46 protein-coding genes and 6 pseudogenes (2 of these 52 running past the window's edge) are annotated in these 57,671 nt (G+C 60.0%); 24 read left to right on the forward strand and 28 right to left on the reverse strand.

What is annotated here, in order from left to right:
* The 5 genes from OKW29_RS01335 to OKW29_RS01355 form a co-directional block, all read left to right on the forward strand.
* A protein-coding gene (locus tag OKW29_RS01335) for a DNA-binding protein (protein WP_429289672.1) crosses the window boundary here: on the forward strand, window positions 1-773 show its 3' portion. Its footprint begins 262 nt before the window's first position; only the last 773 of its 1,035 coding nucleotides appear in the window; its start codon lies beyond the left edge, outside the window; it ends in the stop codon at window positions 771-773.
* 38 nt (window positions 774-811) lie between these two features.
* Window positions 812-1,165 carry a hypothetical protein gene (locus OKW29_RS01340; protein ID WP_429289673.1) on the forward strand — a complete coding sequence of 118 codons (354 nt, stop codon included), beginning with the start codon at window positions 812-814 and terminating at the stop codon, window positions 1,163-1,165.
* 74 nt (window positions 1,166-1,239) lie between these two features.
* On the forward strand, window positions 1,240-1,674 hold the full coding sequence (locus tag OKW29_RS01345; RefSeq protein ID WP_429289903.1) for an SET domain-containing protein: 435 nt from the start codon (window positions 1,240-1,242) through the stop codon (window positions 1,672-1,674).
* Between the two features lie 241 nt (window positions 1,675-1,915).
* Window positions 1,916-2,221 carry an HU family DNA-binding protein gene (locus OKW29_RS01350; RefSeq protein ID WP_429289674.1) on the forward strand — a complete coding sequence of 102 codons (306 nt, stop codon included), beginning with the start codon at window positions 1,916-1,918 and terminating at the stop codon, window positions 2,219-2,221.
* 49 nt (window positions 2,222-2,270) lie between these two features.
* Window positions 2,271-3,299, forward strand: a complete 1,029-nt coding sequence (locus OKW29_RS01355; protein ID WP_429289675.1) for a PDDEXK nuclease domain-containing protein — start codon at window positions 2,271-2,273, stop codon at window positions 3,297-3,299.
* A gap of 296 nt (window positions 3,300-3,595) precedes the next feature.
* Here the strand turns inward: OKW29_RS01355 and OKW29_RS01360 are convergent.
* Window positions 3,596-4,272: pseudogene (locus OKW29_RS01360) on the reverse strand (hypothetical protein).
* Between the two features lie 1,107 nt (window positions 4,273-5,379).
* Between OKW29_RS01360 and OKW29_RS01365 the strand changes: the two are divergent.
* From OKW29_RS01365 to OKW29_RS01380, 4 genes are all read left to right on the forward strand, one after another.
* Window positions 5,380-6,807 (forward strand): surface lipoprotein assembly modifier, encoded by a 1,428-nt coding sequence (locus tag OKW29_RS01365; RefSeq protein ID WP_429289676.1) that lies wholly within the window; start codon window positions 5,380-5,382, stop codon window positions 6,805-6,807.
* Window positions 6,808-6,931: 124 nt separating this feature from the next.
* Window positions 6,932-8,593, forward strand: coding sequence for a FecR domain-containing protein (locus OKW29_RS01370; RefSeq protein ID WP_429289677.1), 1,662 nt, complete (start codon window positions 6,932-6,934; stop codon window positions 8,591-8,593).
* A 37-nt stretch (window positions 8,594-8,630) separates the two neighbouring features.
* Complete coding sequence (locus OKW29_RS01375) at window positions 8,631-10,154, forward strand: hypothetical protein (RefSeq protein ID WP_429289678.1); 1,524 nt, start codon at window positions 8,631-8,633, stop codon at window positions 10,152-10,154.
* Window positions 10,155-10,246: 92 nt separating this feature from the next.
* Window positions 10,247-13,528 (forward strand): tetratricopeptide repeat protein, encoded by a 3,282-nt coding sequence (locus OKW29_RS01380; protein ID WP_429289679.1) that lies wholly within the window; start codon window positions 10,247-10,249, stop codon window positions 13,526-13,528.
* A 56-nt stretch (window positions 13,529-13,584) separates the two neighbouring features.
* On the opposite strand, the gene OKW29_RS01385 is transcribed toward OKW29_RS01380, so the two are convergent.
* Window positions 13,585-14,664 carry an alpha/beta hydrolase gene (locus OKW29_RS01385; RefSeq protein ID WP_429289680.1) on the reverse strand — a complete coding sequence of 360 codons (1,080 nt, stop codon included), beginning with the start codon at window positions 14,662-14,664 and terminating at the stop codon, window positions 13,585-13,587.
* A gap of 452 nt (window positions 14,665-15,116) precedes the next feature.
* Here OKW29_RS01385 and OKW29_RS01390 point away from each other — a divergent pair, with 452 nt between their 5' ends.
* Both OKW29_RS01390 and OKW29_RS01395 read left to right on the forward strand, forming a co-directional pair.
* Window positions 15,117-15,416, forward strand: a complete 300-nt coding sequence (locus tag OKW29_RS01390) for a hypothetical protein (RefSeq protein WP_429289681.1) — start codon at window positions 15,117-15,119, stop codon at window positions 15,414-15,416.
* A 427-nt stretch (window positions 15,417-15,843) separates the two neighbouring features.
* Window positions 15,844-16,296, forward strand: coding sequence for a NucA/NucB deoxyribonuclease domain-containing protein (locus OKW29_RS01395; RefSeq protein ID WP_429289682.1), 453 nt, complete (start codon window positions 15,844-15,846; stop codon window positions 16,294-16,296).
* A gap of 550 nt (window positions 16,297-16,846) precedes the next feature.
* Here OKW29_RS01395 and OKW29_RS01400 read toward each other — a convergent pair.
* A complete protein-coding gene (locus OKW29_RS01400) occupies window positions 16,847-17,002 on the reverse strand; it encodes a hypothetical protein (RefSeq protein ID WP_158608233.1) in 156 nt (51 codons plus the stop codon).
* A gap of 466 nt (window positions 17,003-17,468) precedes the next feature.
* On the opposite strand from OKW29_RS01400, the gene OKW29_RS01405 reads away from it, so the two are divergent.
* From OKW29_RS01405 to OKW29_RS01420, 4 genes are all read left to right on the forward strand, one after another.
* Window positions 17,469-17,897 carry an antitoxin Xre/MbcA/ParS toxin-binding domain-containing protein gene (locus OKW29_RS01405; RefSeq protein ID WP_046565320.1) on the forward strand — a complete coding sequence of 143 codons (429 nt, stop codon included), beginning with the start codon at window positions 17,469-17,471 and terminating at the stop codon, window positions 17,895-17,897.
* A complete protein-coding gene (locus OKW29_RS01410) occupies window positions 17,894-18,367 on the forward strand; it encodes an RES family NAD+ phosphorylase (RefSeq protein WP_429289683.1) in 474 nt (157 codons plus the stop codon). The genes OKW29_RS01405 and OKW29_RS01410 overlap by 4 nt, the downstream gene beginning before the upstream one ends.
* Before the next feature lie 324 nt (window positions 18,368-18,691).
* Window positions 18,692-19,099, forward strand: coding sequence for a DUF2384 domain-containing protein (locus OKW29_RS01415; protein WP_429289684.1), 408 nt, complete (start codon window positions 18,692-18,694; stop codon window positions 19,097-19,099).
* On the forward strand, window positions 19,096-19,503 hold the full coding sequence (locus tag OKW29_RS01420; protein WP_429289685.1) for an RES domain-containing protein: 408 nt from the start codon (window positions 19,096-19,098) through the stop codon (window positions 19,501-19,503). Before OKW29_RS01415 ends, OKW29_RS01420 begins: the two co-directional genes overlap by 4 nt.
* Here the strand turns inward: OKW29_RS01420 and OKW29_RS01425 are convergent.
* A pseudogene (locus tag OKW29_RS01425) lies at window positions 19,485-20,183 on the reverse strand (IS6 family transposase). The gene OKW29_RS01420 and the pseudogene OKW29_RS01425 overlap by 19 nt on opposite strands.
* A gap of 267 nt (window positions 20,184-20,450) precedes the next feature.
* Here OKW29_RS01425 and OKW29_RS01430 point away from each other — a divergent pair.
* Together OKW29_RS01430 and OKW29_RS01435 are read left to right on the forward strand one after the other, a co-directional pair.
* Window positions 20,451-21,662 carry a hypothetical protein gene (locus tag OKW29_RS01430; protein ID WP_429289686.1) on the forward strand — a complete coding sequence of 404 codons (1,212 nt, stop codon included), beginning with the start codon at window positions 20,451-20,453 and terminating at the stop codon, window positions 21,660-21,662.
* Between the two features lie 862 nt (window positions 21,663-22,524).
* Window positions 22,525-23,010, forward strand: coding sequence for a helix-turn-helix domain-containing protein (locus OKW29_RS01435; protein ID WP_429289687.1), 486 nt, complete (start codon window positions 22,525-22,527; stop codon window positions 23,008-23,010).
* A gap of 10 nt (window positions 23,011-23,020) precedes the next feature.
* Here OKW29_RS01435 and OKW29_RS01440 read toward each other — a convergent pair whose 3' ends face one another.
* The 12 genes and pseudogenes from OKW29_RS01440 to ltrA form a co-directional block, all read right to left on the reverse strand.
* The gene (locus OKW29_RS01440) at window positions 23,021-23,851 is read right to left on the reverse strand and encodes an amidohydrolase family protein (RefSeq protein ID WP_429289688.1); all 831 of its coding nucleotides are present in this window, start codon (window positions 23,849-23,851) and stop codon (window positions 23,021-23,023) included.
* Window positions 23,852-23,871: 20 nt separating this feature from the next.
* Window positions 23,872-25,293 (reverse strand): dipeptidase, encoded by a 1,422-nt coding sequence (locus tag OKW29_RS01445; RefSeq protein WP_429289689.1) that lies wholly within the window; start codon window positions 25,291-25,293, stop codon window positions 23,872-23,874.
* A 21-nt stretch (window positions 25,294-25,314) separates the two neighbouring features.
* Window positions 25,315-26,487: a hypothetical protein gene (locus OKW29_RS01450; RefSeq protein ID WP_429289690.1), complete on the reverse strand. Its 1,173-nt coding sequence runs from the start codon at window positions 26,485-26,487 to the stop codon at window positions 25,315-25,317.
* A gap of 41 nt (window positions 26,488-26,528) precedes the next feature.
* Window positions 26,529-28,394, reverse strand: a complete 1,866-nt coding sequence (locus OKW29_RS01455) for a hypothetical protein (RefSeq protein WP_429289691.1) — start codon at window positions 28,392-28,394, stop codon at window positions 26,529-26,531.
* A 67-nt stretch (window positions 28,395-28,461) separates the two neighbouring features.
* Window positions 28,462-28,998 (reverse strand): hypothetical protein, encoded by a 537-nt coding sequence (locus OKW29_RS01460; RefSeq protein WP_429289692.1) that lies wholly within the window; start codon window positions 28,996-28,998, stop codon window positions 28,462-28,464.
* A gap of 2 nt (window positions 28,999-29,000) precedes the next feature.
* Window positions 29,001-30,383, reverse strand: coding sequence for a hypothetical protein (locus tag OKW29_RS01465; RefSeq protein ID WP_429289693.1), 1,383 nt, complete (start codon window positions 30,381-30,383; stop codon window positions 29,001-29,003).
* Entirely contained in the window at window positions 30,356-31,288 is a 933-nt protein-coding gene (locus tag OKW29_RS01470; RefSeq protein WP_429289694.1) for a hypothetical protein, read from the reverse strand. The genes OKW29_RS01465 and OKW29_RS01470 overlap by 28 nt, the downstream gene beginning before the upstream one ends.
* 52 nt (window positions 31,289-31,340) lie before the next feature.
* On the reverse strand, window positions 31,341-32,351 hold the full coding sequence (locus OKW29_RS01475; RefSeq protein ID WP_429289695.1) for a hypothetical protein: 1,011 nt from the start codon (window positions 32,349-32,351) through the stop codon (window positions 31,341-31,343).
* A gap of 502 nt (window positions 32,352-32,853) precedes the next feature.
* Window positions 32,854-33,168 (reverse strand): annotated as a pseudogene (locus OKW29_RS01480) (transposase); the annotation flags it as partial.
* Window positions 33,169-33,389: 221 nt separating this feature from the next.
* Window positions 33,390-33,779: a hypothetical protein gene (locus OKW29_RS01485; RefSeq protein ID WP_429289696.1), complete on the reverse strand. Its 390-nt coding sequence runs from the start codon at window positions 33,777-33,779 to the stop codon at window positions 33,390-33,392.
* A 156-nt stretch (window positions 33,780-33,935) separates the two neighbouring features.
* Window positions 33,936-34,889, reverse strand: a complete 954-nt coding sequence (locus OKW29_RS01490; RefSeq protein ID WP_429289697.1) for an IS5 family transposase — start codon at window positions 34,887-34,889, stop codon at window positions 33,936-33,938.
* A 388-nt stretch (window positions 34,890-35,277) separates the two neighbouring features.
* A pseudogene (ltrA, locus tag OKW29_RS01495) lies at window positions 35,278-36,756 on the reverse strand (group II intron reverse transcriptase/maturase).
* A 963-nt stretch (window positions 36,757-37,719) separates the two neighbouring features.
* Between ltrA and OKW29_RS01500 the strand changes: the two are divergent.
* A complete protein-coding gene (locus tag OKW29_RS01500; protein WP_429289698.1) occupies window positions 37,720-39,519 on the forward strand; it encodes an adenylate/guanylate cyclase domain-containing protein in 1,800 nt (599 codons plus the stop codon).
* A gap of 425 nt (window positions 39,520-39,944) precedes the next feature.
* Complete coding sequence (locus OKW29_RS01505; protein ID WP_429289699.1) at window positions 39,945-41,183, forward strand: NAD(P)-binding domain-containing protein; 1,239 nt, start codon at window positions 39,945-39,947, stop codon at window positions 41,181-41,183.
* A gap of 136 nt (window positions 41,184-41,319) precedes the next feature.
* Here OKW29_RS01505 and OKW29_RS01510 read toward each other — a convergent pair whose 3' ends face one another.
* Both OKW29_RS01510 and OKW29_RS01515 read right to left on the reverse strand, forming a co-directional pair.
* Window positions 41,320-42,120 (reverse strand): ABC transporter ATP-binding protein, encoded by an 801-nt coding sequence (locus OKW29_RS01510; RefSeq protein WP_429289700.1) that lies wholly within the window; start codon window positions 42,118-42,120, stop codon window positions 41,320-41,322.
* Between the two features lie 71 nt (window positions 42,121-42,191).
* Window positions 42,192-42,452, reverse strand: a complete 261-nt coding sequence (locus OKW29_RS01515; RefSeq protein WP_429289701.1) for a hypothetical protein — start codon at window positions 42,450-42,452, stop codon at window positions 42,192-42,194.
* Window positions 42,453-42,472: 20 nt separating this feature from the next.
* On the opposite strand from OKW29_RS01515, the gene OKW29_RS01520 reads away from it, so the two are divergent.
* The 3 genes from OKW29_RS01520 to tnpC are packed head-to-tail and all read left to right on the forward strand — an operon-like array spanning window position 42,473 to window position 44,949.
* Window positions 42,473-43,006 carry a transposase gene (locus OKW29_RS01520; RefSeq protein ID WP_429289702.1) on the forward strand — a complete coding sequence of 178 codons (534 nt, stop codon included), beginning with the start codon at window positions 42,473-42,475 and terminating at the stop codon, window positions 43,004-43,006.
* Window positions 42,982-43,338, forward strand: a complete 357-nt coding sequence (gene tnpB / locus OKW29_RS01525) for an IS66 family insertion sequence element accessory protein TnpB (protein WP_167368694.1) — start codon at window positions 42,982-42,984, stop codon at window positions 43,336-43,338. Before OKW29_RS01520 ends, tnpB begins: the two co-directional genes overlap by 25 nt.
* A 30-nt stretch (window positions 43,339-43,368) precedes the next feature.
* Window positions 43,369-44,949: an IS66 family transposase gene (gene tnpC, locus OKW29_RS01530; protein ID WP_429289703.1), complete on the forward strand. Its 1,581-nt coding sequence runs from the start codon at window positions 43,369-43,371 to the stop codon at window positions 44,947-44,949.
* Window positions 44,950-44,970: 21 nt separating this feature from the next.
* On the opposite strand, the gene OKW29_RS01535 is transcribed toward tnpC, so the two are convergent.
* The 4 genes from OKW29_RS01535 to OKW29_RS01550 all read right to left on the reverse strand — a co-directional run bounded on the left by OKW29_RS01535 (window position 44,971) and on the right by OKW29_RS01550 (window position 48,702).
* Entirely contained in the window at window positions 44,971-45,576 is a 606-nt protein-coding gene (locus OKW29_RS01535) for an ABC transporter ATP-binding protein (protein WP_429289704.1), read from the reverse strand.
* Entirely contained in the window at window positions 45,573-46,424 is an 852-nt protein-coding gene (locus OKW29_RS01540) for a branched-chain amino acid ABC transporter permease (protein WP_429289705.1), read from the reverse strand. The genes OKW29_RS01535 and OKW29_RS01540 overlap by 4 nt, the downstream gene beginning before the upstream one ends.
* A gap of 89 nt (window positions 46,425-46,513) precedes the next feature.
* On the reverse strand, window positions 46,514-47,413 hold the full coding sequence (locus tag OKW29_RS01545) for a branched-chain amino acid ABC transporter permease (protein WP_429289706.1): 900 nt from the start codon (window positions 47,411-47,413) through the stop codon (window positions 46,514-46,516).
* A gap of 41 nt (window positions 47,414-47,454) precedes the next feature.
* Window positions 47,455-48,702: an amino acid ABC transporter substrate-binding protein gene (locus tag OKW29_RS01550; RefSeq protein ID WP_429289707.1), complete on the reverse strand. Its 1,248-nt coding sequence runs from the start codon at window positions 48,700-48,702 to the stop codon at window positions 47,455-47,457.
* A gap of 1,128 nt (window positions 48,703-49,830) precedes the next feature.
* On the opposite strand from OKW29_RS01550, the gene OKW29_RS01555 reads away from it, so the two are divergent.
* A complete protein-coding gene (locus OKW29_RS01555; protein WP_429289708.1) occupies window positions 49,831-51,456 on the forward strand; it encodes a carboxylesterase/lipase family protein in 1,626 nt (541 codons plus the stop codon).
* Window positions 51,457-51,521: 65 nt separating this feature from the next.
* Here OKW29_RS01555 and OKW29_RS01560 read toward each other — a convergent pair whose 3' ends face one another.
* The 5 genes and pseudogenes from OKW29_RS01560 to OKW29_RS01580 all read right to left on the reverse strand — a co-directional run bounded on the left by OKW29_RS01560 (window position 51,522) and on the right by OKW29_RS01580 (window position 56,034).
* A complete protein-coding gene (locus OKW29_RS01560) occupies window positions 51,522-51,764 on the reverse strand; it encodes a DUF6429 family protein (RefSeq protein WP_187620085.1) in 243 nt (80 codons plus the stop codon).
* Window positions 51,761-52,855, reverse strand: coding sequence for an IS630 family transposase (locus tag OKW29_RS01565; RefSeq protein WP_026226240.1), 1,095 nt, complete (start codon window positions 52,853-52,855; stop codon window positions 51,761-51,763). Before OKW29_RS01565 ends, OKW29_RS01560 begins: the two co-directional genes overlap by 4 nt.
* 359 nt (window positions 52,856-53,214) lie before the next feature.
* Window positions 53,215-54,858 (reverse strand): hypothetical protein, encoded by a 1,644-nt coding sequence (locus tag OKW29_RS01570; RefSeq protein ID WP_429289709.1) that lies wholly within the window; start codon window positions 54,856-54,858, stop codon window positions 53,215-53,217.
* 1 nt (window position 54,859) lies between these two features.
* Window positions 54,860-55,144 (reverse strand): hypothetical protein, encoded by a 285-nt coding sequence (locus OKW29_RS01575; RefSeq protein WP_429289710.1) that lies wholly within the window; start codon window positions 55,142-55,144, stop codon window positions 54,860-54,862.
* A gap of 188 nt (window positions 55,145-55,332) precedes the next feature.
* Window positions 55,333-56,034: pseudogene (locus OKW29_RS01580) on the reverse strand (IS6 family transposase).
* An 85-nt stretch (window positions 56,035-56,119) separates the two neighbouring features.
* Between OKW29_RS01580 and OKW29_RS01585 the strand changes: the two are divergent.
* Window positions 56,120-56,484: pseudogene (locus OKW29_RS01585) on the forward strand (DDE-type integrase/transposase/recombinase); the annotation flags it as partial.
* 90 nt (window positions 56,485-56,574) lie between these two features.
* Here the strand turns inward: OKW29_RS01585 and OKW29_RS01590 are convergent.
* Window positions 56,575-57,671 carry the final stretch of an efflux RND transporter permease subunit gene (locus OKW29_RS01590; RefSeq protein ID WP_429289711.1) on the reverse strand. 2,020 nt of this gene lie beyond the right edge of the window, so only the last 1,097 of its 3,117 coding nucleotides appear in the window; its start codon lies off the right edge, out of view; its stop codon occupies window positions 56,575-56,577.

Here is a 57,671-nt window from a genome sequence, read left to right on the forward strand (position 1 = left end):
ATCTCGGCGCGGCCGCCGGCGAACTGGTCGCCACCCTCTGGACGCGCGCGAGCGCGTCGGCTGCGGCCTCACTGGACGCGCTGCGTGACGAACTCGAGGCGCAGCGGGCCGAGGCGCAGCAGTCTGTCGTTGCCGCCCGCGATGAGCTGGGTCGCACCGAGAGCGCACTCGAGCAGCGCACCGCCGCGCTGCTGGCCGCGCAGGTCGAGGTACGGGAGCTGGAAAAGGCGCAGGCCGAAGGTCATGCACAGCGGCAGGCGCTGGAGGCGGAGCTCGGGCGACTCAGGGAAGCGTTGATCGGGCGCGATCGCGAACTCGCGGAAGTGAGGGAAGGGTTTTCGCGCGATCTGGAGAAGCAGCGGGAAGCGGCTGAACGCGCCGGGGAGCGGCTACGGGCCTCCGAAAAGCGCGCCCTGCTGGAGATTGATCGCGAACGAAGTATTGCAACGAAGCTGCAGAAGGAGCTGGAAGAAGCATCGCGTCGTGCGGACAGGAAGGACGACGACCAGCGCCGTGCATCTGAAGCCATGCGGGCGCAGCTGGGTGACGCGCGTCATCAGGCGGGCGTGCTGCAGGGGCGCCTGGAAGCCGTTCAGGCCGAGAATGCCCGGCTGCAGACGGAGGTGATGACGCTGCGGGAAGCGGAAACGCGTGCGCGGGAAGACAGGCAGTCCGCTGTCCCTGCTGCAGTCCGGAAGACATCACGTTCGACCCGTTCGTCCCGGGTCGTACCGACCGCCAGCCCAGCCAGGCGTCGCAAGAAAGCGGTATGAACGCAGAACGTGACCCATCGCTTACGGAAACCGGCTGCATGCCTGATATCTACCTGCTCACTGGACTGACGCTTCCCCAGGGCGTCGCGCATGAGTCGCTGCCCGTGACAGTGACGCGCTTCGTGTCGGATTGCTGGCCAGGCATGAGCCGCACGCAGATGATGGGCCGCGCGAAACGGCGGGGCCTGCGCCTGTCGTTCCGCGCGACGGCGCCGTGCCCATCTGGCGAAACCGGCGTGTTCGAGTTGCGCTTCAGCGATGGTGCAGGCGAATGCCTGATGCTGGCTCGGCTGCAGCGGGTTGGAAACAGGAGCAGTGGAAGTCGGCGTGCCCGCCGGACCGACGTATCCCGCCCCCCGGCGCGCGATGCCAGACAGACCAGTCTGTTCTGACACGACGTCCCCGGTTGCCGCGCAACGCGCCGCTCGCTATGCTCCAAACCTTTAACCAATCTGTGAGTCACGAAGTGCGGCGCGTTACAGTCAGGCAGTCATCAGTTCATGGGCGAGGCGTCTTCGCGCTACAGGCGATTCCCGTCGGCCAGCGGATCTTCGAATATCGCGGGGAGGTCACTTCGTGGCGGCGGGCCTCTGCCCGGCATCGGCGATCCGGCATGCCCGGCCACACGTTCATCTTCGGACTGGCTGACGGTCGCGTGATTGACGGCAGCGTCGGCGGCAACAGCGCCCGCTGGCTGAACCATTCCTGCCAGCCGAACTGCGAAGCGATCGAGGACGAGCGGGGGCGCGTTTTCATCGAGACAATCAGGAGTGTGAAACCGGGCGACGAGCTTTTTATCGCCTATGGACTCAAGATCGATGAGGCGAAGTCCCCAGAAATTGTCGCTGACTACGTGTGTCGCTGTGGGGCGAAGAAGTGCACGGGCTCGATGCTAGCCTGACTGGGATGACGACCATCGCCGGCCGTGGGAGAACACAGCGCGACCCGTGTGAAACGGGCAATCCTAGAAGCCTGACCGGGTCGTTGTTGTGAGGCTGAAAGCGCCTTTCCTGGCCGACGCAACGATTATCTCCGCGCTGCGGAGGGAATTTGACGTGCAGCCCGGAAAACCGCCCCCAGTTTGCCCTTCAGTCCCGGCTCCGGTAACGTATCTTTCTCTCACATTGGGCAACGCGATCGCAGTGCCCGTTTCAAAGGAAACGAAAACCATGAACAAGCAGGAACTCGTTGATACCGTCGCCGCCGCGACCGGAAACAGCAAGGTGGCCGTCGCAGGCACAGTCGATGCGCTCCTCGCGGCAGTGACGGGGGCGGTTGCCAAAGGCGAAGGCGTGCAACTGGTCGGGTTCGGTACCTTTGCGACAGGCGCGCGCGCCGCACGGATTGGTCGTAACCCCGCCACCGGCGCAGAGATGCAGATTCCTGCGGCAACGACCGTGAAGTTCACCGCAGGCAAGGCGTTCAAAAGCGCCGTGAACGCAGCGTGAGTGGCGTGACGATGCCTTCTCTCCCGCCAGTGGCCAGCGCGCGCCCCGCATGAGTGCGCTCACGCCCGCACCACTGCTGAACGAAGTCCGGCTCCTGATCGATTCGGCACGTGAGCGCACGGCCGCAGCAGTGAACGCCGAGCTCACCCTGCTGTACTGGCGGGTTGGGCGCTGTATCCATGCAGAGGTGCTAGGCGGCGTCCGTGCAGAATACGGGCAGCAGGTGATTGCGTCGCTTGCAAAGGCGCTCACCGCCGACTATGGCCGTGGCTGGAGTGAACAGCAACTGCGGCATTGTCTGCGCGCCGCGGAGATTTTTACGGACGAGACAATTCTCTCCGCAGCGCGGAGAGAATTGAGCTGGACGCATATCAAGGCGCTGATCTACATCGACGACCCATTGAAGCGTGAGTTCTACCTTGAGCTCTGCCGGCTTGAGCGCTGGTCGTCCCGGCAACTGCAGGAACGGATGAACTCGATGCTGTTCGAACGTAGCGCGATTTCACGCAAGCCGGCAGAGGCCATCCAGCATGACCTGGCGCAGTTGCGGCAGGAACAGCGGGTGCAGCCGGACGTTTTGCTGAAAGATCCCTATGTGCTCGATTTTCTCGGCCTGAACGATCACTACCTCGAGAAGGATCTCGAAGACGCCATCCTCCGGGAAATGGAGCAATTCCTGCTCGAGCTTGGCGCCGGCTTTACGTTTGTGGCTCGCCAGAAGCGGCTACAGATCGATAACGACGACTTCTACATCGACCTGCTGTTTTACAACCGCAAGCTGAAGCGGCTGGTGGCCGTCGAACTGAAACTCGGCGCTTTCAAGGCCGAACACAAAAGCCAGATGGAACTCTATCTTCGCTGGCTCGCAAAACATGAGCAGGAGCCGGACGAACTGCCGCCCCTCGGCATTATCCTCTGCGCCGGAAAGAAACAGGAGCAGATTGAACTGCTCGAACTGGACAGGAGTGGGATTCACGTCGCCGAATATCTGACCGTGCTGCCGTCGCGTGAGACGTTGCAGGCCAAACTTCACCAGTCAATTGAGACGGCGCGGCTGAGGCTGAAGAACAAGCCGTAGAAGTGATAGTGGGACACGCTGCGTTTCAGCACTGGTGGCGAAATGGGCGCTCCGTCAACCGCTGGCGTGGTGGCTGCTAGAACTTTTAGTTCGAAAACGCTCTTACTTTTCCTTCACCGGACGGTGGATGAAGTTTGCGCTGGTTCATGTAGAGGCGGACCTGTTGGTCGGTGATGCGGGTTCCAGACATGGGCTGACCGCCTCTTTTTAGATTCAGTCAGCCATCCTAGACCTCGCCGACCCGGCGCCGCCGGCAGCTCGTCGTCTGCGGCGGCTACGCCGCCTCCGACTCCTCACTACCGGCCAAGATGAATGTCGCTACACCGGACGCAATCATTGTCGCCCCCCACCGGCAACCGTTTGTTGGCGATGATATCGGTCCAGCCGTCGTTGACGCCCACGAATCCGCAGCTGGTCATCCCAAAGCCGCAGTCAGCTCCCAAAGCCAGCCAATAATTTGCGCGCGTGGCCACCAACCGATCTCCGTTTGGGGTGCTGACGCGGTACGCGGTGTTTTCGGCTCCGTATCCCGCCACATGAGGCGCCAGAAGCGCGTAGACGCGTAGCTTGTCCAGGAAAGCCTGGGTGCCTCGCAATGTCGTACGAACCAACAGGCAAGATGCACACGGTTCTGCGATCACGTCCTGCACGACCGTGTAGGGCTGTCCGATAGCCTGGGAAGTCAGCCGGAAGGACAGCGCTTGCGGCTCCGGAAATGTGCACTGGTACGTGAAGTCCTTCTGCATATCGTGAAAGAAGGTCGACCCGTCAGTGATGATCACCTGAAGTCACGTACTTGTGGAGTGTCGACGTCTGGAAAGTAGATTTCCGTAAGGATGCCGCGTGCGCTCGTGTACCACACCTGGCTTGACAACGAGTACGCGGTGCCGACGGCGTCCTTGTCCGCGCGGCTCCAATTGAGCGGATTTCCAGGCGCGCCGGGAGCCGGATTGGACTGAAGCAGGTTCGCCATGGCATTCACCCCATCATTTCCCTACCGTTATAGGGTGCGGAAATAGCGAATGCGAGCTTCTTTTACCGGGGCGGTGTATGCATTTCGTAATGCCGCATTGACGGGCCAGCAAGTTGCGTAGGCCAGCGCGCTTTGCCAGGAATTGCGCATGAAGCTGATCAGGCAGGGTAGTCGGCGACAGGTTAGTCGGACGATCAGATATGCCACGTTAGCAAACTGTTGAGCGTTGGTTAGACGTCAGGAGTCGAACCGTCGATGGTCAATAGTTCGATGTCTAGGGGTTCCCCCGAACCATTGGACGGCGACCGGATACGCGTCAAGACACCGTCTATATAGACACGCGCCAAAGTTCATGTCGCGTCGGCCAAGCCCTTGGTGAAACTGGCAGCTACGCCGTACAACTTATAAAAAAGCAATGGTCACGACGTAAAAAAATTAATCCTCGGAATCAGATAGTAATGCGCTCATCACACTTGACGTTCTCTAGTAGCGACGGCGGCGTCAACTGCGATAAGCAGCAGAGCGGTATTCACGATGGCGATGAATGCACGCTCGGTTGAGCGACAACGGATCCCTCAACCGCAAGCAACACTGCTGTACTGCACTATGACTCGCGGGATTCAAAAACTTGACCTTCGTTGCGCAGGAGCACAGGGGCCGCTTCCTACCGCATTTTCTGCCCGTTGTTCGTACGCTCGCCGTCGACCTCGACGCAGCTGTCTGACCCGGCTTTCCTGCTCTCGGCAATCGCCCAGACTCGCCAATTGGCCAGGATGCGCGGCATCGATTATCGCGTCAGCCGTATCGACGACCAGGTTGTACCGTTGTTTGATTAGACCCGTCTCACCAAACCTGTTTACACAGCCTGCGTATGGAGACACTGACGGCACCGGGGCTCTTTGCCATTCGTGTTCGGAGAAAGCAGAGCCGCCGGCTGTATGGGTATTGAAGCTCCGACCTGGACTTTGATATTTATGCCCAATAGATCGTCTTTGCGTTAGTCATTGAAGTTTGGTTCGTGCGTCGGTCTGGTTGCACATCATCGCGAGGGGAATCGTGAACAATAAGAATCGACGCACTTCTGAATCGCAGGTTAGAAGCAGGCCAATGAAGCACGAAGTTGGTGCGCAGCGCCGGAACCGGGCAGCATATTCCGCGACTCGGCTGATTAGACACCGGTTGCTGTTGGCTCTCGTCAGGGCCGCGCCGCTGGCAGTGGTTAGCGCAGTCGCAAGCGGCGCGGAGACGGATGTGGCTCCCGTTGAGCTTGCGCCCAATCAAGGTAATTTCTCGCCGCAATATCGTGCCGCCTTTGAAGCAATGATGGCCGATCCGACGAACGCTGAGCGCTCGTTCCGGTTTGCAAAAGCGGCAGCTTCCGAGGGCGATCTGCGCGGCGCTATCGCCGCGCTCGAACGGATATTGAAGATCAATCCCGGACTCTCCAACATCCGCCTTCAGTTGGGAGAGTTGTATTTGCGCGCAGGGGCGACGGATCTGGCGGCCATTTATTTGCGCCAGGCACTGCTGGCTCCGGATGTTCCCGGTCCATTACGTCAGCGCGCGCAGTCGCTGCTCGGGCAGGCCGAGCGCGCACAGCGCAAGCACTTTTTAACAGGATCGATCTACGTCGGCGGCCGCTATGACACCAACGCAAACGCCGGTCCATCGTCGCGCGATGTCAGAGTACTCGGCCAGCAAGGCCTGCTCAATGAGCAGGCCCTTGGGCATAGCGACTGGTCTGCGGAAGTAGGCGGTACGCTCAATTACACGTATGCGTTCGACAGCCAGGCGGGGAACGATCTCGAAGCCAACTTCACGACCTACAACCGCCGCTATAAAGACACGCATCTATTGAATCAGAACACCTTCGGCACGGATATCGGTCCTCGCTTTTACCTTGGCGGGGTACTGGACCCGAGTTGGTCGATCCGGCCGTTCGTTTCAGCGACTTATCTCCTATTGAACAGCCGAGACTATCTGGGTGGATACGGCGGCGGCGTGAATGTGCAAAAGATACTCGCGTCCGCGTCGTTCTTCGACCTGACGCTCGAAACCAGTGATCAGCATTTTTTCAACCAGAGCGCGTATCCGACGAACTCGAACCGCTCGGGCCTATACACCGAATTGCGCGCCAGCATCAGCTATCAGGTGCTGTCTGGGACGCGGATCTTCAGCGGACTGAGCATCGCGCAGCGCAATTCGGATGCCGGCTTTGAATCGTTCAAGGATATCGGGCTCGGCGTGGGTGTCACACAAGTGTACCCCGCGCCGTTTCATGTGACCGACTATTCGTGGAGTACGTCGCTCTATGCAGGCGCTTACAGAAGCATCTACAACGAGGCGGATCCGGCCGTTGATCCGAACGTCAAGCGGCAGGACAACCGGTTTGATATCGCTCTGTCGACCAACATCAGGCTCACCCAAACGCTGACGCTTACGGCGGTCGTGCAGTACACGAACAACAACTCGACGCTGCCGAATTTCAAGTATCACGACACCAGCGGAAGCCTTGGACTCGCATGGAGCTTCTAAGGTAGGCGCAGATGCCTTCCTCAGAGCTCTTTTATATGAAGCGTTGCACGTCCGCTCAACGGTCGGCGCGTGCGGCCTATGGTTTCATCCCTAGCCGTCGATTACCGTAAAGGAGCAAACGATCATGACCAGGTTGAGGACCAAAATGAATCCGCTGCCGGCATTGTTTGCGGGTTTGATCATGGCGTCGCCGCTGGCGTTGGGCAATGTCGGAAGCGTGACGCTGACGTTTTCGCCCGGGAAAGGGCTCAATCCGCAGGTACAGATCGAGCGCGGCGCTATCGTGGCGGGGCGACGGTTTGCGACCGGCGCATCCGAGATCCAGGAGGTGCTGTTCCCCGACGGAACATCGGTCACACTCGCGCCGAACAGCGATGTGACGATCGACGTGTTCGACTACCCGGAGGCGGGCGGCGGCCGATTGATTCTACGTTTGGGCGAGGGACTGCTGCGCATAGCGGGCGGAAGATTGAGCGAGACCACGCCGATCGTGATACGGACGGCGGCGGGCGAGGTCAGGCTAGACGCGGCGTCGGCGGCGGTCGAGGTAGATCGCGACGGGAAGACCCGCACAAGCTTGTTGGTGGGGCGCGAGGTCGAGATGGTTAGCGGCGGCCAGACGCAAAGCGCGCAGCGTCCCGGATTTGAACTGGTTTCGCTGAACCCGCAATCGGCTCCCGTTGGCCCGGCCCGGCAAGCAGAGGGCGTTGCGGCGACCGATGCGTTCCGCTTGGGTACGGCGCAGCTTGCAGGCCTGACGCAGGCGGGCGAAGACGAGCTTGGGCGTACTGGCTTGTCTGAGCTTGCTGCGGCAAGGGTGGCGACGCTAGCGCTGGCCACCGAAAATCAACCTGCGGGGGGGCTGACTACGACGGGCGTGGGTGGCGGTACGGGCGGGGGAGGTGGCACGGGCGGGGGAGGTGGCACGGGCGGCGGAAGCGGGACAAGCGGCCTGGGCGCGTTCGACGAGATTTCGAGTACAACGGGAGTTGCTGGAACGAGTGGGTTCGGCCCCGGCTCGGGCGTACCGGGTCCGAGCTGGGCTGAGGAACAGCCGACGGAGGACGCCGGCTCGCAGCGGTCGCTCTTGCAGACCAGAGGGAATGCTAGCGTGTCGAGCGCTAAGATATTCTCTGAACCGGTAAGAGGCTATTCGCCAACGACGAACCGCCGCTTTAACTCCCCTCTTGATGATCCCTACACGGGGATAATCGGATCTGCTACACCGTCGCCGCCATCGGCCGTCATAGCCACCCAGGGAGGCGATGCGAAATTGGAGTATGCTTTCTGGCAGACGGGGCAGGGCCAACTCGCCAACTCGACTAGTTTTCCAGAGATTGAGTTGTTGAGCATCAACGCTCGGCGTGCGAACTTAGTGAGCAATGTTAACCTGTTAGAGAGACCCGGAGCTAACTGGGACACCGGGGGGCCATTTGTTTTGGGTTCTCAAATCACGCAATGGCCAACAGAAGACAAGGTCCCCGGTGATGCCGCCCCCGGCGACGTCATCAGTCTTGATTTCAAGGAGTCTGACATCTCCAAAAGAATCAATGTGCCAGATATAGGTGGAACAGATCCGGGTTCAATCTTTGGAACAGCGTCTCACTGGGACATCCTGCAGGCGGGATTCAAGATTGCACAAGTCAACGCCCTCGACCCTTCATCAAAAACAGGTTTGGCAAGCGTCAACACGATGGTTCGTTACCCCGACAACTTCCTGCTTGTGGAAGTAAGGCCTGACAAGCTCTACCCGCTGCGGGGCAACAACGTGTCCGAAACTCGATGACACCCGTCACGAGCGGTTTCTCTTCGCCACCGGCAACGTGGATGGCGGACGCCTGAACTTCGACAGCAATCTGAATCCGACGGGCGTGAATCCCAACTTCCCCGCTACCTTCGCCGTCGACCGCTTCTTCATCTCCGCTGGTCTCGAGAACTTCGGGCAGAAAGACCAGGGGGCAACGGTCGCGAGCGGCATTCGAGCCTTCCTCAGAACGCCGACGGCTCTCGGCCTGCCACTCACCGATTCGGGCCTGTACGTCATCAATACCCCATCAAATCAACCCGGTGTGCAGAACCCATTCGTCCATGCCGACTTCGGGATGGCAGGTACCGGCGCAGCGCAGCAATCGACAATCTCTCTAACCATAGGGAACGTACAGTACCAGCAACCCGCTAATTGCCCGACCTGCTCTTTCAATGCCGTCGCACAGGGCAACACGATTGCGTCATCGCACGGCAACGTCGCCCCGGGCCAATGGGGCACCGTTGCGATCAATAGTCCATTGATGAGCGCGTCGTTCGGCGGCGGCAATCCTAAATTGGATCGTCCCGGCTATGCAGGGTATTTCGTCCTGGAGAACTACACGCCGGCGGTCGACACTGTCGATGGTCCGTCGATGCCCGGCGGCACAGAGCACGCCCTCGCCAACACGACACCAGACGTGAATTACGCCATCCTGCGCCTTGCAACCGCGACAACAGGCCAGGCACCCGTCGGAACCCGCAGCAACGCTGTGATGAACGGCTGGGCCGGTGGGCTCGCGGAAAAGGAGAACGGGTCAGGCGGGGCACTGACAATCAATCCCATCGGAACCGGCATCAGCCCTGGCAACTTCGCCATCACGACAGACGCCGCAAACAATCACGTGCAGATAGACCTGCTTCTGTCTGGACACGCGCCGATGACCTTGGGCGGCCTCAACCCCAACAACGCCTCCGCGATGATCGACGACAATCGCTTCGCCGCCGCGAATGGCTCCGTCGCGATGGTCAACGCGAACATACTGCGGGACGACAACGGTAACCTGCCGGCATCGCTGAATCTGCCCAACGGCCAGCCAATCCCGAAGTATCAGTACCTGCAATGGGGCTTCATCTTCGGTGACACCGCAGGTACCCCCGGTGTGGATCTCGAGCATCTCCATATGGGCTCCTGGGTAGCTGGCCGGCCGGCCGATCCGGGCCAGTTGCCGACGAGCGGCACAGCCACCTACTCGGGCCACGCGATCGGCAATGTCGTGAACGGCCCCGCGCTCTACACCGCGGTAGGTTCCTATGACAACACTTGGGATTTCGCAAAGCGCACCGGCACGGCCAACATGAACTTCGACGGCGCGCATTATCAGGGCAACACGGCAATCGCGAACGGCACCGCACTCTTTCAGGGGGCGATGACAGCGACGGACGCGGCGCGCAAGGGCGGCGTCGTTGGCAACTTCGTTCAGGCGCCAGGAGGCAGTCCCGCGGGTACGCCGCCGCCGGCCCTGGCAGGGCGCTTTGTGATTCAGGAGACCACGGGCAACCCGTACCGCGCATCGGGCACATTCGGCGCTGAGCGTCGTTAACCGAGGAAAAGCAAACATAAAGCGCGACGCCACCAATCGCTGGCGTATCGCGCTTTATGTATCGCTCGAAATGGCGGCGGAAGGTAAGTGATATGTTGCACCTACAAGCTTTGCGAAAGCTTCTCATCAGTCTATTGCTCGCTCTCGCCGCGCAAAATTACCCCCTCGCCGCACAGCTCTCAGCGTCCGAAAAGCCTGAATCATCTGCCACGAGCACTGACGACCAGGCCCTCGACATAGCCAGGCGCGCACGCGCTCTCGCATCGGAAGGCCAATACGTACAAGCCATCGCGCTCGGCGAGCAGGCGCTCGCCATGGTTCGCACTCGATACGGTCCTCGCCACGAGTATGTTGCCTACCTCCTCGATGATCTGGCGACCTGGCATTACCAGCTGCAACGCTTCGACGACGCCGTCCGTTTTTCCCGTCAGGCGGTCGAAATCATCACTGAAGCGCGGGGAGCCGAGTCGACGCAGCTGGCCACTCTGCTCAGGAACCTCGCTTCGATCGATGCCGGTATAGGGCAGTCGCGGGAAGCCGCGCTGATGTACGAGAAAAGCTACGCCATATTCCTGAAGAACCTCGGACCGAACGACGAGCGTAGTACTCAGCTTGCCAGAAATCTCGGCGTCGCTTATCTGGAGCTCTCGCGCTTCGATGCCGCAGAGAAGTATCTGGCCGAAGCTCTGCGGGCCACTCGTGCCATCCATGGTCAGAACAGCGCGGCGACCGCGCGTGCCTACCTCGATTTCGCAGACGTCAAACTTCGACAGGAATCAACCGGCGAGGCGAGGAACCAGGCCATGATCGCGCGACGGATCATCGTCGACCTCTCGCCTGTGGATTCTGACGCTCTCGCTGCGGCGGACGTCATGCTGGCGCAAATTGATATTCACGACTCCCGGCTCGATACCGCAAAGGAACAGCTCGAGAAGGTGCTTCATCAGCTCGATTTAGCCAATGCTCCCGATCAACTGCTCCGTGCATCGGTGCTGTACAACCTCGGCTGGATCGATATTTTGCGAAGGCAGGTTGTCGAAGCAGAGGGTGTCTACAAAGACGTGCTGAGCCTATACCGCCGCGCTCTGAGCGAAAGGCACCCATCGATCGGGAGGACGCTGCATTGTCTCGCCATCGTCTACAAGGACCTTGGCCGGTTCGGTGAGTCTGAGCGTCTCTACCAGCGCGCGATCGACATCTTCACGGCCAGCTTCGGCGAAGCCGATGCATCCGTTGCGGCGACGCGTCTCGAATATTCGTCTCTCCTTAGCGAAGAGGGGCACACCAAAGATGCGATTGCACAGGCGCGCGCCGCCCTTTCGATCTACGATCGCTTGCCCGGCGATTGGGATTTGAAGCGGGGGTATGCCAACTCGATCCTGGCTCTGGCTGAGCATCGCGCTGGCGATCTCGACGAGGCTGGAAGAACATACACTCTGGCCCTGTCGTTAATGAGCCGGGTTCGTGGCGAGTCGTCCTCCGATCTGCCGTCGGGGCTGACCGATCTAGCGAGGATCTATCGGGCGCAGGGCCGGCTTGAAGATGCCGGGCGCGCTCTGGACAAAGCTGTGCTGATTCGCGAGAAGGACGGCGCAGCGACGCCTGCCGGACTGGCCGAGAGTCTTGCCGAGATGGCCAACCTGCGACTGGCTCAAGGCAATCCGCAAGAGGCGCTCGTGATGGCACGGCGAGCGGTGAAAATCGCGGAGCGACGACTGGATGTCGCGCAACGCTCTCTGTCGGCCGCCGCACTTGGCGAGCAGCAGCAGGCGCGCGGGCTGTTCGAACAGTTTCTGGAAATAGCTGGGACGAATCGCTCGACATCCGACGACGACCTGAGAAGGGAGATGTTCGAAGTCGCCCAACTTCCGCATCTGAGCGGCACGGCCGGCGCGATAAGCCAGATGGCAGTGCGCTTTAGCGCCGGCAACGACCGCCTCGCCGTACTGGTGCGACAACGCCAGGACACCGTCGAGCGCTGGCGCGCGCTCGACCGCTCCCTTATCGAAGGCCTGACCCAAACGCCCGGCGCCGGGGCTGGACCTGTTCAGGGGCAGGAGAGTCGGCAGACGCTGGTTCAACTCTCACAATCGATTGAGAAGCTCGACGACACGCTGCGCCGCGAATTTCCAGAATACTCGGAACTGACGAATCCGCGACCGGTTTCCGCGAGCGCTGTTCAGAAGTTGCTCAAGCCAAACGAGGCATTGCTGTTGCAAGTCACGTCGGCGCAGGCGACGTATCTCTTTTTCGTCACCGGACATTCGCTCAGTTTCGCGCGCACCAATCTGGACAGCACGCAACTACAGCAGGCCGTCGACTCGCTTCGCAAGGGTCTCGATCTCGAAAATGTCAGCAGGCTCCGGGATCTTGCTCCGTTCGATGTCGCGTCCGCTTATCTGTTATATCAAAGGCTGCTTCAGCCGTTCCGGGCGGAATTGCGCGACGAGATGCACATTGTGGCCGTCGTCGATCGCTCCATGCAGAATCTGCCATTGTCCGTGCTGCTTGCGACACCCGTCGACACGCTGCCAAAAAGCGTCCAGGACTTTGGCCGGCTCGACTTTCTAAGCCGGCATTTCGCATTCTCGATAGAGCCGTCAGTGAGTTCATTCACGATGTTGCGCGCGGCAGCAAAGCAATCCCACGCGCCGAAGCCGTTCATCGCCTTTGGCGATCCGGTGCTGCAGGGAACCGGCACGACGACACAGGGGCTACCCAACGACCAACTGGTCACCGGCATCGATCCCGCGCTTCTGCGCACGTCGCTACCGCCGCTACCGGACACCCGTTATGAGCTGACGACCGTCGCGCACGCGTTGAAGGCAAGCGATACGGATCTTTACTTCGGCACTCGGGCGACCAAGCTCGCAGTCATGCATATGGATCTCGCGGCGTATCGAATTGTCGCGTTTGCCACGCACGGAGTGCTGGCCGGCGAATTCCGTGGCGTAGCCGAACCGGCGCTCGTGCTTACGCCGCCCGCGACGGTAACTTCGGGCGACAACGGGCTACTGACGGCGAGCGATATCGCGACGCTCAGGCTCGACGCCGACTGGGTCCTGCTCTCGGCCTGCAATACGGCTGCGCCCGAAGGGCGAGCAGGCGCGGAAGGGCTATCGGGACTCGCCAAGGCGTTCTTCTTTGCGGGGAGCAGGGCGCTCCTCGTGAGCCACTGGGCCGTTGAATCGGAGGCGACGTCCGTATTGATGGTCAGGGTGACAAGCACGCTAGCCGAAAACCCCGACCTCGGACGGGCAGAGGCACTGCGCAGGACCATGTTGTCGCTGCTTGACGGGCAGAGTCAGCCGAAGTTCGCACACCCGGCATTTTGGGCGCCATTCGTGAATGTGGGGGAGGGCGGCCGGAACTGACCCGGTGGGCCCGCGCGGTTCGTGCTCGGAGGCATTTCACCATGCGTTACGCATTGTCACTTCAAAAACACCCAATACGGCTGACTGTGAAGCAAGCTTGGCTTCAAACAGCAACGCTGCTGAGCGCGCACGTCGCCGTTGACGAGATACCACATGTCGGCGAGCACGTTGCGCCGATCGCCGTAATACGAGTGTCCGACGAAGTCGGTATCGGTATTCGACGCATCGATCGTTTCAATGCCGTTCAGGACGACCAGATGATCTCCCGACTCGCCGGCCCGTTTCCCTCCGTGCAGTTGCTCGGACAAGGCTAGGGCCCTATCGTTGGATGATGCATACAGTGTGATCGGTGCACCCAGTTTCCTGAGCGCCGGAACGAGCTGCTCCGTGAATTCGATTGTGCCGATATCCGGTGCGGCCAAGATGACTTCCTTAATTCGCTTGACCTCTTTCGGCTCAGTGACCGCCAGCGCGGCGAGCGTGCGAGCGAGTCCTCGACTCCCCATGCTGTGAGCGATGAGGTAAACATTTTCTGCGTTTGACTGTTTGAGCACGTCTCTCAAAAATTGCTCAAGATGTGGCTGTGCGTCGATGATGCTTTGCTCGTCGACCATGTATGCCAGCATCCGGTCTTGCGACGGCCAGCTAAAAAACACAGGGGCGCCGTCGAATCCGAGGTCATACGCTATTTGCGCGGTCCGTCGAGCCGCGTCGGCAAAACTCACGTGGTAGCCATGAACAAATAGCAGCAGGCTCTTCCTTTTGCACTTTTGCACCTGCGCACGCAGAGAGGCGAAGAAGGCGTCCGAAGACGCGGGGGAGATGCTTAGCAACATCACGTCCCTCTGCGGGGTCTCGGTAAAACGCAGACTCCACCATGAGGGATTTTCAAGTGCGCCCATTTGATGATCACGCGGGATACTAACAGCAACTTCACCGTAACTTATCGTGTCGGAGCGCGTACCGCCGAATCCGTCGGAAGTGCTCTTTTCACGATCGGTCGCAAAGAATACTGGCACTACCTTGTATGGCGCTGATGCATACGACGTCGGCGCATTTTGGGATGGCGGATGTGTCCCGTCAAAATGCCCACCGCGTTGCGAATTGATCGCCTCGTCAAATCCGGTTTCGTCCACTGGTTGGGGCGCGATTAGCTCATAGCGAGGCAGACGGTTAACGGGCGACATACTTACTTGAGAAGATCCTGCCTCATTGTATACTGCACACCCGACCAGCATTGGGATTGCCACGCTGAGAAGGACACCGCGGGTTCGCCCCATGCTCGCCTCCTGTCGATATCGCGCGTGAGTTCGGCTCACGCGTGGCCTGTGCTACAGATTTCCGTTTTTTAAGTGTCCCCGCTCGAGCCTCCCTCCGAAATAATAGTGAACTTTGACCATCGATCCAACTTGAATGCTTCGCGAGCACGGTTAATGTTTTGTTCTCCTTGGACAATACGATCTTTGCGCCAGATCGGCTGCCGCTTCGCTGCAAAATCGGATCGCAGTATCCGTCTTATCTCCAGGAGTGCGGCTCGCCACTTGCTTTGGCACTCCCATCTGAAACGACAGCAAAAAGGAGCTCAGTCATGGCCACCACCGCAATCGACCAGTATGAGGTAATGTATTCTTCAAACACCTTTCCGCCGCGAATTTGGCTGAAGAGCGGCGGCAAGTTTGTCGGGCAGCTCATCTTTGAAGCCGATGGAAAGACCTTGCCCGCTGACGGAATGACCGGCGGCGGCGTCAACCTGTACTACCATCTGGAAGATTTCCAGAACACGCTGAATCTTCTTAGCCGTGACAAGCCAATCTACCTGCTCTACAACGGATCCGGAAGCGGATTTGAGAACGGCATCATGACGACGCCCGAGGCAATCGGTACGTGAGTTAAAGCTTCCGCGCCGAGGCGTGGTAACGGCGGTAGGCGTAACGCCGGTACCCGCAGAGCACGGCACGGAAGCGCTCTTGCTCAACGCTTCATTCTACCGCCACATCTCCAGCAACCTGTCAGAACGGCAATCGACTGGCGATTGACTGCAGGCGATTTGCACCATCGGTTGTGACCGACAGGTTCGGTTTTGTTGCGCGAATGTGTTCAAACCCCGGAGGCTTTTCCAGCATGTCTGACGCGCAACTGGTTGCATGCGTCGGTGGCGCCATGTTTGAACGGCTTCGTCCGCAGGCTATCATGGACGCATCAACAGACCCCGGCGGGCGGATAGCGGCGATATACAGGTGCAATTCAGGCAACCGGCGGCGGCTACAGACAAGCACCACTGGACGGCGACCTAATGAGAAAGGAGGGCGAACGCGATGGATCCCGAATGGATGAAAAGGAAACCTAAAGTCAACGATGGATCATTGCCGATCCTCGAGGTGGACTACAAGAAAATACCGGTCATCGCAGAGGGAATCTGGCACGCTCAGCGCGTGCCATCCCGCTCCGGAGAAATCGGTTGGGGCACCATCCTGACCTACGACCATGTTCACGACGCCCGCGAGCGCAATGCGCAGCGCGATAAGAAGCGTGCGCGAATCGATTCGAGCGGATTCGAACGATGCGGGCTTACGGCAGATGAGTATCCCTTCGCGTGTACCAAAGAGAACGCTGGGTCGACGTTCCTGACGAATGCGCCTATTGAGGAGCAAAGAATTCAGGGAGGACAGCTTTCTGCATTTCTCCGCGCGAGAGGCGCCTTCATAAAGACGGACGGTTTTTTCTATTTCGAGGTCAAGGTCGTGAACTACTTTCTCCCGGGATCGTGACCACGATTGTGTAACCGACTGACGCAGCATTCGGCGGCTTACTAACTTGCGTCCACTCTGATGTTTGCTGAAATTTGACATAAAAGAAATGATCGACGATTAATTCGCAATCCTATGTTTACCAAGCCGAAGAGGTTTCAATTTGTGCAGGAGGCTGCTGCACAAATTCTGGATTCGGCCATGCCTTCAGGTTGCGCGGTGACAATTTGCGCAAGGCGGGGAGGGCTGGCTTGCGCTGGATCAGTGTGGCGACACGCTCCTTTAAGTTTCTGATGATCGAAACGTCGAAGGGGACGATTGCCTGTCTCACGAGGCCACAATGAAGCGTCTCGAATTGACGATTGGTGACCTGCCAAGGCGTTCGATGCCGTGGACATGGAGGCTGACTGATCGCTGGAGGAGACTGAGCAGGCGTCAACTCCGTTACCATCGCCTGGCGTGTGAATCCGAAATCAGTAGCTCAAACCCGCCAGTTCTCTTCGGAGCCTGGCGGGTTTTCTTTGCCTGCCTTTTCCTGCGGGGCGCGGGCTACATACAGCGGTGGAGTCGCTCAGCCGTTCAGTTGCGACTCGACGTTCAGGACGATCCGTGCGACCGGGTTGTTGTCTGCGGATTGCGGCGCGAACTTGATCTGGGCGAAGGTGACGATACCGAGAGCGACGACCAGGAGTGCTCCAGACGCGGCGATGCGGGGAAGGTATTTCACAGGGACCTCATTTTGATGATGTAGTCAGAAACTGGGCGTAGCTGACAGGCGTGGCGATTCACCTTCAGCGGCATGTCTGTGCGCAATCCGGCAGCGCCGGACGCGGTCGTCAGATCGCACTTGCCGACCGGACCGGGATTGTGCAGTGCACTATAACACGACCGTCAGATCGCACCTACCGATCACACAGGCTTGTGCAGTGCGCTATAAATGGTTTATCCGTGTGCCCGGTGCGACATCCTGTCGCGAGCGGATGCTTAATCGCTTGAGCGTTCCGTGTATGAAAGATTTCTGTAGGCCGTAACGTGCCGTCATGCTATGTGGGCGATTCCCGCAGGCACGGACGATGTCGAGGTGACCGCCTCGGCAGTCTCCCCGCTGGAGCCCGCTAGATCGAAGATGGGTTTGCGGACGGTATCAATTGCGCTATCATTAGGCATCAACTGATACTTTAGTCGGGAGTCGCATGTCACTGATCACGCCTGAAGCAGTGGCCGCGGTCATGGAACTGCGGCAGGTCCCGCACACGCTCGCGGAACTCGAGGCACTTGTCCGCGACGGCCTGCCCAAGTCCGCGCTGCGCGCGGGCGTCGAACATGCGACGCAGGGTGCCGACGCCCGGCGTGCGCTACTTGCCCGCATCATCCCCGAAGCGACCTATAAGCGGCGTCGCGATCGGCTGACGCCAGACGAATCGGAAAAGACTGAGCGGCTGGCCAGGATCGTCGCGACGACGGCCTACGTCTGGAACGACGAAGAGGACGCGCGGGAATTCCTGTCGACGCCGCACCCGGAGCTCGAAGGGCGGGCGCCGCTCGATGTTGCGCTGACCGAGCTCGGCGCGCGCCGGGTCGAAGAGCTGCTCTGGAAACTGTTTTACGGGTTGCCGGCGTGAAGTTGTTTCGAATCGCCGACACTCGACACACGGTCTGGAGTGGCACCGGCGCGATGCTGGTGGGCGGCCGCTTCAATAGCCCGGGGCGACCGGTCATCTACGCCGCGTCGACCTTCGCCGGTGCGATGCTCGAGGTTCTTGTTCATGCGCGCATCGGCAAGGTACCGAAGACACACGGATGGGTTGAAGCAGCGGTTCCCGACGATATTCGCGTCGAACGCCATTCGGCCGAATCGTTGCCGGGGGGATGGGATGCGCCAGCACTGCAGGTGGCAAGGGTGTTCGGCGACGCCTGGCTGACCGAGTCGCGTACCGCGCTCCTGATCGTACCTTCCGTCGTTGTCCGTGCAGAGTTCAACGTGCTGGTCAATCCCGCACACCCCGACGCGACGCGGATTGCCGTGACGGAGCCGCAACCCGTGGTGTGGGACGAACGCCTCTTTGTGATGCCGTCGGTCGGACACTCCTAGATTATGATGTTCGTCGGCTAGCCTCGCCTCGACGCTTTGCTCCTCGAGGGAGATGACTAGGACGTGGCTTCTAGTTCAGTTCGCACTCGCCGCCCGCAATGGCCAGTGCAGCGCCGTCTTAGATGCTCCTTGTCTGGTTGCCAAAGCCGACACGGCTGTCAGTTTTTGTCAACCGACCTGACGATTTGACATAATGTAATTTATCACCAATTATGTATCAAGTTAGAACATGATGCCGGACTGCAACCGGGAACTGTCATCGCTGATCCTGATGTTCACGCTTTGTGCTATTATTGTGCATATATTGTGCGCGGAGGCTTGCAGATGAACCCGGATCCTGTCCTCGTCCGTCCCAATGCCGGCGGCAGTTTTGACCAGTTTATGGCATCGCTTCGCGATCCGGATAGCGCGGCGCCCATCGTGTCCGCGCGCCGTTTCGGCGAAGCGCTGCATATTGACCTGCAGACGCTCGCCGAGCAGGCGCATGTGCACCGCAATACGCTGAGTCGGCAACCGGCCTCCGAGAGCGTTCAGCGATTCCTGCGCGATGCGCTCAGGGTAATCAGGGCAGCAACGGACATCTCAGGCGACGTCGGTCAGGCCTTGTTCTGGTACCGGAATGAACCGTTACCTGTTTTCGACTACAAGACGGCCGAGCAACTGGTATCAGACGGCCGGACTGACGATCTGCTTCGCTACGTCTCGTCCCTTGAGGCAGGTGCGGCAGGATGATCCTCAAAGCTTTAGCCGGGGTTACCGCGTACCGGATGCATGTACCGAAGTGGGCCGTTGCCCCTACTAGCGGGGCCGGGGCAGGCAGACACGGCGGTCGCGCCAACCGCATCGGACTGAATGCGCTCTATCTGGCGTTGGACGTCAACACCGCAGTGCTGGAGTATCAGCAGGTCTCACCCCTGATGCCGCCCGGTACGCTCATCAGTTACCAGTTGAGCGTTGACCCTGTCGTTGATTTCACGGGCGGATATCAAGGCGGCACGTGGTCGGCCGTGTGGGAAGATTTCTACTGCGACTGGCGCGGTTGCTGGTTTAATCAGCGCATCAGGGTTTGTCGCAGTAAGGAGCACGGAGCGAACAAGGTCGATATGCGAAGTACTGCTTATATTGCGAGGTCGTAGAATTGATCGGCGACGGACCGACAGGTTCCGCTCGCGCATGTCATCTGTCCTTTTGCGATCATGTGCATCACCTCGATGCCGGCCAGGAGGATGCGGGCGCACCGGAAAGTCTTGAACCCCAGCATCGGCCGCGTGCGTCGCTTGATCGCCCGATGGTCCTGCTCGACGAGGTTGTTGAGATACTGACTGACGGATTTTGATGGGCGTTTCGCGCTCATTGTTGATCGCCTCAAGCGCGGCGAGGTTGGCACCGCTTTTGTCGATGGTCACCGTCTCCGGCTCCCATTCTTTGCGATCGATCGCTCAAAGTACCGTCGAGCTGCAGCCTTGTCACGATGGGCCCGCAACAAGAAGTCAACCGTGTTGCCGGCCTTGTCGACGGCGCGGTACAAATATTTCCATTGACCTTTGACCTTGATGTATGTCTCGTCCACGCGCCAGCTTTTGCCGACCGGGCGCTTGTGACGCCAGAACGCTTTTTCCAGGACCGGCAGCAGCTTGATGGCCCAGCGGTGCACAGTCGAATGGTCCACCGAGATCCCACGCTCAGCCATCATTTCCTCAAGGTGACGCAAGCTTAGTGGATAGGCCACATACCAGCGCACGCACTTCAGGATTACGTCCAGCGGGTAATGCAAGCGCTTGAGCACACGGGCTACCGCCGGATTCAACGTCGTCATTGAACTTTCAGTCTTTCATCTTAATCCGCACGTGATAGCGGACCGCCTTACTGCGACAGAACCAAAAACAACGGCCATGACAGCCCAACACGCCGCGCAAATTTGTCTTCGCTGGTCGGATCCGAACAGACTTGTGGCCGACATGGGCGCTTCTTCAGATGGAAAAACTGCCTGTGGGGTTCGTCTTACATATACCGTCACTCCGAAGGCGTTTACATTCTGAGCGTCCCTCGCGAGTGGCGAGCGTCGAAAAAGACGGAGGCAGTGATGCCCATGATTGCGGTTGTCCCCGGATGGCTGGTGCGACGTTCAGGCGAAAAGCGGGCCGCTGAGACGTTGAACAGGCTGGGTAAGTCGCAGCATGTCGCCGACCTTCGACTGATAACCTGGGCGACAGGCTATGTGTCGGGTCTAGGGAGCGTCTTAGCGATTATTTTCTCTTACCGGCACACCGTTTCCGACAATTGGAAAGTAGTGGTGGGGGCCAGTAGTGCCTGGCCATGGATACGGTTGTTCGGCGACTCGTTATTCGCTGTCTCAAGTTTGGTCGGTCCTGTCATCGCACTTGCGTGCGGCGTTACCGCGTGGGCATATCAATCGGGCAGTGCGCGCATAGGCGTCGTCGATTTGTTCGCCTGCGAGATCGGCACCATATGCCGTGTTTTTGCGATAACAGACGCCGCAAGACGATATATTGAGGCATTCAATATAGATCTTCACGGGCCGCCTGATCGGCAGATGGTCGAGCGTATTCGGCACGCGTTCAGTCATTTCGATGCGACCGAGGACTACACTCCGGTGTTTGATCACAACGCGGCGGATCTTCGCGTCCTTGATGTCAAGGTCGTGACGAATGTGACAGCTTTCTATACGTACTTCAAAGCGATGAGAGACACCCTGAGAATCAAGACCAGGATAGACACTCCATTGACCGACGGCAGCCCCCATGATCCGTGGCATGAAGCCTTGAAAAGCGTCGTCTATACGATGTTCCTCACCCTTGAAAGCGCGCGCAAGGCAATCCGCGATCTCATCGAGTTCGACCCCAATCAGGTTGAAAACATCATCAACGTCCTCATCAATGAGCTTACCGCTTACCATTTCCTGATGATCCAGTTTGGTGCGCGATCCGAGGCGGCCAGCCAGGACTTTCGCTATGCGCGCCTGCGCTTGAGGCTTCAGTCTTACCGAGAGATCGTTGGGGACGTGTATTGGCGAGCGATGGACGGCAAGCAGTACTTTTACGAGCGCAGCAAAACGCGTAGCGGCAGCCCCCAAATTCTTTCCAATAATCCCGGGCGGGGCAGCGGGCCCGGGGACTTCGATCTCGAGATGGCGCGACAATGGGCCAAGGCTGCGGAGACTGCCCACGAGCTCGAAAAGCGGTACCAGCTCATCTTTCCCAGAGAAAGCATCCAGCGTCCGACTGACCTGTCCGCACCCGGCAAAGAGGCGGCCAGTGGCTCATTGATACTCTAACAGCTGTTTTATAATACCTTCCGCAGCGGTCATCCGGGCAGGAGGGGAACTTTGAAACAAGGAACCGCACAACTCAGAAACTGAAGCGATGCGCGGAGCGGACGGCCAGACCCAGTCGATGTTCACGATGTCCATCCAAGTGGTGAATCTGGAGCCGTTCCGCGATGGTAGCGACATCACTCCACTAGTTCTGAGAGTGCAAATCCGCATCGACGGAATGAGGATCATTCGGCGATCAAGATCCGGGAGAATATTTCTCTTGCTGACGGTCCAATATGTGACGTGAGAATTTCAACGAAATCGTCTATGAGTGAGCTTGACGTTAATTTCTCCACGTCAGGGTTGCACTGTGTTTCGCGTGTACGCGGTCGTATTCCGTATCGAGCACGCACATTGCAGACCATCCAGATTATCTGCGTGACCAGTGAAAGGCCTGACCGCTTATTCACGTTAGACAACCACCAGGATTGCTAAACGCCTTGTTTTTTAAGCCGTTATTTGTCAATGTTCTCGAAAAGCATCATGGAGGAATTCGCTTTCTCGGGTTGCGCTCCCTCCCTCTAGTTACTAGAATCCAGATTGCCTCGTATTCAGATGCGACCGACTAGCTTCCATGAGTTCAGCCTCATTACTTGCTCGACGATGCAACGCATTAGGCATCCGAATGATTTTGGATGGCATCAAAACGCTCTCACCCTAAACAGATAATCGCGCCGGTTAGTCATTTCATGCGTCACGCGAACTGGCGACTAGCCAGTTCGCACGCCTGAGACTAGCTTACTAGGAACCATCCGTTTCCTGCACGATGCCGGCACGCTCACATGCGAACGGCTCAACGTCACGAAGCCACGGAGTTGCGAACATGGAGCTTGACGGAGACATCCCCGTTCCGCTGCACGGCGCGCACAACGAGTCCGCGCACGATGTCGTGCTCCCGTTGCTGCGTTCGCTTGTGGTCGCGTTGTCGTGCACGTCCGGCGATGACGATGCGCTCGAATTATGTCCTGAAAGCGAAGAGGTTTTGCTCGATACCGAAGCTGACGGCTATCGCTATCTTTTGCTTCGCATGCGCACTGCGGCGCCTTCGCGCGCGCACCTTAGCCCCCGCGAGCAGGAAATCGCGCGCATGGTAGCTGCGGGTTATCCCAGCAAGGCGATCGCATCCGTGCTGAACATCAGTTGCTGGACAGTCGGCACGCATCTGCGCCGCATCTATGCAAAGCTCGGCGTCAATACCCGTGCAGCGATGGTCGGGCGCCTCAACGAACTGCATATCGGCCCATTCGCGCGCAGCGCGCCAAGCGCGCCGGCGACGACTGCGGCGGCGCCGCTCGAACGGCGCGCATGAGCAATCGGTGCTACAACGCATATTCCAATTGCACGCTGTACGGTAACGGCGCGGCTCCCGGCACCCCCTGTGCGCGTGCTGGTGGCAAGCTCACGTGTCGCGTCTTGGGAAAGCGGCGCGTACGCAATAACCGCATGATGTTGCCGCCAAGCACGGCAGCTTCCTCGGCGGGTTTCATCCCGATGAGCCTTATCTTGTGCAGCTCTAATCCCGGATGCAGCCACGGCCCGTCCGACCCGAAGATCAACTTGCGCGCTCCCGAGCGGCGCACAAGTTCCACGAGATAGTCAAAGCGCCGCACGCCGGAGCTGTCCGCATGTACCCGCGGATGGCGCGTGAGCAGGTCGACGACGGCCTGTTGCGCGCGCCAGTCGTCGGCGAAGCTACCCATATGCGGGATGATGAAGTCGACGTCCGGATACGCACCCGCGAGCATGTCGACGACATAGGCCTGCCCGGCGACATCGACGAGCAGCGGAATGCGGTAGCGACGCGCCGCCTCGCAGACTTCCCGCGTCGGCATACCGTCGTGTCCGTGCACCTTGATGCCGCGAAATCCATGCCGCCGAACCGCACGGTCGATCATCTCGTCAATCCGCCCGGCGTCGCGCGCACAATGAACGAACGCGAAGCCGATGAGCCGTCCCGCATGATGCGCAACGATGCGCGCGAGTTCGTCGTTGGCGCGCGCATAGTCCGAATGAAAAGCGGGAAAGACCACGGTCCGCCCGATGCCCGCGGCCCGCGCGCGGCGCAGATAGGCACCGAGCGGCGCGTCGGTGTTCCAGGGCGCGGTCAGGAGATCGCCCTTCCCTGCGTGACAATGCGCATCGATGATCACGACGACGTCCTTATGTTAGTTCAGCCCATGATCCTTCCGGCGCCATGCGCGGCCGGTCCCGCGCCCGCCTGTGTAGCCGCGTAGGCCTCAAAAAACGCGATGGCAGCTGCCACGGCCTTCTCGAAGGTCGGCAGATGCAGCTTTTCGTCGGGCGCGTGAAGGCTTGCATCGGTCGGCGCGAAGCCGAGCAATGCCGTTTGCACGCCGAGCACCGCATCGAAGCAATGCAGCGCCGGGATCGTGCCGCCGCCGCGCAAAAGCGCCGGCCGCACGCCGAACGCGTGCTCGCAAGCGTACGCCGCCGCTTTGAGTACCGGATGATGCGCGTCCATTTGCGCGGGCCGCGCCGCCGACACCGCGCGCAACCGCGCACGAACAGCCTCGGGCAATCGCCTCACCAGATGTACGCGAAGAAGCTGCTCGATCTCCCGTGGATCCTGATCTGGCACGAGCCGAAAGCTGAGTTTCGCGTGTGCGACAGCCGGGATCACACCCTTGCTGCCCGCGCCGTAATAACCGCCAGCGATGCCGTTGATGGTGAGTGCGGGCCTCACGGCGAGACGCTCGTATAGCGAGAAGCCAGGCTCGCCCCACGGTTCCGCGATTCCAGCCTCTCGCGCTATCGATCGGTCACCCGGCGCGTCGCGCGACATCAGACTCCGCTCGCGCGGCGTGAAGCTGCGCACGCGATCATAGAAGCCCGCAATGGCGATACGCCCGCTCGTGTCGTGCAAGCTCGAGAGCAGCTCGCACAGCGCCTGCAGGGGATTGAGCACGATTCCGCCAAAATTGCCTGAATGCAGATCTCGGCGCGGCCCATACACGTCGAACTCGAGATAGAGCGCGCCGCGCATTGCATGCACGAGCGCGGGGCGCGTCGTGCTGGCCATCGCGGCATCGGCCATGACGGCGGCGTCGCAACGCAAGGCATCGCGGTGGCGTGCGACGAACGCCAGCAGATTTGGGCTGCCGATTTCCTCCTCACCCTCGAACAGGCACACGACGTCGACCGGCAGCCGGCCGCGCTCGCGCAACCACGCCTCGATCGCCTTGACGAAGGCGAACATCTGCCCTTTGTCATCGCTCGCGCCTCGGCCGTAGAGATGTTCGCCGCGCACCTCCGGCCGAAAAGGCGGCGAGTGCCATTGCGCGAGCGGCTCGGCGGGCTGCACGTCGTAATGACCATAGACGAGCACGCAAGGTTTCGCGCCCGAGGTGCGCCAGGATGCGTGCACAATCGGATGACCGCGCGTCGGATGCACGCGCGCATTGGCGAGCCCGATGCCACGCAAATGCTCAGCGAGCCAAGCTGCGCAGCGCCTGAGCGAAGCCGCCTGCGCCGGCTGCGCGCTCACCGAAGCATGCGCGATGAAGCGCTTCAGTTCATCGACATGGCGATGGCGCTGGCCGCGTGCATAGCGCTGAACATCTTCGATGGTCATCGCCGCTGCGCACCTTCGGTGTCACACCCGGTTTCCCAGCCCTCGCGCAGGCGCGCGCTGCACCGGCACACCCGGCGGCGTGCGCCCGACCACCCGCAGCGGGGCGGGTGATGTGCGGTCCCACGGCAGCACGCGCGCTTCGCCGGTACGCGCGGCGAGTCCCATCGCCTGGGCGCTGGTGAGCCATTCCTCCGCATACTCCGCGATCTCGAGCAGCAAGGCCTCGAATTCGGGACGCGAAGTCTTGAGAATATGATCCTGCGCGAGCCAGCGCAGCACCTCGCGGCCAGTCACCCCCATGCGCTGGCGCGGCGACGTGACAAGCCGTTCATTGAAATACCGGATCAGCACTTCCTCCACGACGTCCCAGGCGTTGTCCGCGCCGAAGAGGCGCTTGACGTCGTCAGAATTGAGGATGCGGAAGGCCTCTTCGAGCAGTTGCATCACTTCGACGCGCAGCACGTTGAGGTGACCGAACGAGAGCCACTTCAGGTTGTTGCGCAAGTCGAGGCCGGAGCGCCGCACGATCGCGATGGAGCCGAAACTTGGGTCGAATGCGCGTTCGCGGATCACGTCCGAGATGCGCTTGTCGCGCCAGAACAGCGTCACTTGATGAACAAAATGCGTGAAGAGCTTATGGAAGTCGATGTTTGGACGGGAGCCCGTCGGCCCCGATCCGCTGCCGTAGCCGAAAATGCGCCGGTACGCGCCGATGCGGTCGCGCTGCGTGTAGCGCAGCACCTCGCGGCGATCGAACTGATAAAGCGCATACGCGCCCGGCCCCGCCGACAGCCGCACCGCACCCGCGCGAAACAGCTCCTGGAGCTTGCGCACCACGCGGAACACGCCGATCGTCTCGTGCTGATACAGGTAGTACATGTCGCCCACCGCGATGATCCGCTCAGACGTGATGGTCTCGTCGTATGGCTCGACGCCCTGGGTCATGCGCGTCTGGCCAAAATTGTGCGCCGCGTCGGGTCCAATGCCGGCCAGTTGCGCGAGGCCGCCGTCGGGCGGGGCCGGCGCTTTGGCATCTGCATCCACGACGGATTGCAGGAGCGCGTCGATCTGCTGCGTGAGCGAGTCGCCCAGTTGCGGGTTCGAGATCAGTTCGCTCGAAAGGCGATTTGTCACCGTGTCGCGCAGCGCCGCGATGCGATCGTAGAGGCCTTGATAGTCCTGTTCAGTAGCCATGGCTCGGACTCCTTATGCGTTCGCAATGTTCAGGCTGTCGCCTACGACAGCAGAACGAGTTCCACTCGCGCAGCGTTGCGTGTGCTTCCCTTGGTTTTCGCCTCGAATACGACGATATCTTGAGTCGATGTGCTGCCGATAACCTCGAAGGGTGCGCTTTCGCCGCGCGCGAGCGGGATCGTGTCGCTCGGCGTCATCGGGTTGCCGTACGCATCGACAAACTGCACCCTCGTGCTCTTTCCAGGCGTCGTGGTGATGATTAGCGGCACGACGCTCAGGTTGTACAGGATCGAGCTGGGCGTCGTGGGCGCTCCTGTCGAATCGGTGAACGACAGCACACCGTCCTTCAGGCCGATGCGCACCGTATTGAGCGCCGCGCGCACACTCACCGGCACCGGCGCCGGAACGACGTCGCGCGTAAGCGGCACGGTGAGGTTGACGAGTTCGCCGAGCGCATCCGCGAGCGCCTTGATCGAACGCTGCACGCGCGCCGTGTAGAACCCGTCGGGGAGCGGCCGTGGTGCGCCAGGCTGATGAACGATCGCATTCGTCATGGCGTACAGCCTCTGCGCGAACGGCACGACGCTGTTGCCGATGCCGAACTTGCCGCCGTCCTGCACATAAGTCGGGGCTTCGTCGGTAACGAAGTTCTGGATCCAGCGGAAGAAGTCCTCGGCGTACAGTGAATCGGCTATCGTGCCGAAGTCCAGTCTGAGCGTTTGCCGTTCCGCTGCGCCGATGAACACCGAATCGAGCGTGAAACGCAGGTCATCCACGGATTCCGCGACGACCGACAGCTGCCGCGAAATCGGTACGAGCTGCGTACCAAGGAATGGCATCGGCGCATTGAGACCGAAGAAGCGGCGGTTGTTGAGGAAGCTCTGAGCGAGGCTGGTTACCAGATCGCACGCCAGGCGATAGTTGGTCTGATTCTGCTCGTCCGGTATCCCGTTGACGAAGCCGGCGGAGAAGCTCAAGCCGAGCAGATCGCGCAACTGCCCCAGCGTACCGCCGAGGTTATCGGGCTCCGGCTCGAGCAGTTGCGTGTAACCCGCGTCGCTGTATGACTCGCCGGACAGCGCGAGCAGCAGGTCGAAAAAGCGGTCCACCCGTGTGATGCTCGGGCCGCTAGGCTCGCCCAGTTCGCTCGCGAGTTCCTGAAGCTGCTTGCGCGCCACCGCCTTCACCGCGGAGATATCCTCAGCGTCGGCGTCCGGGTCGAGCGGATACAGGCCGTCGATCAGCGGCAGCGCCTGGTCAACCGCGTCCTGTGCGCGCTTATAGAGGCTCGCCTGCGCTCCGGTGATGCCGCCGTTCAGATCGCTTTGCACGACGTAGCTGCGCGGAGTGTAGGTCCAGTCGGTGTGGCCTTCGACTTGCGAGATCGAGAACGATGCGCTCAGCGCGCCGGCGAAGCCCTTGGGATCGTCGTCGCGCACTTTCCAGCCCAGCACCTCGCGCAGCGTCTGGCCGACGCGTTGCGCTAGCCCCCCCGTATCCGAACCGCCGAGACGCGATGTGGGCATGACGGGCGATGTGCCGCCACTGATGTTGTCTGTCAGAAGCGCATAGGACACGGCGTCTTCTGCGGCCCGCGCGGTGCGCGTCGCGTCATGGCCCGACCGCAGGTCCTGCGTATGGGAGTACAGTGTCCGCCCACCCAGTATTACGGTCACCCTGGCGTGCTCGCCTTGCAAGCCAGGGGCCTGGAGCTGATAGACGATCACCCCAACATGAAGCGGCTTTTGCGCCTTGTCGGCCGGGATAACGCCGACCGGCGTGAGCGAATCGTTGAAATAGTCGTAGACGGTCACGCTCAGATCGGTGGGGTCGGCATCCAGCGGCTCGAAGCCCAGCATCAGTGACTTCCTGCTCAGGATGCATTGCTCGATTTTGTTGACATCCATGATCAAATCCCTCTCCGTTCGTCCAGTTCCTAGGGCCGCCTGCTCGCATCAACCGGACCGCTAACGCTCACGCGAGCGCGTCCGCCTCTCCCGAACACGCACCGCCTTGCCCAAGCCGGATCTGCTGCCCGATCGACACGCTTTTCAACGACACGCCGCGCCGCCGTTCGCAGACTTCGATCCAGCAATCGAGCAAAGCCGCGGCGCTCGCGCGCGCGCATTCCGCGCACTGTTCCATCTCGACGCGCACGACGCTCACCCAGCCCGCCCATTCACGCCCACGCTCACGTCCAACGCTGCACAAATCCGCGATGCGGTCGAAATTCGCGACCTCGCACGTGAAAAGCTCCTGGTAATGCAGAAACTGGCCGTGCCCGCGCGCGAGCGCTTCGGCCGTACTTTCCTCCGATGCTCGCGCGAAGGTCTCGTCCACTTCCTCCAGTGCACCGCGCGCCGCCAGCACGGCATCAGCGAGATGGGTAGCAAGCGCGACTTCGCGGTGACGCGGGCGATCTTCGTCGACCGTCGTCCAGAGCGCGCCGAGCGCCTCGCGCTGATCGGCGAGCCGCTCGCGCAGCCGACCGAATGCAAGCTCGATAGTCATCGCTACCTCCGCGCCAGTTCCTTGTAGAAGTTCTCGGCAATCACGCCAGGCCGCGCCAGCTTGCGATCGAGCGCGAAGCGCGCCGCGCCGATCAGGAAACGCTCCGGCACGATGCCCGGATCGTTGCCGGCGGCGAGCCGCTGCGCGGCTTCTTCGACGATGCGCTGCTCCTTCGGAGCGAAGCGAAAAACCTGCGCGAGGCTGCGCCGCCCGAGCGCCGCGTATGGACGCCACGCCATTGCGTCGACGGCGAGGCGCACCGCCTCGGGGAATGTGTCGAGCAGCGCGATGGGCAACCCTCCCGAGCGCGGATTGGGGTAGATTCGAGTCCACGCACGGCGGAACTGCTCGGCGTAGTCTGCGAACCCCATGCGCCTAAGCACTTCGACGCTGATGAGAATCCGAAAATAGGGCGGCGGATGCACACCCGCCGGATTGAACGCATAGACGATTTGCGGCTCACGCCCGACCACATCCATGATCGAGCTGACCATGCCGGGGCCGCCGAGCAGCGCCGCGCAGACATCGGAGAACATCTCGCGGTTCCAGCGCGTCCAGACTGCCGCGACCTGCGGGCCCATGCCGGCCGCGAGCAACCGCGAGGCCATCGCCTTCGGAATATCCTTCGAGAGGCCAAGATCCGATTGCAGGTTGTGGCACACTTCATGTAGCACAGCCGCGAGCGTCCACGGATTCACCAGCCGGTGATACGGCAACTGAATCAGGGGAAACGGATTGAGCTGGCGGCCGAGCTTCGACATGCGGATACCGCGCCCCCACGTGGCGGGCGCGAAGCCCGTGCGCATGTAGCAGAAAGGCGGCGGCGCAGGAATCGATTTGGCGATGCCTAGCCCCGTATAAGCGACCTGATAGCAATCCATTGCGATGCGGTCGCAGCCGAGCAGCCAAACGCCGTAGCGGCTCTGGCGCTGGCCGAAGAGCTCGAAATAGAAGTCCCAGATCTTTTCGATGCCTCGTACCCACTCGTGCGCCTTCGCCTTGCGCGTCATCGCAGCTTGCAGGCGCGTTGCGCTGGGCATATCGATCGCCGCGCTGACAGATTCGCCGACGCCTTGCGTCATGCGCATGAGTCCGCTGCGCAGGCTCGCGATGAGCGCGTTCACCGCCTGCAGATGCCCGTCCGATGGCGCCGCCGCATGTGTGCCGAATTCGCCCGCCTTGAACGGGCGCAGCGCAGCCGCGTGACGCGTGACGTTGATCGTCTGCGCACGCAGCCACGGCCGCAGCACATCGGGCGCGCCGGCGGGCGCGGCTGGCGGTGCGGACACTGCTGCGTCAACGGCGCCTTCAAGGCTTGTGAGCGGGTCCGCCGCGAGTTCCATCTCAATCTCCCCGATCACCGCATACACATGCATCGGCTGCACACGCAACGCCCCTGCAGCCGTCCGCTTGTAATCGGCACGACTGCGCGAGCGCCGCAGGACATGCACACGCCAGGCCTGCGCGACACACCGAGCCGCTGCGGCGTGCCCGTCGCGGCGGCTGGAATGCCTGTGCTCCCGTGATAGTGTCGATCCATCCCGCGATGCCTGCGCAGCGCCCGCGCGCGCGCGCCCGGATGCGACAGCACCCGATAGGTCTGCTGCGCGAGTGTGCGCAGCGCCGAGCGTGCCGTGACCGGCCGTCCGATCGCCGCCTGATGCGCGACGCGCCGCATCGTGCGCTGCGCGATGCTTGGCACCGCGCGCAACAAGCTGCGAGTGCCGGGATTGCGATAGAGCTTGCGCGCGATACCCGAGATCCCGCGGCTCAACGTGGGCGATACGCGCGTCACATGTTTCGCCATGCGCGGAATGATCCTGGCCGCGAGCTTCGGAGCGGCTTTGGCTGCGAGCGGAAGAATCTTGCTGGCGAGCATCGGTACAAGCGGCAGAAAGCTTTCGACGGCTTCCTGCTCGCTTTCGGCGTGCACGGCTTCGTGCGCCATGTGCTCGAGCATCGCGTCGAGATAGACCTTGCGAACCGGATTCACCTCGAACTCGCTCTCCCATTCGCCTTGCGCCTCGAATTCACCTTCCAGCTCACTTTCCCACTCCTGATGCGGAAGCAGGCTCGCGCCATAGGAATCGAGCACGCCTCCAGTGCCGGGCAGGATGGATTTCGCCGTCTCCAGCGCCACCTCACGCGCGTCTCCGGACGACTCGAATTCGGATTCCCACTCGCTCTCGAACTCCGTCTCCAATTCGCCCTCCCACTCACCAACGGGCGCGAACGCCGCTTCGGCCTCGCCAAGCGCTTCCCATTCGTGCTGCATCATCGATGAAACCATCGCACGCCTCCGCGTCAGTCGTATTCGAACGAAAGGGTTGACCGCGCCGCCGTCACCCCGCCACTGCGCGCCGCGAAGAAGCCACTCTGCGGCTCGCGGAGACGTTCTTGCGGATAGCCACCGCGCAGGCGGTGGGATTGCCGAGGACGCGGCGCACCTGCCTAGCCGTGGCGACGGCGGCGGTGCGTCGAGTGATGGGCCGGCCCGACGCGGCCTGGCGCTTGATGTCGCGCGTGGCACGCCGCACGATCTGCGGGACGGTGCGCACATACGGGCGCGTGGCTCGGCGGCGACGCAGCAAGCGCGTGAGGATGGCCGCGCCGCGCACGAGATGCGGCAGCACGCGGCGCAAGGCTGCACGATCAGCGGGCGAGAGGACGCTGACCACCGCGGCGCCCATCATCGCCTCCGCGTGGGCTTCGTTCTGCTCATGCGCGGCGGCCTCCGCGAGCATTTCGGCGAATGCCTCATGCGTGGCAGTTTCGTGCTGTGCGATTTCGTGTGCCACTTCGTGTGACGCCTCAGGATGCTCGTACTCGTACGCTTCGAGTTCCTGCTCCAACTCATGCAGTTCGCCCTCGCCGAGCGCCATCGTCGCGGCCTTGCCGAGCATGCCGCCGAGCGGACCGCCGATCGCGGTGCCGACTAGGGGAGCGGCAATTTTGGCGATGTTCTTGAGAAGGCCGCTGTTTTTCTTTACGAAGCGCGCGATTTTGCCGAAGAACTGCTCGCCGCCTTCGAACTCGCCGAGTTCATGCAGTTCGCCCAGCTCGTGCAACTCACCGAGCTCATGCAGTTCGCCCATCTCGTGGAGCTCGCCGAGCTCATGCATCTCGCCCAGCTCGTGATGCGCGCCGAATTCATGAAGTTCGCCGAGTTCGTGCACCTCACCCGCCTCCCACTCGCCGAGCCCTTCGAATTCATGTTGTTCGTGCTGCTCGAGCTCACCTTCGCCAAACAGTCCGCTCAGAGCCCCGAGGATGCCTTCGCCTTCACCGGCCTCGCCAGCCGCCTCGAACTCGCGGAGTTCCGATTCGAACTCGTATTCGTTCATGTTGCCCATGCTGTGCCTCCTTGCGCGATGAAAGTGACTCGACGACATGAATGAAGGCTAGGACCGAATCTCGGCAAGCAACAGTCACGGCTTCAGGGCAATGTGTTTGTGGTCGCACACCGGTGCGTCACGCGTTCGCGCTACCTGCCCGCGGCCTGGGTGACAGCAGATCCGCGCGCGGCGTCCTTGGGGAGATCCGTCAGCAGCTGCTGGCCGCCGCGCGGACATTCATCGCAACGATCTCGCCACCCTGCTCGACCATCCTGCCGACGAGCGCGAACAGCACGCGAAGACAGTCGCGCACGTGATCGAGCTACTGCGCACCGTACACACCGTCCTGGACCACCGGTCTTCCTGGAGACAGGGTTCGGGCGAAGCTTGGGAGGCAAGCGGAGGTGATTGACTGTTAGTTGCGTGTTGTACGACGGCAGGCGTTGAATGCGGGCGGCTGCAGCGGTATGCTCCCACCCCGAAGAAATCAGAAAAAGCGAAAGGGATTTATCGAAGGCTCGCGATCAATCATCGCTTTACGCTCAGCAATCCCGCCTTGCCGAGCGCGCTTTCCAAAAAAATCGTTCTCCAGAGTCAATTGCCCGATCTTCGCGTGCAACACCTTCACATCGACCGGGGGCTCGGCCGATGTTTGGCCCGTCTCGAACACTTCGGCAACACGCTCCTGCAGTTGCTTCTTCCAGTCCGTGATCTGGTTCGGATGCACATCAAACTGCTGGGCCAGCTCGGCCAGCGTCTTGTCGCCCTTGAGCGCCGCGAGTGCCACCTTTGCCTTGAACGCCGGTGAGTGTGTCCGTCGGTTGCGTTTCGTCATCTTCTGGTTCCTTGTTGCCGGCCATTATGACCGACTCAGGTCCCAGCTTTTCCACTTACCGACCTGTCCGAATTCTCGGCGCCACTTCTCTTCGCAGGAACCGAGTGGCCTGCCCTTGGTGAGATCGACGATCACGAAGCATGGGGTCAATCCGCCGCGGAGGGCGCGCTAACACATTTGAGCCCGGGCGAGCAGTCAAGTTCTGAGCTGCGCTGAAGTTCTCAAGTCACCACGCCTTGCCGAGTAACCGTCGCGTTGGAACAGTTCGCGATGTAGCGCACGTTCACGAGTCCATGCGCGGCAAGCTCGGCCTGGATGTGGGCCATGGTTTGATCTCGTGCGTAGTTTGATTGCTGCAGTGATCCAGGAATTACGATGACCTGAGTCAGAGCAACGTTCGGAACGCCGGCCATCATGTGCGCCATATTCACGACCTGCGCGCCGCCCAAGCCGTGCCAGCCGCGTGCGTTTGCGTATTGATTTGTTCCGACGTTGTAGTTGTAGAGCACGATGACCGAAACGCAGTCGCCCATTGGCCCCGTAACGATGGTTGGATCGGCGGCGCCGAGGTTTTGAGGAAATCCACCGGCACCTTGCATTGCAAGATTCATGTTAAGGAAGGTCTGCACAACCCTCTTTGCAAGCGTTATCTTTCACATCCAGCGCGGCCTCTGCGTTCAGATCTTTGCTGGCGAGTCAATCGCCGGGGCTTTTTTCGCGCGCCGGAGCGCTTCAACCAGACATACGGACTTTATCGGCTCGGTGTTTCAAGCTTTGCGCAAAGCTCTACGCGCCATCCATAAATTGCCCAAAGCAAACAGCGTAGTGATCTGGGCGGTGTTCTTCATCAAACCACGATAGCGGGTCTTCATGTAACCGAACTGCCGCTTGAGGATGCGAAACGGGTGTTCGACCTTGGCTCGAATACCCGCCTTCAGGCGTTCGATCTGATCGTATATCGCGTCCACCGAATCACTCAGATCCAGTTTCCTGCGCTTTGCCGGTCGCATTGCAACATGCCAACGAACCGCGTCAGCCTCACAACGCTTTTCGATACCCTGATATCCGGCGTCCGCGTACACATCCGTTTCTTTACCATGCAGCAATGCCTGGGCTACGTTGATGTCGTGAACATTGGCCGCCGTTCCGATGACCGTATGGACCAGGCCCGAGTCGGCGTCCACGCCGATATGCATCTTCATCCCGAAGTACCAGTTGCCACCTTTCTGCGTTGATTGCATTTCCGGATCACGCGTGCCGGAGCCATTCTTTGTCGAACTGGGCGCGGCAATCAGAGTGGCGTCGACTGCCGATCCAGCCTTGAGCATCAGGCCTTTCTCCGTCAGGATTTCATTGACCAGCGCCAGCATTTGCACCGCCAGTCCGTGCGTTTCCAGCAGATGGCGGAACCGGAGAATCGTGCTTTCATCCGGCAAGCGAACCATCCCGCCGTCGAGACCCGCGAACTCGCGATACAGCGGAACGTCATAGAGTGCCTCTTCCATGGCAGGGTCTGACAGACCGAACCATTGCTGCATGAAATGAATCTGCAACATCGTTGCAATCGGGAACGGCGGCCGACCGGTTTTGCCCGTGGGATAGTGCGACTCAATCAGCGCAATCAGCTTCAACCAGGGCACAACACGTCGCATCTCATCGAGAAATTCCCGTTTGCGCGTGCGCTTCGTTGACAGATCCAGACCAAGACCAAGTTGCGTCATCACACTGCTCCTCAACTAATTCGCTCTGTTTCCAGGATAGCTCAGCAGCAACGCAATGCCAGGACTTTTGCAGACCTTCCTTAACGCCCCCTTGATTGCGTGGCAGGTAGTGTTGCCGATGGGTAGAAGAAAGTAAAGTTTGACCTACGACGCCTAGAACTTGAGGATCGTGAAGACGTATCTAGCCAATGGGCTGCGACACGATCCCTCAGGTCAGCTATATGGAGATGCGGCCCCGAAGTAGACGCCGACTTACGTCGAGGTCTGCTTTGTGGTAATTCACTGGCACGCGGCTACGGCCGCTTTGGGTCGAGGATTGCGGTAGGGATACCCATTACTGAGCACCCCCCGCACAGATCCCGGCGTGCCCAATTCGGGCACCGGGCTCCTACCTCGGGTGTTTGACGGCGAAGCGCCGGTCAGGCCACGGATGAAGGATTCGAGGGGGGCGGAAGCCAGGCATTGGCGATTCGTCTCATTCGCTCCCACGTCATGGCGTCCTTCTGACTGCGCCGCCGGAGCGTGCGCCGCCATAGAGCGGTGACGTGATGTCGAAATGCGCCGAGTGCCCGCGAGTTGGTAGGCACTGCGTGATACGCAAAGTATCCGCGAACTACCTGCCTGAGCCATTGCCCTTGCACTGGAATCGGTTCGTGCATGCGCGTCCGTAGCGCCTCCTTGATCTGCCTGAGTCTCGCCCGCATGCGATCCCCTCGGGTCTTCCGCTGCAACTGGAAAGCCCCGCGACGAGACCTGCCGCAGATAAAGATGAAACCCAGGAAGGTGAAGGCCTCCGGTCGGCCAAGACCCCGGCCCTGGCGGTTGACCGCTGCATAGCGGCCGAACTCCGGCAGCCTCGTCTTGTCCGGGTGAAGCACAAGCGAGAACTCCTCCAGCCTCAAACGCATCGCGTCCCAGAATCGCCGCGCGTCAGCTTCGTGCTCGAAACCGACAACGATGTAATCTGCGTATCGCAGAATGATGACGGTGCCTTTGGCTTCCCGCCGTCGCCACCGGTTGGCCCAGAGATCGAAGACGTAGTGAAGGTACACGTTCGCGAACAGCGGTGAAGCCACTGATCCCTGTGGTGTCCCTGTCTCACTGACGCTAAGCTCTCCATCTTCCAGAACACCCGCCTTGAGCCACTTGCGCACAAGACGGATGATGCGCTGGTCGCCGATCCGGTGCTCCATGAAACGGACTAGCCATTCCTGGCTAACCGAGTCGAAGAAGCTCCGAAGATCCGCGTCCAGAATCCAGTTCACCGGGGTGTGGGTGATGGCCGTCGCCACGCATCCAGCGCATCATGTTGACTACGCCCGGGCCGGAACCCGTACGAGAAACCCAGAAAGTCTTCCTGATATATCGCGTTCAGCACTTCCACCACCGCACGCTGGACGATCTTGTCTTCCAGCGCGGCAATCCCCAACGGGCGCTGTTTGCCGTCCGGCTTCGGTATGTACTGTCGCCGAACCGGCAGTGCCCGGTACGCTCCGCTCTGTACCTGCGCGTACAGGCGCTGGAGATTCTCTTCCAGTCCCGCCTCGTAGTACCGCCACGTCAGGCCATCCACTCCGGGAGCCGCATTGCGTTTAAGCGCAAAGAATGCCCCTCGGAGCCGGTCGGCCGTAACGTGATGCAGAAGCGCCGTGAACCGTTCCTTCTTCCGCTGTCTTGCAGCTTGCCGTACACGTTCCAGCCCCTGTGGCACGCTTGCCCGGTTCTGCGCCCGGTGCGTGTGTGGCTGACCCGTGTTCCCCTCGGTCCCCGCCCTTGGCTCCGCCCACTCCGCAGCTGGTTCCCCAGCCTTGTTCGCAGGCTTCATCGCTACTACGGCGGAGTCTGACTTCTCCCGTCCGTTCATCATCGGCTACGGCTCCTCGCCTTCCCGATGCGGACCTGTCCATCCTGCAACAGGCCAGACTGGAGATCTCCCGGTTCCCGAACAAGGAGCGTGCGCACATGCCAGGTTCTACGACCACGCCGGGTCATCCGGGCGCTCGCGATTGCGCGCTCGGACGTTTTGCCTTCCGCTACACAGACAGCGTCGGCACCCGGAATCAGTTTTCTATCGTGGCTCGATGGCTGGCCTGCACGTACCCCTGCCGACGCTTCGCCGACATCCTCACGGATGCCTGCGCACGGCTCGGGGCCGATGTGGTTCGCTATTCCTTCATCGCAGTGGACTTGCACCACTTACTCCTTGCCGGTCTCCCGGCGCACCTGTGTGAAAACGTAGGCTTAACGCGATGTTCGAGAAAAGCGACCCTTCAAATCGCCCTGCAACGACCTGGCAGTGCACTGGGAAGGGTAAAGCGACACCCAAAAACCGAGTACTTTCGCGTTTTCACACGGCCTCGACCCACAGCGGCCTGCTGAGATGGCCCGCTCAGTGTCCGGCAACCGCATTGAAGCCGTCGTTTGAGCGTGAGCTACGTTTCTTTGGTAACTGCCTCGTCCCTGTTTGTCGAGACCACAGAAAACCGGATCCGCGAGCGATCCGATATCGCAGCGGTGTGCGCCGTGCGAGTGGTGAGCACCGCGTTATTAGCGCAGGCCCGCAATCTCACCTACCCTGTAATGAGGTGTGGCACAGAGCGTCGTTGACAGCCCTACCGCCCGTCTCCGTGCCGGTGACGGGTTGGCACGTCGCATGCAGACGTCGCGCTATAGTCGATCTGGTTTGGGTGACCTGGGAGTACCCGACACAATCAACATCATCTTTGACACCTCGCTGAGAGATCTTGGATTGAGAGCTGGTCGACGCGATCACAGCGGAATTCCGCTACGAAGGTGGATTGATCGCGACTGAATGGCCGGGGGAACCCGCATGGCATCGGAGCATGTCGAGCGCAAACTAGCGGCGATCCTCGCGGCGGATATCGCGGGTTATTCGCGATTGAGCGGCGCGGACGAGGAAGGGACGATGCGTCGCCTCTGTGCGCTCCGCATCGAGCTGATCGATCCGGCGATCCAGGTCAATCGCGGCCGCATCGTCAAGACGACGGGCGATGGGATTCTGGTCGAGTTCATAAGCGTGGTGGACGCTGTGCGCTGTTCTCTCGAGATCCAGCGGGGGCTGGCGGTGCGCAACGCCGATTTTATATCTGAGAAGCGAATCGGGTTCCGCATCGGAATTCATCTCGGCGACGTAATGGTGCAAGCCGATGGTGATTTGCTCGGCGACGGCGTTAATATCGCCGCGCGCCTCGAAGGCATCGCTGAGCCAGGCGGTATCTGTCTTTCCGACGACGCTTACCGCCAGGTGCGTGACCGCCTGAAGGAGGAGTTCACCGATCTCGGCGACAAGGAACTCAAGAACATCGCGCGGCCAGTACGGGTCTATTCGGTCAAGACCGGCTCGGACCCCTCACCGCCCGAGCCGCACGCCGCTGCACCGGGAAAATCAGGTCCGCCACGCCTCTCCATCGTGGTCTTGCCGTTCGTCAATCTAGGCGGCGACCCGGAGCAGGAATATTTCGTCGATGGCGTCACCGAGAGCCTGACTACCGATCTCTCGCGCATCCGCGGGGCGTTCGTCATCGCTCACAATTCAGCCTTGGCCTACAAGGCCAAGCCGGTAGATACGCGGCAGATCGGGCGCGAGCTTGGCGTGCGGTATGTCATGGAAGGTAGCATGCAGAGCATCGGCAGTCGCATCCGGGTCAACGCTCAGCTCATCGACGCGGAGACGGGGGCGCATCTTTGGGCCGAGCGCTTCGACAAGCTGCGCGCCGATCTCTTCGACATGCAGGATGAGATTACCGCAAGGCTTGCTCGCATGATAGGCATTGAGCTCGTCGAGGCCGAGGGTCGCCGGGCAGAGCGCGAGCGACCGGACAACATGGACGCCATGGACCTTGCGATGCGCGGCTGGGCGATCATAAATCAACCCTCTTCACTGGACGACGTGCGTCGAGCGCGTGCCCATTTCGAGGCGGCGCTGCGCCTCGACGACGCGAACATCGATGCGCTGGTCGGACTGGCCGAAAGTTATACCCTGGAGGGCCGCAGCTACGCCTCTCATGACCTGAGCGACCTGAGCGAGCATATGCGTACCGCCGAAGCGGCAACCGCCAAGGCGCTGAGGACGGCGCCCAACAACGCGCTGGCGCACTACGTCCGGGCCACGGTGTTACATCGTATGCGCGCGCCGGAGCGAGCGCTGCGCGAGTGCGAGCTTGCCATCGGTCTGGATCAAAATCTGGCGTTGGCCCATGCCTATGCCGGGTTCATGAAAGTCCTTCTCGGACGGCCCGAGGAGACCGAGGCTCATATTGCCGAAGCGATCCGCCTCAGCCCGCGTGATCCTCAGTTGAGCCGCTGGTACTTCTTCCGCGGAGCGGCTGACCTCTACCTGGGCCGCATAGATGACGCAGTTGAACCCCTACAGAAGGCGGCCGAACTCCATCCGAACCACAACCTTAACCACTTCTTCCTGGCAGCAGCCTTGGCGCTACTGAGCCGCGAGGTTGAGGCAGCGGAGGCGTGCGCCGCCGGGCAGCGGCTCGATCCCACTTTCAGCGTCGCCAGGTTCCGGGAACTCGCACCCAGTAACAACCCGGTCTACCTGGCGTTGCGTGAGCGCGTCTATGACGGTATGCGCAAGGCCGGGGTGCCGGAGGGATGAATCTGTTTGTCTCGTTTGGGTCTAACACCCCTTAACCCGAAGGGCCGCTTCCGCGAAAACCGGATGCCAGGCCTAGTTTGGGGGTTGTTCGGCGCCTGCCGCGATCCTCAGGACTGTAAATATCTGGGCGTGTGCCGGCAAGCGTCGAACAAGCCTAAACCGTCGGGGCCTCCGGTAAATCACCTGCAACCGCAACGACGCGCCCGATGTGCGGCGAGACGCATCGCTTATTGGACGCGAGCTTTGAGTCGAAGCGCCGCCGATTCGCCTGGGCCGTGTGGTCTGAGACGGTGAGGTTTTCCAAAGCGGCCGCCGGGGATCTTTTCGCGATGCCGAGCCACCGCTAGTTGCTGCAGTAGCATCTAGCGAAGCTCAACGCGCCTGGTTAGTATGCAGTCGTCCGGTGGGTCGGGAGGCGCAGTCGCATGGAAAGCATCGAGAATGTCGTGATCGGCGCAGGCCAGGCCGGCCTTGCCCTGAGCTGGCATCTGAGCCAGCGCCGCTGCGAACACCTGGTGCTTGAGCGAGCGCGCATCGCCGAGCGCTGGCACTCGCAGCGCTGGGATTCGCTGTACTTCCAGTTCCCGAACTGGAGCATCGAGCTGCCGGGCCATCCGCCGTACACAGGCGGTCCGCCCGACGCCTTCGCGCACCGCAGCGAGGTTTGGGGATTTCTCGAAAGCTACGCGGCAGCGATTTGCGCGCCGGTACGTTGCAACACGGAGGTCACGGCACTGCGTCGAAACGGTGCACCACCGGCGAGATTCCGGCTGGTCACGCCGCAGGGCGAGCTGCGGGCGCGCAACGTGGTCGTAGCCACGGGCCCATATCAACGTGGGCGCGTCCCGCTTCTGCAACGTGGCCTGCCCCCCGAGGTCATACAGATCCACTCTGGCGACTATCGCAATCCAGACCAGCTGCCTGAAGGCGCCGTGCTCGTGATCGGCTCGCGCGCGTCGGGATGCCAGATCGCCGACGAACTGATCGAGGCTGGACGGCGCACCTACCTCAGTGTTGGCCGGCACCAACGTGCACCGCGGCGCTATCGGGGCCGCGATGCATTATGGTGGCGTCGCGAGCTTGGCCTGCTCGACCAGACCGCTACGGAGGTGCCCCCCGAACACCGCCTGCCACCACCCTTGGTGACCGGGGTGCACGGCGGATACGACGTCGACCTGCGCCAGTCCGCTGCGCGTGGTTTGTCTCTTCTCGGGCATCTCCAGGACATCAGTGATGGCCGGTTGCATTTCGGCGACGACCTGGAAACCACTCTGCGCGGCGGCGATCGAAGCCTGGAAGAGTTCGTGGCGAGGATCGACGCGCATGTCGCGCGAACAGGCGGCCTCGACGTCGAGCCAGCCCCCGAGAAGCCCTGTGTTCCTGCCCGGACGATCGCTCATTCGCCGACGCTGCTCGATGCACGCGCGGATCGAATTGGCAGCGTGATCTGGGCTACCGGCTACAGCTTCGACTTCAGTTGGATCGAGCTGTCCGAGGTGTTCGACTCGGCCGGCGCGCCAATCCACAGCCGCGGTATCACCGAAATACCGGGGCTGTACTTCCTTGGCGTACCATGGCTGCATAAACGCAAGTCTAGTTTCCTCTTCGGAGTCGGGGAGGATGCCGCACATATCGCCGCGGCCATCTCTGACGAGGCAAGCTAACGATGGCCGCGTGATGCCTCGTTGCCGGGTGGGCCGGCGACGAGGGGAACGTCGTTGGCCGCGACAGCGAGTTCGTTGGCTTGGGTCGAAGGTCAACTCACTCTGCTTCACTGATAACCCGAAAACACAACCAAACCTACTGCCCACCGAGGAACAGACGCCCAACATCGGGATTGCGCGCCAGTTCGGCTCCGATGCCCGCCATGGCGACCCTGCCAGCGGTGAGGACGTAGCCGATATTGGAGAATTCCAGCCCTTTCCTGGCATTCTGCTCGACGAGGACGATCGTCTTGCCCTCGTTCTGCTGAAGTTCTTGCAGTATTTCGAACACCATGTCGATGAAGCGTGGCTCAAGACCGATCGATGGCTCGTCAACGAGCAACACTGCAGGATCCATAATGAGAGATCGAGCGATCTCCAATAACCGTCTTTCACCACCCGAAAGCACGGACGCGCGTTGAGTGCGCCGCTCGGCGAGCCGCTTGTATTTGTCGAATACCTTCTCGGCCGCTTCCTTGGCCTGACGCGGATGGACCAGCAGGAAGCCGCCCATGAGCAGGTTTTCCTCGACTGTCATGTCCGGAAACACCGAGTTGTCCTGCAAGATGTAAGCGATACCCACGGCTCGGAGTTTCTCGTTGGGCGGTAGCCGCGTCACATCCCTGTCGTTGACGACAATCTTTCCGGACAGGATGCGAGCAAAGCCGTAGATCGCGTGCAACACGGTCGATTTGCCGGCGCCGTTGGGGCCGATGAGACACAGTGACTGACCAGCGCCCACGCGCAGGCTCACGCCATGAAGTATTTCCATCTTGCTGTAGCCGGCTACGAGATCGTCCACCGCAACCATGACGTCGCCACGCACCAGGGCGTCGAGTTCGCCAACACCGGGGCCCTCGACCGCGAGCTTGTCAGCTTCGCGGGCCGCCTCATCCATAGAAAAGACGGTGCCGACACGGCTTGGGTCATATCTGCTGTTGGTCTGACCGCCTCGGGCATTGCGAGCTGTCACTTTGAATGCACCCCAAGGTAGGCGTCGACGACCCGTGGGTCGTTCTGGATTGATTCCGGTGGGCCGCTGGCCAGCAATTCGCCGTGGGCCAGACAGTAGATGTGTTGCGCAAGGTTCATGATGGCCTGCATGTTGTGCTCGATGATCAGCAGCGTGATACCGAACTCCGAATTCGCGCGCTTCAGCCGATCAATCGTAAGCGGTCCATCTTCGACGTCTATCGGCTGGCGGCATGAGCGAGGAGCATAGGTGTCCACCTACGTGGAGGTGGACACCTATGGCTGGCAATGACTCAGAGTTAAGAGTAGTTCGTCTAAGCCGCGACGGGCGCCGTCGCTATGACGAGAACGGTAAGCGCGCGCTGGTCGAGGCTGCATTGCGCCCGGGCGTGTCGGTAGCCCGTCTGGCACAGGAGCATGGGATCAACGCCAACCTGCTGCGCAAATGGACCACGAAGTACCTGATGGAACGTGAGAAAGGCATCTCATTGGCATCGCTGAAGGACGACGCCGACGAGCGCGCCCCATCACCACCCGCAGTCGAAGTGATGGATGGCAAAGCCATCGATATGCCGGATTCACGTAAGCGGCCCGCGCCGGCAGAATCCTCCTCTGCATTTGTTCCTGTCGTGTCACTGCCACCGGCACTGCCGCCACCACCCGTATCTCCGGCACCGCCGATGACGCTCTCACTGCATGTATGTCTGTCGAACGGCGTGGAGCTCGATCTCAGTGCAGCGAGCATCGACGAACTGAGCACCGTGGTCCAGATGTTCGGGAGGATGCCGTGTTCCGGTTCGACGAAAAGCTGACGGTATACCTGCACCGCGATCCCGTCGACTTCCGGTACGGAATGAACAGTCTGTCGATTCTCGTCGAACAGGCGATGCGCCTGAATCCGATGGATTCCTCGCTCTACGTTTTTACCAACCGGCGATGCGATCGCGTCAAGATCCTGGGCTGGCAGCACAACGGTTTCTGGCTGATGCTCAAGAGACTCGAGGCCAATGATCGCTTCGTCTGGCCTGACAGCAAAACCGAAGTCGTGACGTTGACCGTCGATCTGCTGCACTGGCTTCTCGAAGGTGCCGACATTGCTGCTCTTCAGCGGCATCCGAAACGCCACTATGCTCGCGTGAGTTGAACACGGCATCGGCGTGCCGGTCTAAGTGGCATGCCGATCAACGTGACCATCGACGCTGACGAACTCAGGGCGCTCCTCGCGATACGTGAGGAGCACGACGCCCTTCAGTCAGAGCGTGACGGGTTACGCAGCGCACTGCGTCTCGTGACTGCGGAGCGCGACCTGGCCGAGGAACGACTGCGCGCTTACCGGCGCGAGCTGTTCGGCGCGAAGAGCGAAGCTCGCGCATCGGATCAGCCCGGTCTGTTCAATGAAGCCGAAGTGCTCGGCACGAACGCAACACCCGCGCAGGAAGATACTCGCGAAACCACGATCGCAGCGCACACGCGCAAGAAGCGCGGTCATCGCAAACCGCTCGATCCCAGTCTGCCGCGCGAAGTCGTTCGGCACGAACTTCCCGAAGCCGAACGCTTCTGCAACCACGACGGACACGCGCTCGTCGAGATCGGCGTCGAAACGAGCGAGCAGCTCGACGTGATCCCCGAGCAGGTTCGCGTCATCCAGCACCAGCGCGTCAAATATGCCTGTTTGTGCTGCGACCTCGGCATCAAGGTTACGCCGGCGCCGGCGCGCATCATCCCGCGTGGGCTGCTGACGGAATCGGCACTCGCGTGGGTCGCCACCGGCAAGTATCAGTTCGGCATGCCGATCTATCGCCAGGCTGGCCTGCTGCGACGCTTCGGTGGCGACATCTCGTCGAACACGCTCGCCGCGAGCATGGTCCGCGTCGGTCACGCGACGCAGCCCGTTATCAACCTGATGCGCGACGCGTTGCTCGATGCTGACGTGATCTACTGCGACGAGACGACGTTCCAGGTCCTGAAGGAAGAAGGGCGCAAGCCGCAAACGAAAAGCTATCTCTGGGCGCAAATGACCGGATCGGGAACGCCCATCCGCTGTTTCGCCTATACGGCTGGTCGCGGCGCGAAGCTGGCCGACAAACTGTTCGCCGGCATTCGCAAGGGTGCGGTTCTGATGACCGACGGATACGAGCCCTACAACGGCATCGCGCAACAGTATCAACTCGTGCATCTCGGATGCTGGGCTCATGCGAGACGGTATCTGGTCAAGGCCGAAGATAACGTGCCCAAGGCGGCCCGCTCCCCCGATCTGCTCGCCACACGCTTCATCAAACTGATCGGCAAGCTGTTCGCAGCGGAGGCGCGCAGTGAAACGTGGCCGGCTGAACGACGACAGCGATTGCGACGACGATACAGTCCACGCGTGCTGGATGCCATCGAAAAGCTGATGCTTGAACAGTTGCCCGGCGTCGTGCCGCAAAGTTTACTCGGCAAGGCGCTGACCTATCTGCATGGACAGTGGCCCAAGCTGATCCGATACGTCGAGAACGGCAACTGGCCCATATCGAACAATCCCTGCGAAAATTCCATTCGCCCGTTTGTCGTCGCACGCAAAAGCTTCCTGTTTGCCGATACAGTTGCTGGCGCACATGCGAGTGCGAATCTTTATTCGCTGGTCGAGTCAGCAAAAGCCAACGGCATCGACCCGTACTGCTACCTCACCTGGCTGTTCCAACGTCTGCCACTGGCGAAGACCGTCGACGACTACGACGCGCTGTTGCCGTGGAAGATGCCCGCCAATCTCCGCTGACCCTTCTCCCTGCCACACAATTTACGCCTCAGAGCACCTCTGAGCGGCGTCGTTCGTGGACCGCATACGATCAATCAAGCTGTTGATCAAGGTCGGGTTGATGCCTGCCGTGGGTTCGTCGAGCAGCAGCATCCTCGGCCGGTTCATCAGCGCCATCGCGAATTCCAGCAGCTTCTGCTGGCCAAACGACAGATCCCCCGCGCGCAGAAAGCGCTTGTTGTAGAGACCGACGAATTCAAGCGAAGTCTCGGCCTGCACGCTCACCTCAGACGGAATTTTCGAAAACATTGTGAGCAGGCCATCATGCTGGTGCCGCACGCTGATCTGCATGTTTTGCATGCAGGTCATGTTGCGGTAGACGCGTGTCTGCTGGAAGGTCCGAACGAGTCCGAGGCGGGCGATCGCGGGCACCCGCAGACGCGAGACCTCCCGTCCCGCGAACCTGATCGAACCGGAGCCAATGGGGTGGTACCCGACGATGCAGTTGAAAAGCGTGGTTTTGCCCGAGCCGTTGGGGCCGATCAGGCCCACGATGCCGCCGTCGGGAACGGAAAGGGAAAGATCCCTGTTGGCAACAACCCCGCCGAAGGACTTGGTGAGATTACGAACTTCGAGTAGGTCACTCATTTGTGCGCTTCTTGACGGCGGAGCCACCCGACGATGCCCTTCGGCAAGAAAACCACTACGCCAAGGATGAAGAGGCCCATCACAACCCGTTGCCAACCCAGTAGATACGTCCAGAATAGCTCTTGCGTAATGTGAAATACACAGGCACCAACCACGGGGCCCCACAACGTCCCTCGGCCGCCCAAGACCGCCATCAGCACCATCCAGACGCCGTAGGTGGACCCTGCGAACGCGAACTCCCGCGGGTCGATGAACCCGACCAGGTTGCCCGCCACCGCGCCAGCCAAGCCCAAAAAGAAAGCGGAGATACACCAGGCCATGATCTTGTGGCGGGTCGTGCGGATACCCATGGCTTCCGCCTTTTCCTCATCGTCGCGAATGGCGTTGATGGCAAGACCGAAGCATCCGGCGTATAGCCGCCGCAACGTGATAAACGCAAGAGCTACGATGGCGAACAGGAGGTAGTAAAAGAACTTTTCCCGGCCCCCAATGGCGCCCGGGAACAGGGGCGTGACCATGCCGGAACTGGCACCGACGTAGTTCCATCCCGCGGCGATGTCTGCCGCCGCGATTCCCAATCCGAGCGTGCCAATCGCGAAGTAATGACCACGCAATGCGAGGATGGCGGGCCCGAGAACCGCGGCGGCAAGCATACTGGCGATCGCGGCGAGGGGCACTCCCAAGGCAAGCGCGGGAAAATAGCCGAGCCCGGAATCACGCTGTACCAACGCGCAGGCATAGGCACCAATCCCGAAAAATAGAACGTTGCCGAAGGAGTTGTAGCCCATCTGCCCACCCGTGACGTCCCAGGTTAGGGCGAACACGACCATCAGCCACAGAAATGCCATTTGAGTTGTGACGGACGGAAGCAGCCATGGCGCCGCGAGGACAACCAGGGCAATCCACACAGGCAGAGCCGTTCGCATCAGGGACCCGGTCATTTCAGGTATTGGCGTTTTCGTCCGAGCCACAGGTTTCGCGCCACCAGGATCACGACGAGCAGCGAGAACACAAAGGCGGTCTGGAATTGTGCGCCGAGCAGGAACCCGGCGTAGTTTTCCGCAACTCCCAGGATGGCGCCCGCAACGACAACGCCCCCCAGATTGCCCACGCCGGCCACGACGACGATCATGAACGAGCGGACTGTATAGCTCTGCCCCGCGTACGGCTGAATGATCCACGTCATGGCGACCAGTCCACCAGCCGCGCCGCAGATGGCACCGTTGAGGGCAAAGGTCGCGGCATAGACGCGATCGGTGTCGATACCGAGAATCCGGGCGGCGCGGGTGTTCTGCGCGGTGGCCCGAATTGCCCGTCCGAGACGGGATTTGCGCAGGAACCAGACTAGTAGGCCCCCGAGCAGCAAGGTGCTTCCGAAAGCGACCAGCTTGATCCCGGCCACCGTCACCATACCGTGCACGAGAAGCAGGCTGCCCAGCCCGGATTCTACGGTCCGCACATCGGATCCAAACAGCTGATTGGCCAACTGCTGAATCAGAATGCTCAGCGCGAAAGTCGCCAGGATGGACCTGAACAGATCCGTCTGGACGACCCTGAAGATGACAACCCGGTATAGCGCCCAACAGATGATCGCCATCACGATCGCGGCAATCGGAACAGCCAGAAGAGAAGGCGTGCCGGCTCTTGCGAGGAAGAACACGATGTAGCCACCGAGGAGCACGAACTCGCCCTGGGCCACATTGACGAGGTTCATCACTCCCCAAACGAGCGCCATGCCGTAGGCCACGAGCGCGAAAATCGCCCCGACCAGTATCCCGTCCACCAACAGTTGGAGATTAAGGACGGGCGCATCAAACAGCAGTGTCAGATTCCCCATCGGCCTGCCCGTCGATCGCCCGCACTGAGGGAAGCCCGCGGCTACTGCCGCTTATCCCAGGTGGGAGCTGGATAGATGGCCTTCGCGTTCGCCCACTTGCTCGGCACGACAACCATGTACTTACCGTTCTGCACCTGGTAGAGGACCATTGATTTGGCGACATTCTTGCCGGTCGAGTCGAACCTGATGGGACCATAAAAGGTCATCAGATCGGTCTTGGCGATCGCGTCCCGTACCTTTTCCCGGTCAAGCGACCCGGCCCGCTCAATGGCATCCACGAAGGTCAGCACGGCGGCCGTGGATTCGGCTGAGCCATAGGTGACAGGGTATTTGAATTCCTCCTCGAACGACTGCGCATAATTCTCGGCAGTTCCAAACCATCGGTCACTGTACGGAAGGCTGCGATCCCACTGCGAGGCGCACAGAGCATATTCGGCCGCCTTGCCGAACTTTTCAATGATCTGTGCCGAGTCGCACTGCGTGAGAGCAAGCGCCCGCACATCAACACGCTGCTCGGAAACTTGGCGGACTGCCAGTACCGCGCCCTTCGCATGCCCGGAGACAACCAGGACATCGGGTTTCAGCGCCCTCACTTTCGCCAGTGCCGAGGACATGTCGTTCAATTCAGGCGGCAGCTTGTCATCGACAACGACCTGCATACCCCACTTCGCGGCTTCCTCGATCACGCCTTCACGCACGTCCTGGGAACCATCATCGTTCTCGATGACAATCCCGACCTTGAGTGATGTGGGGTTCCTCCGGGCCTTCTTCGTTTCTTCCGCCACGAGTCTGATTGCTGGACGCAAATAAAAGTCCGACGTATTGAGTATCGCGAAAAGATACTTGTAGCCATTTGTAAATAGCGCCCGGTCGGAGCCGTTTCCTTCGATCATGGGAATCTTGTACTTTTCGGTGATGGGCGCGATGGCCTTGGTGAGACCAGAACTGTAGGGCCCGAGCACGAATTGCACGTGGTCCTGGTTGATCAGGCGTTCAACCAGTTCTGCGCCCCGGGCGGACGTGGACTCGTCGTCGTAATAGAGGATCTTCAGCTCGTGTGACTTGCCCCCAATCTTGACTCCACCCAATTCGTTGATGCGCTGGACTGCCAGATCGTAACCATCCTTCGTGTACTTGCCATCGATCGAATATTTCCCAGTAAGTGACACCGCAGCGCCCAGGACAATCGCATTCCCTTCAGCCGTTGCGGCCGACGGCGCGCCAAAGCCAGCAGACAGGGCTGCAATACCCATCAATACCCAGACAGCGGACTTCAAGCTCGTGAACATGGGATCCCCCTGCGTTCATTAGTATGCGAAAGTCGGCACGCTGGTACCTTACCTTTAGCATACAAACCGTGTGCCTGCGATCAGCCTTGGCTGGCTGCGTCCCGGACCATTGCGCTGCTTGGCAACTGCAGCCTCATTCGGGGGCTAAGGAAATAAGCGCCGAACCCGACGGGGTCGGCTTTGAAGGTGACTTTGTCGTGGTCACAGGGAAACGCTGCCGCTTGACGTAACAACGTTGTGTTCGCTCAAGGAACGCACACATGCAAGAAAATACTGCGGCGCACGTGAAAACTATCAGATTGAAGATAGGTAACGGAATGGAAAGAAACAGTAGGGACTTCTCCGAATCACTTCCCGATACGCAATGTGCTCATACACACATCCAAATGCTGGCGCCGCTGATGATGCGGTGGAAAATGCGATAGCACCACCACGGCATCAACCATGCCAGAAATAGTGATGACAATACGGTGAATGTTGCGTGACTTTGCCCAAAGCCCTTGCTTACGAGTCAGACTCGTCTTTAATCAATAGCAGACATTCGTTGAGGACTTCGGACGGTGGATTCTGGTCGCACGTGCTGGAAGGTGTCACGCGGCCGGGCCGGTTAGATTCTTAATCTCGCTATATTTTTTGACAGGATTAAGCGCATACCTGATCAGAGCAATCGCGGACCATCTGCGTCGGAAACCTCAGCGACACAGTCAACGTTTACGCCGACAATGCTGACGGAGATGCAATACCGAGTTGCAGCATCCATGGTCCCGGCACTGCGCTAAATGGCGTCGCGAGCATTGCGCTTGATGCTTCTGGAAACCCGATTACAAAGGAAGTGGCGATTACGTCCTGATGTCTCTCTCTAGCGCGCGGAGTCAGCAGTTCGTTATATGAGTCCCTCGCTCTAAGCTCCCTGGAATGTATGTGCCAGGGATCGGTCGATTTTCGCCGTGGTCTTCTCCGACGAAGACTTATGCGAGTCGAACAGGTTGAAACGATCACCCGGACGCCGCCGCTTTCTCAAATCTGTCAGTTCATTGGCCGCGGTCGGCCCCTGCCGGCCACCCGCGTCGCGGCGGACGTGCGCTCAAGTGAAGTATCGTGGAATTGGCGCTTGGGAGGAATCTGAACATGCCGGGCACAACAATGGTATTCAGCAACGTGGTGGCAGGTCGATTTCTCGTAGTACTCTTGGCAAGCTGCGCGGCCTTGCTGAACACAGCGGCCGCGACACCCCTCGTTGTGACCGAGCAAGGGCCGGTCCGCGGTATGGCAACGCAGGGCGTAACCAAGTATTTGGGCATTCCCTATGCCGCTCCTCCAGTTGGAGATTTGCGCTGGACGCCCCCGCGACCTCACGTGCTTTGGTCAGGCGTTCTCGATGCTACGAAATTCGGCAGTCATTGCGCGCAGACTGCCCAGGTAGTTGGCGCACCCAGCATTAGCGAAGATTGCTTGTTCCTGAATGTCTACGTTCCCGATGGCGCGGATAAGAGTCGATCACAGACCGGCGACGAAAAGCAAGGACCGACCGCTCCTCGTGGGCACGGCGTCATGGTCTGGATCCACGGAGGTGCTCTGACAGCCGGCGAGAGCGACGATTTCGATGCGAGCAGGCTCGTGGACGTGGGAGGCGTGATTGTTGTCACGCTCAACTATCGCTTAGGCGCGTTGGGATTTCTCGCGCATCCGGCGTTGACGGCAGAGTCCCCCAATCACGCCTCGGGAAACTATGGCATCCTGGATCAGCAATTTGCGCTCAAATGGGTGCAGCGGAACATTCGCGCATTCGGAGGCGATCCGACTAACGTCACCATTTTCGGTCAATCGGCCGGCGGTCTGAGCGCCCTCGCCAATATGGCTTCTCCCGCAGCGGCCGGATTGTTCCATCGGGCCATCGTGCAAAGTGGCGCATATGAACTGGTGTTGCCGAGCCTGACTAGCGGCGAAGCCCAAGGCACTGCATTTGCAAATACCGTTGGATGCGGCAGTCAGACCATTCAATGCTTGCGCTCGCTGTCGGTCCAACAGATCCTGGCAAGTCCACTCTCTGCCACGCCAGTGGTAGATGGATTCGTGCTTCCCCTTTCCCTGCAAACGGCTGCGGCGACAGGGCAGTTTAATCGCGTCCCCGTCCTCAATGGGACAAATCACGACGAAGCAAGATTTATGATCGCCATGAACGAAGTCGCGGGACGTGTAGTGACCGCGTCGCAGTATCCCGCGGCGGTGGTCGCTGCATTTGGTCCGCAGGCCGGGCCTCTCGTTCTCGCGCAGTATCCGCTCGGCAACTATGTTAATGCCGACGAAGCGCTCGCGGCTATTCAGACCGATTCGTCGTTCGCCTGCCCCGCGCGTCTCGCCGACCAGGTGCTCTCAATCTACGTGCCGGTATTTGCCTACGAATTCGATGACGAGGATGCACCGGAGATATTTTTGCCTCCCGTGAGCTACCCGTACGGAGCGGCCCACGAGTCCGAACTTCAGTACTTCTTCCCGGCGGAAGACCTCACGCACATGCCGGGACCGCCCCAGCAACTTCGCGACGGTCAGCGAAGGCTGTCGCTAACCATGATTCGGTACTGGACCAACTTCGCGAAAGACGGCGATCCGAACGGACCTCAAACGCCAAATTGGGCCAGGTACTTGGTCGGTCTCGACGCATTCCAGTCGCTTGAGCCTGATTTCCTGGGGCCCGATCCCAACTTCGCTTCGAGTCACCGCTGCGCTTTTTGGGCGGGGCTCTTTCCGCAATAGATCGGGACATGAAAGGCTGAGATCTCTAGCAGGCTGCTAGTGTCGTGAGTTGGAAGTTCGTTGTATTAATGTCCTGTACTGTCAGCGATGACGAAGTGCTGCTTAAAGAGCCGCTCGGACTCACGTAATCCTTCTTCGGTGAAGATGACAGACTTCGTTTTATTAACCGGGTCGCCAATGAGGCCTCGTTCGTAGAGCCGATTCAGCACATCCCAGTCGAAGCCCTTCCATGCCCGGTTGTGATCGTGCAGGGTCAGGTAAAGAAGTGCGAGGGCGACTTCGTCGATCGCGTCGGTATTGATGTTCATCGCGCGCGTCCTTCGACCTTCTGGACCCGCACGCAAAACCGTTCAAGGCTGGTCAGGATCTCATCGGCCGACTTGCTCCAGGCGAAGGGATGGGGATTTGCGTTGTAGCCTTCAAGGTAATGGCGGATGGCGTCTTCGAGTTGGCGGGTCGAACGATGCGTGCCGCGTCGAAGGTACTTCTCCGTGAGCGTGGCGAACCATCGTTCAACCTGATTGAGCCACGACGCCGAGGTCGGCGTGAAATGAACATGGAAGCGAGGATGGCGAGCGAACCACGCCTTGATCGAGGGCGTCTTATGCGTGCCGTAATTATCCATCACCAGATGCACATCCAGCGACTGCGGAACGTTGGCTTCGATCGTGCGCAGGAACTGCAGAAATTCGCTGCTGCGATGGCGTCGGTGCAACTCCCCGATCACTTCACCGGTGGCGATGTCCAATGCCGCGAACAGCGTGGTCGTGCCGTGACGCATGTAATCATGGGTGCGCCGCTCGGGAATGCCCGGTGCCAACGGCAGGATGGGCTGCGTGCGGTCCAGCGCCTGGATCTGGCTCTTCTCGTCCACGCACAACACCATGGCCTTGAGCGGCGGATCGAGGTAAAGCCCGACGATATCGCGAACCTTGTCGACAAACAGCGGATCGCTGGAAAGTTTGAAGGTCTCCTGCCGGTGCGGCTGCAACCCGAAAGCTCGCCAGATCCGGGTCACTGCCGTTTGCGAGAGATTCATCTCGCGCGCCATCGTACGCGTGCTCCAGTGCGTGGCCACCGCAGGGACAGACTCGAGCGTCTTCGCGATCACTGCGTCGACGCGCGAATCATCGATCGTTCGGGGCGCGCCCGGGCGCGGCGCGTCGAGCAATCCATCCAGACGGTCTGCAACGAAGCGCGCGCGCCACTTGCAAACAGTCTGCTGACTTACACGCTGTGCCTTTGCGACCATCCGGTTGTCCATGCCATCGGCACAGGCCAGCACGATGCGCGCTCGCAAAGCCAACGCCTGCGCTGTCTTGCGTCGCATCGTCAACGCCTTAAGCTGTTCGTGCTCCGATTCGCTCAGCACAAGCTCCGCCTTAGGTCTTCCGCTCATCGCCACGTCCTCATACCAGTGCTACACAAGACACTTTAGTACGCAGCGAACATATTTCAATGAATTTTTAACTCACGACACTAGGCTCGCAGACTGACGCTGAAATACCAAAAACGTCGAATTGTTCGGAATATGCGAAACTTTACCGGCTACGTGCAACATAAGTGAAAATGCCAGCAGCGTGAATAACGTGCCGGTAAAATATTGATGATTCAGTCCATGCCCAGGTGGGAGCAGGAATGCCGCCCAACACCTCAGATGAGGCCGTTGGAGGTTGGCTTCTGTCGCGAGAGAAACAGGCTCTGCACAACATTACCGCTAGAGTTACGCCATGACTCAGTGTCACCGATCGCACGCATTCATTCTTCCGGTCGCTCTGGGGACATTGCTACGGTAACAAAGAGGTCGGCTGAGCCCCCAAATTTCTCATTCAGTAGTTTCATATATTTATCTAGAGAAAATTCCGTGCCGGAACGATCTTTTTCTCGGGGCAACTTCTGAAACCATTTTTTTGGTCGCTCCCTTTCTGTCCATTCTTTATATAACAATAGTTGTCGCGATAACCTTGAGGATGGTTTTCCGGCCAATATTGAGAGGGTGAGCTGCGTGGTAGCCAACCAGAATATATAGCCGGCCATCAGAGAATCGGCGTGGTCGTCATGCAAGCCACAAACGAGCCTATCGCGAAAGAAAATGAAGTCAGGATTGACGTGCACCCTGTCATAGAAACGATTCCAGTTGTCTTTCTCCCCGTCTCGCAATATCCTCACACCACCAAGAATTCCCATTGAAAAGCACTCGCTAAGCTCATACGAATAGATATCGCGAAGTCGTCTGAGCAAGGGTCGTTCAATACCAATGGAACTCAGAAAATGATCGGAGAACAGCCACTTCCCCGCATTTTCAGAATTTAGGGCAAAATTGAAGTACAGATCCGTGCTTTTGCTCGACCGCCACTCCCGCAATGATTCCGGGAGGTCTTTTCTGAGCACTGGCGATCTTTTAAATACAAATGAAGCGGCACGATACCATGGCAGAACGTCTTCAAGCCGTCGTGGTTCTCGGGAATTAAAAGCAGTATCAAGTGGCGAGCAGAGAGAATAATACTGGATGACCCCTTCACCGTTTATGCCTTTCCCCTCGTCGAACGGCATAAATCCGGCATCGCCGCGAAGTTTTCCAAAACGCTCCAGTGCCTTGTCGTAGGGATAGCGCAAACGCTCGCTCTTCCACCGGTTCATGGACTCGCAATTTTGTTCTGACGCCCTCATGATGGAATATTCCACACCTCTCGCGCTACCCTCCAGCAGGTCAAAGCACGTTATAAAGGCAGGATGATCGGGTATTGCTGGCGCGGAGCGTGGCAGGTCTGTATAGAAATGTGTTCCACCGTATATTTCTCCTTCAAATAATTTGGCGTGATGTTCAGCCACCGCATTCATGTAAACACACAGTGTTCCCATATCCAATTCTGGGGGCCTGGGGGAGAGAAACAGCCGGAGCAGGGCTGAATAGATGGCGATCAGTTCCTGACGGGAGTGCAACTGACTCATATATTCGGCATTCTGCGGGATCGACGGCCGTCGTTTCTCATAAGTCAACCGTGCGCGCTCGAGGGCGCTAGAGGAGAGCCATGACAATAGGGGTTTGGGGCGCTTTTGTCGGATGCCTATTGCGTGCAGGTGTTGAAGAACAAATGTGACGCAGTCTGTAAGGCCATAAAGCAATTTCCAGATGTACGCCCCAAATGGTGTAGTCATCAACCATCGCCGATGGTCATTCTCGTGTATTACCGTGAGGAGGCAGTCGAGGGCCGCAGCATCAGCATTGCGCCCGGCTTCGGCGAGGGTGCGTCGCTGCCGGTTTTCAGGATCAACGTCAAACCTGAAGGTCGTCTGATACGTAGAGAATTCGACATCGATCGACTGCGAGAAGCTTTCGCAGTGGAACGCACCAATGACATCCAGCAGATCAGCCTGTACGTCGACCGGATGGTCAAGCATGTCAATGCTTACCTTCCGGCTTCTGGTCCTTTATGATTTTTATGATGGCCTCAGACAGGAGCCTCGAAATCAGTCCAGCGACGATGGGATTGTTGGCAGCATCGATCATCATCTGAATGACAAGAGTGTGTGACTGAAGTGTGCCGAATTCATGATCTTCAAGAGGATTATCGATACTTACTGACAGGCCAGACACTTCGGCAAGCTTCCTTACTTCCGCTGCCAGCTGCTCAGCCGAATCCAAGTTGTCGTTCTCGATTTCAGAAAGCTGGATGGATATTTTCATTTTGACCTCTGTTAGAAATCATAAAACGATTGATCTGATGAATATCGCCGCATGTTCGATATTGCCGACAGGCGATATTGAATATAGGAGAGCGGCAGGATAGTTCAAGCGCCTGATCCGATTGTTTTATCGCGGTTTTGTCGCAATAAGGAGGTGAGGTCAAGTATAAGCGGTATCTTTAGTACTATTTATGCCGCCAACGCATAGAACTGCTGGGCTGCAGAACGCGTGGTGCGGTGGCGACACATCATCTGCCCTTTTTTAATCATGCGCATGACTTCGATGCCACCCAGTAAGATGCGGGCGCAACGAAAATTCTTGAACCCCAGCATGGGACGAATACGGCGCTTGATAGCCCGATGGTCCTGCTCGACGACGTTGTTCAGATATTTGGCCTGACGAATCTTGATTGACGTATCGCGTTCGGCGTTGATCGCATGCAGCCCTGCGAGATTGGCGCCGCTCTTGTCGATCGTCACCGTCTCCGGGACACCGTTTTGATCGATGGCCTTCTCGAAATAACGCCGGGCGGCCACCTTGTCCCGCTTGGCTCGCAACAGAAAGTCAACCGTATCGCCCGCTTTATCAACGGCCCGGTACAAGTACTTCCATTCACCGTTGACCTTGACGTAGGTTTCGTCCATTCGTCAGCTTCTACCGACTGCGCGTTTTTGTCGCCGAAACGTCTTTTCCAGTGCCGGCAGAAGTTTGATGGCCCAGCGATGCACGGTCGAATGATCGACCGAAACGCCCCGCTCGGCCATCATCTCTTCCAGATGAGGCAGGCTCAGCGGATAGGCCACGTACCAGCGCACACAAGTCAATATCACATCCAGCGGATAGTGCAGCCGTTTGAGCACCTTGTTCCTACCCGCATTCAAGCTCGTCATCGTAGATCACGTCTTTCGTTTTCCCAGCGCCACGATAGCAGATTGTCTTAATGCGACAGAGCCGATCCCCCAAGGGGACGTCCTTCGGGGCGTGCGCAAGCTGCTCAGGCGCCACGGCGGCCCACGCGTGATCGTAACGGACAAGCTGCGCCGCTACGCGGCGGCGAACAACGAATGGGCCTGAACGTCGAGCATCGGCAGCACAAAGGACTGAACAACCGGGCGGAGAATTCGCCCCAGCCCACACGCGTGCGCGAGAACGTGATGCGGCGCTTCAAGTCGGCGCGCCATCTACAACGATTCACGTCGGTCCATGCTCAGGTGAGCAACCTGTTCATGCACTGCCGCTACAACGCGAACGCGCAACAGAAACGGCAGGCCCGCAAGCAGGCGTTCAAGGCATGGGAAACCGTAACGGACAATCCGATGCGGGATCGCATTGCAGCATAAATTAGTGATCCTTGTGTTAGGCGCCTTCGCCTGCGCGCCCTTCAACAAGTTGACGGTACCAAAGAAGCCCCCCGGGCAGGCTGAAGGCCGTCAAGCGACGGTATGCTGCTCGATCGCACTGCCCTTCGTACGCCAATCAGCGAGCCAATGCGACAGACGGTCAAACCACAGGTGCACGACCGGCGTCGTGAACAACGTCAGCATTTGCGAAACAATCAGTCCGCCTACAATCGCTATGCCGAGCGGCACGCGCAATTCGGCACCGGCGCCGTGCCCTAGCGCAAGCGGCAGTGCGCCGAACAGCGCGGCGAGCGTTGTCATCATGATTGGACGGAAGCGCAGCACACAGGCCTGCCGGATCGCTTCTCGCGGCGACATACCCTGCTCGCGCTCGGCCACCAGCGCGAAGTCGATCATCATGATCGCGTTCTTCTTGACGATACCAATCAGCAGGATGATGCCAATCATGCCCATGATCGACAGATCCTGACCGCACAGCATCAACGCGAGCAACGCACCCACGCCCGCCGAGGGCAGCGTCGAAATGATGGTGAGCGGATGAATCGCGCTTTCGTACAGGATGCCGAGAATCAGATAGACCACCACGAGCGCCGCGGCGATCAGATACGGCTCACTCGCGAGCGACGCCTGGAACGCCTGCGCAGTGCCCTGAAACGAGCCCGTCAAACTATCTGGCTTGCCTGCCGCGACTTCGGCCTGGCGAATCGCCGCCACCGCGTTGCCAAGCGACTGACCCGCCGCCAGATTGAACGAGATCGTCACGGCCGGGAACAAGCCCTGGTGATTCACCGAGATCGGCGACACATTGTTTTCGATCCTGGCGAGCGTGTCGAGCGGCACCAGTTCGTTCGTGAGCGGCGAACGCACGTAGAGATGCGCCAGTGCATCCGTCGTCAATTGAAAGCGCGGATCGACTTCTTCGACGACGTGGTACTGATTCAACTGCGTGAACAGCGTCGCAATCTGCCGCTGGCCGAATGCATCGTAAAGCGTGTCGTCGATGGCTTGCGCCGTGATACCGAAACGCGAAGCGGTGCTGCGATCGATCACGAGTGTCGCGCTGGTAGCGGCGGCCTGCTGGTCGGACGTGACGTCGGCCAATTGCGGCAGCTTCGACAGGCGATCGGTCAGTACGCCCGCCCAGTGATTCAACTCGTTGATGTCAG

Origin of the sequence: Paraburkholderia sp. CI3 (assembly GCF_050436505.1) — a bacterium.
Lineage (GTDB): Bacteria > Pseudomonadota > Gammaproteobacteria > Burkholderiales > Burkholderiaceae > Paraburkholderia > Paraburkholderia tuberum.

Excerpts from the sequence above, each read along its gene's own strand:
- OKW29_RS01340 (WP_429289673.1), top strand. The coding sequence starts at position 812 with ATGCCTGATATCTACCTGCTCACTGGACTGACGCTTCCCCAGGGCGTC.
- OKW29_RS01355 (WP_429289675.1), top strand. The coding sequence starts at position 2,271 with ATGAGTGCGCTCACGCCCGCACCACTGCTGAACGAAGTCCGGCTCCTG.
- OKW29_RS01365 (WP_429289676.1), top strand. The coding sequence starts at position 5,380 with ATGAAGCACGAAGTTGGTGCGCAGCGCCGGAACCGGGCAGCATATTCC.
- OKW29_RS01370 (WP_429289677.1), top strand. The coding sequence starts at position 6,932 with ATGACCAGGTTGAGGACCAAAATGAATCCGCTGCCGGCATTGTTTGCG.
- OKW29_RS01380 (WP_429289679.1), top strand. The coding sequence starts at position 10,247 with ATGTTGCACCTACAAGCTTTGCGAAAGCTTCTCATCAGTCTATTGCTC.
- OKW29_RS01390 (WP_429289681.1), top strand. The coding sequence starts at position 15,117 with ATGGCCACCACCGCAATCGACCAGTATGAGGTAATGTATTCTTCAAAC.
- OKW29_RS01395 (WP_429289682.1), top strand. The coding sequence starts at position 15,844 with ATGGATCCCGAATGGATGAAAAGGAAACCTAAAGTCAACGATGGATCA.
- OKW29_RS01405 (WP_046565320.1), top strand. The coding sequence starts at position 17,469 with ATGTCACTGATCACGCCTGAAGCAGTGGCCGCGGTCATGGAACTGCGG.
- OKW29_RS01415 (WP_429289684.1), top strand. The coding sequence starts at position 18,692 with ATGAACCCGGATCCTGTCCTCGTCCGTCCCAATGCCGGCGGCAGTTTT.
- OKW29_RS01420 (WP_429289685.1), top strand. The coding sequence starts at position 19,096 with ATGATCCTCAAAGCTTTAGCCGGGGTTACCGCGTACCGGATGCATGTA.
- OKW29_RS01430 (WP_429289686.1), top strand. The coding sequence starts at position 20,451 with ATGCCCATGATTGCGGTTGTCCCCGGATGGCTGGTGCGACGTTCAGGC.
- OKW29_RS01435 (WP_429289687.1), top strand. The coding sequence starts at position 22,525 with ATGGAGCTTGACGGAGACATCCCCGTTCCGCTGCACGGCGCGCACAAC.
- OKW29_RS01445 (WP_429289689.1), bottom strand. The coding sequence starts at position 25,293 with ATGACCATCGAAGATGTTCAGCGCTATGCACGCGGCCAGCGCCATCGC.
- OKW29_RS01450 (WP_429289690.1), bottom strand. The coding sequence starts at position 26,487 with ATGGCTACTGAACAGGACTATCAAGGCCTCTACGATCGCATCGCGGCG.
- OKW29_RS01455 (WP_429289691.1), bottom strand. The coding sequence starts at position 28,394 with ATGGATGTCAACAAAATCGAGCAATGCATCCTGAGCAGGAAGTCACTG.
- OKW29_RS01460 (WP_429289692.1), bottom strand. The coding sequence starts at position 28,998 with ATGACTATCGAGCTTGCATTCGGTCGGCTGCGCGAGCGGCTCGCCGAT.
- OKW29_RS01470 (WP_429289694.1), bottom strand. The coding sequence starts at position 31,288 with ATGGTTTCATCGATGATGCAGCACGAATGGGAAGCGCTTGGCGAGGCC.
- OKW29_RS01475 (WP_429289695.1), bottom strand. The coding sequence starts at position 32,351 with ATGGGCAACATGAACGAATACGAGTTCGAATCGGAACTCCGCGAGTTC.
- OKW29_RS01485 (WP_429289696.1), bottom strand. The coding sequence starts at position 33,779 with ATGAATCTTGCAATGCAAGGTGCCGGTGGATTTCCTCAAAACCTCGGC.
- OKW29_RS01490 (WP_429289697.1), bottom strand. The coding sequence starts at position 34,889 with ATGACGCAACTTGGTCTTGGTCTGGATCTGTCAACGAAGCGCACGCGC.
- OKW29_RS01500 (WP_429289698.1), top strand. The coding sequence starts at position 37,720 with ATGGCATCGGAGCATGTCGAGCGCAAACTAGCGGCGATCCTCGCGGCG.
- OKW29_RS01505 (WP_429289699.1), top strand. The coding sequence starts at position 39,945 with ATGGAAAGCATCGAGAATGTCGTGATCGGCGCAGGCCAGGCCGGCCTT.
- OKW29_RS01510 (WP_429289700.1), bottom strand. The coding sequence starts at position 42,120 with ATGGATGAGGCGGCCCGCGAAGCTGACAAGCTCGCGGTCGAGGGCCCC.
- OKW29_RS01520 (WP_429289702.1), top strand. The coding sequence starts at position 42,473 with ATGGCTGGCAATGACTCAGAGTTAAGAGTAGTTCGTCTAAGCCGCGAC.
- tnpC (WP_429289703.1), top strand. The coding sequence starts at position 43,369 with ATGCCGATCAACGTGACCATCGACGCTGACGAACTCAGGGCGCTCCTC.
- OKW29_RS01535 (WP_429289704.1), bottom strand. The coding sequence starts at position 45,576 with ATGAGTGACCTACTCGAAGTTCGTAATCTCACCAAGTCCTTCGGCGGG.
- OKW29_RS01540 (WP_429289705.1), bottom strand. The coding sequence starts at position 46,424 with ATGGCATTTCTGTGGCTGATGGTCGTGTTCGCCCTAACCTGGGACGTC.
- OKW29_RS01545 (WP_429289706.1), bottom strand. The coding sequence starts at position 47,413 with ATGGGGAATCTGACACTGCTGTTTGATGCGCCCGTCCTTAATCTCCAA.
- OKW29_RS01550 (WP_429289707.1), bottom strand. The coding sequence starts at position 48,702 with ATGTTCACGAGCTTGAAGTCCGCTGTCTGGGTATTGATGGGTATTGCA.
- OKW29_RS01555 (WP_429289708.1), top strand. The coding sequence starts at position 49,831 with ATGCCGGGCACAACAATGGTATTCAGCAACGTGGTGGCAGGTCGATTT.
- OKW29_RS01560 (WP_187620085.1), bottom strand. The coding sequence starts at position 51,764 with ATGAACATCAATACCGACGCGATCGACGAAGTCGCCCTCGCACTTCTT.
- OKW29_RS01565 (WP_026226240.1), bottom strand. The coding sequence starts at position 52,855 with ATGAGCGGAAGACCTAAGGCGGAGCTTGTGCTGAGCGAATCGGAGCAC.
- OKW29_RS01570 (WP_429289709.1), bottom strand. The coding sequence starts at position 54,858 with ATGCTTGACCATCCGGTCGACGTACAGGCTGATCTGCTGGATGTCATT.
- OKW29_RS01575 (WP_429289710.1), bottom strand. The coding sequence starts at position 55,144 with ATGAAAATATCCATCCAGCTTTCTGAAATCGAGAACGACAACTTGGAT.